Raw genomic sequence first — 44,020 nt, forward strand, 5'->3', positions numbered from 1 at the left:
AAAAAAAAAAAAAATAATTAAAAAAAAAATAATTAAAACCCCCAAAAAACTAAAAAATAAAAAAAAAAAGGGTTTTTATTAAAAAAAAAAAAATTTTTTTTTAAAAAAAAAAAAAGGGGGGGGTGGGGGGGGGGGGGGGGGGGGCATATTTTGAAAAGATTATTCGTGCTACCTCAATGCCAGGTTTTGAACCTCCTTTTTTTGTTATTAGAGGTAAGAAGTTTATCATTGTGCCAGAAGATAAGTATTTAAATGAAGAAGCAAGAGATATTTACTTTATTAAGGAGCGGAATAAAGAAGGTTAAAATGGGTGTAAATGTAAAAGTTGTTGAACCATGTAATTTGTATGAATGTGAGCTTTGTGATAATGTATTTGTAGGGCCTTTTGTAGAGATACAAAAAGGAGTTAAAGTAGGGGCAAATACACGCATTCAAAGTCATAGTTTTATTTGTGAGCTTGTGAGTATTGGAGAATCTTGTTTTATAGGACATGGAGTGATGTTTATAAATGATTTATTTTCTAAAGGCGAACCTGCAAATGGCAATAAAGATTTATGGAAAGAAACTAAGATAGGTAATCAAGTAAGTATTGGTTCTAATGCTACGATTTTGCCTGTTAGTATTTGTGATGGAGTGGTTATAGGTGCAGGAAGTGTGGTTACAAAAGATATTGTAAAAAAAGGAATTTATGCTGGGAATCCTGCAAGATTAATTAGAGAAATTTAAATTTTAGGAATTTATGTGGAATTTTTAGAAGTTGTAAAGATAATAGAAGATAAAAGAGAAGAGTTAAAAGCAAGTAACGATTATTTGGAAGTGGTTGATTATGGAGCAGGGCAAGCAGAGGATAAACGCACGAAAGAGGAAATGCAAAAAGGAGTAAAATTAAATGTTCCTTTAAAGGAGTTTGCAAAAATTGGAGTTAAGAAAGAAAAGGCATTTCAAATTTATGAAATTTTTCAAAAAAGACAGCCAAAAGTAATTTTAGAACTTGGAACTTGTTGTGGATTTTCTAGCTCTTATATGGCTTATTTTGCACCAGAGGCTAAAATTTACACCATTGAAGGAAGTGAAAATTTAGCTAAAGTGGCAAGAGAAAATCATAAATATTTTTGCTTGGAAAATATAGAAGTTTTAGAAGGTAGGTTTGATTTGGTTTTGCCAGATTTGCTTTCTAAAATTGCCCCTATTGATTTTGCATTCATTGATGGACATCATAATAAAGAGGCAACTTTGGAGTATTTTAGGCAAATTTTACCCTTTATGGCAAGGGGGGGGGTAATACTTTTTGATGATATTTCTTGGAATGATTCTATGAAAGAAGCTTGGAGAGAAATCGTGGAGAGTAAAGTATATCAGCATTACAAAGATTATTCTTGGATGGGAGCTATATGGTTATAAAATTTTTAGATTTACATAAGCAATATTTAACAATAAAAGAGGAAATAGATCAAGCAATTTTTGAAGTGATTAGCAAGAGTGCTTTTATAGGCGGAAGTGTTGTGGGGGAATTTGAAGAGGCATTTTCTAAATTTTTAGGTGGGGGAGTTGGAGTTCTTGGGGTTGCTAATGGAACTGATGCGCTTGAGATTTCTATCAAAGCTTTGAATTTACCAAAAGATTCTATTGTGCTTGTGCCTGCAAATACTTTTGCAGCAAGTGCAGAAGCTGTTGTAAATAATGGTTTAAAAATTAAATTTGTAGATTGCAATGAAAGCTATGGAATGGATTTAGAAGATTTAAAAAATAAAATTACCAAAGAAGTCAGTGCAATTTTGGTGGTGCATTTATATGGAATGCCAGCTCCTATGAATGAGATTTTGAAACTTGCTAGAAAAAATAATCTAAAAGTGATTGAAGATTGTGCTCAAGCACATGGGGCAGAATATAGGGGAGATAAGGTTGGCACATTTGGAGATATTGCTACTTTTAGTTTCTATCCGGGTAAAAATTTAGGTGCTTATGGAGATGGAGGTGCTATTGTCAGTAAAAATGAAAAATTATTACAAAAATGCAAACAAATAGCCCACCATGGAGGTTTAGTTAAATATGAGCATACTATTGTGGGGAGAAATTCTAGATTAGATTCTATTCAAGCTGCGATTTTAAAAGTAAAGTTGCAGTATTTGCAAAAATGGAATAAAAAAAGGCAAGAAGTGGCTAAGATGTATTATGAGGGGTTAAAGGAAGTGGAGCTTCCAAAGGTAAGTGAGGGAGAGAGTGTTTGGCATTTATTTGTAGTGCGTTTTCAAAAAAGAGAGAAAATTATAGAAGCATTAAAGAATAAGAATATTGAGTATGGGTTGCATTATCCTATTGCTCTGCCAAATACCCCTGCTTTTTACAAACAAACATATGTAGTGCCAAGCGAGAACAAAAGAGCAACATTCTATCAAGGGCAAATTCTCTCATTGCCTATGGGAGAACATTTGGAGGTGGAAGAAGTGCAAAGGATTATAAAGGTGGTAAATGAAGCAGTTAGTGGAGAATGATAGAGGGCTTGTAATTTGGCTATGTGGTTTAGCAGGGAGTGGAAAAAGCACTCTAGGCAGAGCTTTAAGCCAAAAACTAAAAGAAAAAATTCCCAATGTAGTGTATTTAGATGGAGATGAGCTAAGAGATTTGCTAGGGCATTATAGCTATGATAGGGAAGGTAGGATAGAAGTGGCACTAAAACGCTCACAATTTGCTAAATTTTTAAGCGATCAAGGGCAGGTGGTTGTGGTTACAACCATTTCGCTTTTTAATGAAGTGTATAAATACAATCGCCAAACTCTACAAAATTATTTAGAGGTTTATATAGAATGCGATTTAAAAGAACTAAAGAGGCGTGATCAAAAAGGGCTTTATAGTAAGGCACTTTGTGGAGAGATTAGCAATGTTGTTGGGGTGGATTTAGCCTATGAAGTGCCTAATGCTGATGTGATTATTGATAATAGTCTGCAAAATGAGCTAGATAAAAAGATAGAAAAAATTTTAGAAAATGTGGAGATAAACTGGAATGTTAAAGGATAAAATCTATGTGTATCCTAAAGGAATTTCGGGAATTTTACTAGGAGAGATGATTAGGCAAGTTGAGGGAGAAAATTGTGAAGTTATTTATATAGACGATGCCATAAAAGGAAATACATTAGAAGATTTAAAGGATGATATAGTTGCGGGGGGGGGGTGTATAAATTTAGCTAACAATGAGGTGATTAGAGCAAATCAAGAGACAATCAAGAAAATAAAGAAAAAATTAGATAATTATAAACTTTCTTATAAAGAACATGCCTTTGGTGAATATTCTACTAAGATGGTTAAGAAAATAGAAGATGATATCATGGGATTGGGTTGGGATAAAGTTATTGGTATAGAGCTTTGTGGCATTGCTAAAGATAAGCATATAGGGTATTTAGATAATTATTTATTGGAAAACTCAGATGCAAATCTTTTATATTTGTGTGCTACTAAGTCTTCTTTAGATAATGTTTTAAAAAGATTTCTTGATAACCCTTTAAAACATAGAATTTATGCTGTTTGTTTCCCTTTAGAATATACTGATAAAATTTCTTTTTTGAAAGTTCTATGCAAGACATCTTTAAACAATAATAAAAATAAAAATGTGCCTACTTTTTATTTGGGGCATGCATTAAATGATTGGTCTAATGTGGATATGGAAAGATATTATGAGGATAAAATAGATTATTTAAGTTTGGGATTAAAGAAATTTTCACCCAAAAATCTTACATCTATAAAGACGATTGAATGTGGATATTTAGGTTTTGATCTTATAGCAAAAGAGATTAAACTAAAAAGCTGTAAGGATTCAATAGTATTTGCCCCTTATCATGAAGAAGAATTTTTTAAGTTTTTGCCTTTTATGCAAGAGATTTTAAATAAATATAGAGTTATTTATAGGGATAGGCAGTTTTTTGAAGGTAGGCATTTATGGATAGAAGCAAACAAGAAAATAAAAGAATTGCAAAAACATCCAAACTTTTTTATAGAAGGAGATTGGTGGATGCGTGGGGAATTGTATAGTAGAAGTTTTGCATTTGTGGGTGGAATTACAACTGCTATTAATACTTTTCCAGTTTTGGCTTTAGCTCCTAGCATTAGTGATAATAAACTTCTTGATTTGGAACTTGGCATAAGAGTTGAATTTGAAAAAGATGATTTATTGGAAATTGTGGATGATATTTATAAAAATCGTTTAATTTGGAAGGAAAAACTTTTATCTTATAGAGAACAATCTTTTTTTAATTTTGGGAATGCAAGTGAGGTTTTAGGTGAATTTATAATTTCTAATTTTTTGAAACTTTAGAAAATAGAAAAATTATAAGGAGTTTTCTAAAAGCGTTATAAATGAGGCAAAATAGGGTTAATTTTTTTAGGATTAAAGAAAAATTTTGTTTTTAAAATGTATAATAAAATTTAAAAATTATACAATTATGCAGGCTTTAGAAAATGAAATCCATTTGTTTTTTTAATCATAAAGGTGGTGTAAGTAAGACAACTACAACATATAATTTAGGGTGGGCTCTTTCAAGGTTGGATAAAAAAGTATTGATGGTAGATTTAGATCCTCAATGCAATTTAACTGGACTTGTTTTATCAAATAAGGCACTGGATGATGAATTTATGGAAAGTTTTTATCAAAATAGGCAATTTATTACATTTGAGCCTATTGTTGAAAAAATTATATCGGGCTCAAATAGTTCAGAGTTGGCAAATGATGGCAAGATTTACCCAGTCGATAATAATTTATTTTTATTAGCAGGAAGTTTGAATCTTTCAGAGCTTGATAGTCAAATAACAACAGCTTTTAAAATTACGAGTGGTTTGCCAATTTTAGGAAAAATTATCGAGAGTTTTTTTGAGACTTTAGAAAAAATAGCAAGAAATAATGATATAGATTATTTATTGCTTGATTTAAGTCCTAGTATTAGTGGTTTAAATCAATTAGTATTGATGGGAAGTGATTATTTTATAGTTCCTACAAGTCCAGATTATTTCTGTTTGCAAGCTGTACATTCGTTAAGTAAAAAAATAATGCAGTGGCATAGAGAGATAGAAGAATTTAAGAAAGCCACTTCCATAAGAAGCATTAAAAATAAACCTTTGTTTATAGGCGCAATTCAGCAAAGATATAGACTTAGAAATGAAGCACCAACAAAATCTTTTGAAAAGTGGATTAAAGAGATAAGGGGTGCTATTAATGAAGTATTAGTGCAAAAGTTAAATAGTATCCATTGTGTTGTTGATAAAGATAAGTTTAAAAGAGCTATTGAGGATGAATTTTCTGAATTATCTCCTTATGATTTGGCGCAAATTCCAGATTTTAATACATTGATAGCTATTAGCCAAAGGAGTAGAAAGCCTGTATTTTTACTTAATGATGAGGATTTAGACAATGCAAATCAATTTGGAAGTGCCAAAGAAACAAGTGAAAGAAAGATAAAAGATTTTGACTTGCTTTTTACGAAGCTAGCAAGAGTCATTGTAGAAATTACTTCTTGATATTTTTATATTAGTATATTAAAAGGTGTTAAAATGTTGCAAAATCCAAATTCTGCGGTAGATAGAGTAAAAAATCATCTTGCCTACAAATTAGGCAATATAATGATAAAGCATAATACTTGCGGGGGGGGGGGGGCTTTTCTTTAATAGCTTCTCTTTTAAAAATCAGAAAAGAGTATATTAAAAGCAAGAGAATCTATGAAGAAAACATTAAAGTTTTTCCACAGCTAAAATATCCAAAAATAGAAGATTGTGAGGACTATAGAGAAAGCTTAAGGTGTAAAACTGATTTTCCTTATTTGCTTGGCGATATGATTATAAGGGAAGATGGGAGTTGGCATAAATCAGGATATTTTAAAATTAAACGGCAAATTAAGAAAGCAAAGCAAGAGTGTAAAGAAGTAGTAATTAAGAGTTTATCAAATAATGTAAAAAATCTACTATATTTGGCACATTTTAAAAATGTAATTAGGATTGAGAGAGTGGCTCAAATCATAAATTTACATCAAGATTATAAGCCTATTATACAAACTATTTTAAACAATTTTGAATATTTTTTAAGCAATTTTAGCATAATTGAGAGATGGCTAAAATCTGATGAATTTTATAAAAAATATAAAAAAGAAAATCATCCCTATCCTTCTTTAATTAATCCAAAAACTGCAGATTATAGGAATATTCCAGCAGAATTTGCATGGGAGATAAATTTGCCTTTACCAGAGAATTATAAGTTTGTATTTTTGGGAGTTCATGGAGCTGGTACTGGGGCTATGGTAGAATTTTTAAGGTATTGCAACATTAGGTTAAACCCTATTGTAAACTTTAGTAATTTTGGTAAATATTTAGAAATGTATGTAGGATTGCAAAGTGGAGAGTGTAATGCTATTGTTTTATCTAGTTATGCAGAAAAATATAATGATAAATTATACTATTTGATTTCTAAAAAAGTTCCCTACTTATGTCTTGTAAGAGATGCTATTTCTTTATTGAAGCCTTTTATAAATCATTTTGCTTATGAGATAAGTCCTACAAATAAAAATAATAAAAAAGAAGAAATGGTAAAACTTGATTTTGATTACAGGGATTATTTGTCAAATTTTATGCTTTATGAAGTGTGCATTATAGAGAAAAAGAATAAAGGAGACAAATTTCATTATGATAGATATCCAAAACTGGAAAATCTTTACAAGTATTCAGATGGTGATTGGCATATCCTAAACTACCGTATTAATCTTTTAAAGCATAGCATAGATTCTATTTACTATTATGATATGAGTAGTATTGTGGGAGATAAAACTTATAATACTCTTAAAGAAATGTCTAAAATTTTTGGCTTTAATGTCCCTAATAATCCGCAGTTATTCCAATCTAAATTAAATGGTGGTGATATGAGGATGGTTCTTCCATTTGTATTGCAAGCTACTTTGAGAGATTTAGAAGAATATCAAAACCTTGCACAAGAATATCTGCAAGATTGTGTAAAAGTGCTAGTAACGACCTATCAGGCAATAAATGGTAAAAATGATTATAGGGATTTAACCAAGATAATATTTGGAGAAAATTTATTTTTTGATAATGTGGTGTGTGTCTGTGAAGAAAGAGACTATGAAATTTTACAAAACAATACAATATTATTTGATGAAGTAAAGAACTTTTTGTATTCTTATGTGGAACAAATGTATAAGCAAGATAAAATTGAAAAGAAAAAGAAATTTACAGAAGAAGATATTTTGCAATATTTGAAAAACAACACAGAAGTAGCAGCAAAGTTTTATAGAGTAATAGAAAAGGATTTAACCCATATCAAGCAACACCGCCCAGATATTGTAGCTTCATGGAAATATTATCAAGAGTTTTTAAAAATTTGTAAAGAAAAGGGTATAGAGTGATGAGAAGAAAGTGGTGGTATGTAGAATTTCAAGAAAGTTTATAAATAGTTTTAATAAATATGTGCTTAACAAAAAGTTAGCTAAAATATTATAAAGAAAATTAAAAAAGGAAAATAATGAAACAAGGTGATTTTACAAAGGTGGCAAAGCATTACCACAATCGTCCTGCATATAGTCCAATGCTTTTAGAAAAGTTAGTTGCTTGTATAAATGATAACAATAAAGTATTATGCGATTTACAAGTGGTAGAAGTGGGGGCAGGCACAGGCAAGCTTACTAAAATGCTAGATGAAATGGGTTTAAATGTAATTGCAGTAGAACCAAATGATAATATGAGAGAAGAAGGGATTAAATACACCAAAGATACTAAAATCAAATGGCAAAAAGGAAGTGGTGAAGATACAGGAGTGGCTTCAAATTGTGCAGATTGGGTAATTATGGCAAGTTCGTTCCACTGGACTGATCCTAATAAATCTTTACCAGAATTTAGAAGAATTCTAAAATCTAGTTCCTCTGCGGGGGGGGGGGGGGTATTTTAGTGCCATTTGGAACCCTAGAAATATTTTAAAAGATTCTATTTTCTATGAAATTGAAGAAGAAATTAAGCATATTGTTCCAGAGCTTACTCGTGTGAGTAGTGGAAGTCAAAATGCAAAAGCTTGGGAGCAAGTTTTAATCTCTACGGGGGATTTTAAAGATTGCTTTTTTATGGAGTGTGATTATGAAGAGATAATGAGTAAAGAGCGTTATCTTGGAGCTTGGCATTCTGTAAATGATATTCAAGCACAAGCAGGAGAGGAGCGTTGGGGAAAGATTTTAGCAATGATTGAAAATAAAATTTCTCATTTAGAGCTAATTAAAATCTCTTATAAAATTAGGGCTTGGAGTGCTAAGGTAGTCTAAAATAATCTTCCTTGTATTCTAAGTCAAGAATGCAAGGAAGAAAATATGGAAAAAATCGTTGAGCAAGTATGGGATTACACAAAACATGCAAAATATTATAGTTATAGACCAAATTATGCACCAAAAACCATTGATATGCTAGTGGAACTTACACAATCTTGCGGTAAAAAGGTAGCAGATATTGGTGCGGGGACAGGGAATTTAAGTATTATGTTGTTGCAAAGAGGTTGTGAGGTAGTTTCAGTAGAGCCAAATGATGCTATGAGAGAAATAGGAATTGAGCGAACTAAAGGGCAAAAAATAGAGTGGGTTAGAGCCACTGGGATAGATTCTACACTTCAAAGTGGTGCGTTTAATTGGGTTACTTTTGGAAGTAGCTTTAATGTAATGGATAGAACAGAAGCTCTAAAGGAATCTTATAGACTTTTGCAAAAAGATTGTTATTTTTCTTGTATGTGGAATCATAGGGATTTAAAAGATCCTATTCAAGAAGTAGCAGAGGGAATTATTTTGGAATTTGTTCCAAATTACACAAGAGGAGTAAGACGCGAAGAGCAAAGAAGTATTATTGAAGCACATAAGGAAATGTTTGATAATATTATTTATATTGAAGAGGATTTTTATTTCCATCAAAGCATAGAAAACTACATCAATGCTTGGAGAAGTGTGAAAAATCCTTATTGGGATTTAGAGACACAAGAGGGGCAAGAATTGTTTTTAAAAATTGCAAATAAAATGCAAGAAAAATTGCCTAGCGAATTTGATATTAAATATACAACAAGGTGTTGGAGTGCTAAGAAAATCTAAAACTATCTATCTTTACCCAAGTGGTGAAGATAGTCAAGCAGCTTTTATTATTTTAGAGCAAATCAAGAAGTTTTTTGCCATCAAAGCAATAGAATTTATTGATGATGGCTCTCATTTAACCTCACTTGAAAATTGTCAAAATCCAATCAAAAAAAATGGGGAACTTTGGATTATCCATCAAGATAAAAGTGTGTATGATAAGTTAGTTTTGAATGCAAAAAATTTAGATATAGAATTTTTTAATGGAATACAAAAGTGCGAAGAGCTTTTATTTGCTTGTTTTGGCAAGATAAATAAGGAAGAGAGCTATAAAGAAAAAAAAGAGAGCTTTTATCTTTTAAATTATATGGCTTATTTTATTTTGCATTTTTTTATTTCATTAAGGCAAGATGGCGTATTTTTGCAAGAATTTTTTGCACTTGTTAGAAAAAAAGAAAAGAGCTTTAAAAAACAGCTAAAAATCAAGCAAGATACCATAGGGATTCAAAGGACAAGTTTTGGTTCTAATAAGCATTTAGGAGAAATTGCAAATAAGCTAGAGGAGAAAAATATCAAAATAGCCTATATTTATGGCGAAGAGGATTTGTATTTAAAAGAGCGTGAGTTTTATAAAGATAAATGTATTTTTTTTCCTTTGCAGAGCAGTTATTTTGGTTGTTTTTTAAATCTTTTTAAATTTTATGTAACATGTCTTATGCCTCATACTACGCCAGAGGGAGGCACAAAATATATTTATGTTCCCCATGCTTTTATTGATCCTATTGCAACTTTAGCTCAAAGAAAGCGTCCTTTAGATGCGTTTTATTTTAAACGCAAAATGGGGATTAATGGATATAGGATTATCTCAAGCCTATCTAATTTTAAAATTTATAAAGAGGGCTTTAAGGGAAGTGGTTATGAAGAAGAGCTTGTGTGTGGGGGGTATCCAAGTTTAGATTTAAATATTAAAGAATATCAAGAATATAGGGTAAATTCTAGCGGGGGGGGGGGCGATATTTTGATAGCTATTAACAAAAAAGAAAATTTAGCAATTATTGATAGCTTTTTAGAGGAGTTTAAAGAGAGATTTTCGCTAAAACATAAAGTTTATTTTCGCCCCTATCCTGGAAATATTGCCAAACAAGAGAATTTAAAAATCATAGAAAAATATCAAAACCAGCCGTGGTTTATTTATGATAAGACGCAAAAGCTAAGTGCGGAGATAATGCATAGATGTTGTGTGCTAATAGGGGATCATTCAAGCTTAGTTTATACATTTGCACTTACTTGCTTAAAGCCTGTAATTTTGCTCTTTAAAGAAGTTTTAGAAAATGAGTTTGCAGGAGTTAGATTTGTAAATCCACTCTTACACAAAATGGCTTCAAACAAAGAAGAAATGTTTCAAAAATTAGAAGAAATTTTTAACGAAGACTTAAGGCAAAAGAAAATAAGACAAGAAGCTATCCAAAAATATAGAGAAAAAGAAGTGTTTCATCTAGGAAAATCTAGTGAATTTATTGCTAATTTTATTGCAAGAAAATGTGAGGAAAAATAAATGCAGGAATTAAAATTTATCTCCAAAGCACAAAATCTAAAAGTATTACAAAATATATTAAAGAGTGCTAAAATTTTGCCATTATTGATTACAAACAAAGAGGAGTTTAGCACAAATCCTAATGGGGTTATTAAACAGATCTTAAAAATGCAGGCAAAAAAGTTTGTGGTGCGAAGTTCTTCTTTTAGTGAAGATTCTAAAGTTTGTTCTAATGCAGGAGCTTTTTTAAGCCTTTTAAATATAGAAGCTAAGGAAGAATTGCTTAAAGAAGCGATTTTAAAAGTTGCAGATTCTATGCCAGATTTAAAAGATGAGATTTTAATCCAGCCTATGCTAGATGATATTGCCATGTGTGGGGTTGCATTTAGTGTGGATAAGGATAATTTTGCCCCTTATTATTGTATTGAGTTTGATAAAAGTGGCACAAGCCATGCTATTACAGATGGAAGTGCTAAGGAGAAATTTAGCTTTTTTTCACATAGGGGAGCCAAAGATTTAGAAGATAAAGATTTAAAATCTCTAATAGATTTAATAAAGGAGCTAGAGAAGCTTTATAATTACCCTTTTATTGATGTGGAATTTGCAAAAAATAAAAAAGGTGAGCTTTATTGTTTGCAGGTGCGTCCGCTTGTAGAGCCTTATTTAAATCTTTTTAATGCACTTCCTAAAGAAGCGCTAAAAAGACTGCAAAAAAGATTTATAAGTTTGCAAAGAAAGTTAAAAAACCTACATGGAAAAAGGGCTATTTTTGGTGTAATGCCTGATTGGAATCCAGCAGAAATTATAGGGTTAAAACCAAAAAGATTAGCATTGAGCTTATATAAAGAGATAGTTACGGATAGTATTTGGGCTTATCAAAGGGATAATTATGAGTATTTAAACTTGCGTTCCCATCCTCTTATGCACTCGTTTTTAGGAATTCCTTATATTGATGTTCGACTTTCTTTTAATTCTTTTGTGCCAAAAAATTTAGATAGCAAAATTGCCTCCAAGCTAGTAGATTATTACCTTGATTGTTTAGATAAAGAGCCTAGTTTGCATGATAAAATAGAATTTAATATTGTCTTTTCAAGTTATGATTTTAATCTCCAAAATAAGTTAAAAAAGCTAAAAGAAGCTGGTTTTAATGAAAATGAGCTAAAGCGTTTGGAATTTTCACTCTTAGAGCTTACAAATGAGATTATCCACCCAAAAAATGGGCTTTATTTAAAAGATCTAAAAAAGATTAAAAAACTTCCAAAGCTTTATAAAAAGCTTATGGAGAGTGATTTGTCTATTTTAGACAAGATTTATTGGCTTATAGAGGACTGCAAACGCTATGGAACGCTTCCTTTTGCGGGAATTGCAAGAGCAGGTTTTATTGCAGTGCAAATGCTAAATTCTCTTGTAGAAACTGGATTTTTCACACAAGAGCAGAAAAATGAGTTTTTAAACTCGCTGCAAACTATTAGCAAAAGATTGAGCTATGCAAGCAATCAATTAGATTCTAATAATAAAGAGCAGTTTTTGGAGGAATTTGGGCATTTAAGAGCGGGAACTTATGATATTTTATCTCCCCGTTATGATGAGGCATTTAGTGAGTATTTTGACACAGAGCAAAAAATAGAACTTAAAAAAACAAAGCCTTATGTGCTAGATTCTATAATGCAAAATAAATTAAATAGGCTTTTAAAAGAACATGGAATTAAGGTAAATGCACTAGAATTTATGGAATTTTTAAGGGTTGCTATTGAGGGAAGAGAACAAGCTAAATTTGAATTTAGTAAGCTTTTATCTAAAGCAATTTCATTAATTGGGGAGCTTGGAGAGTATTATGGGATAAATAAAGAGCAAATGGCACATTTGGATATTAAAAGCATACTTTCTTTATATTCTTCACTTTATTCTAAAAGCCCAAAAGAGAGATTTTTGAGTGAGATTGCACAGAATATGCAAGAATACAAGCTAACACAAGCTTTAAAGCTTCCAGCACTTCTAAGAAATGAAAAGGAGATTTTTAGCTTTTTTGGGATTAAAAATTCTCCAAATTTCATTACGCAACTTGATGTAGTGGCAAAAACTGCTAAAGAGGGAGAGAGTGATTTAAAAGGCAAGATTGTCTTAATTTATGCAGCAGATCCAGGGTATGATTATTTATTTACCAAAGGAATTTTAGGCTTTATTACTTGCTATGGTGGGGCAAATTCTCATATGGCAATTAGAGCTTCAGAGCTTGGAATGCCAGCTTGCATTGGGGTGGGCGAAGAGTATTTTGCCGAGCTTTTAAAACATAAGCGTTTAAGATTAAATTGCGGAAGTGGGCAGATTACATGTCTTTAAAATTTATTGGAATCTCACAAAGATTATTACAAAATGAGAGCTATTATGAATTAAGAGAGGCTTTATCACTTGAATGGGGAGAGTTTTTTGCTAAAAATTTAGAAGGGTTTTTGCCACTTCCTTTAAGCTATGCAATTAATATTGAATGCTATCAAGAGGTTTTGGCGGGAGTGATTTTAAGTGGTGGAAATGATTTAAACGCATTAAATCCCAACCCTCTTTCGCAAAAACGCGACTTGTATGAAACAAAAATCATAGAGCTTTGCCAAAGGACACATAAGCCATTGTTAGGAGTTTGTCGCGGTGCACAAATGCTTAGTGAGTATTTTGGTTCTCAATTAAAATTGGGAGCTGGACATGTGGGGGAGCATTTTATTAAAACCGCACAAAATGAGATTTATAAAGTAAATTCTTTCCATAATTATTGTATTGTAAAACTTGGAGAAGAGCTTGTAGCACAAAGCTATGCAGAAGATAAAAGTGTGGAATCTTTTTTCCATAAAACTTTGCCTTTTTTTGGCATAATGTGGCATATAGAAAGGGAGGGCGGAATAGAAAATCAAGAGATTTTTAAAAAATGGATTGAGGCAATTAAAAATTTTAAGGAGAAATGTAAATGAAGATATTGTATGCACCTAGCATAAGGGAATTTAGTGATAATATTATTGCGAATTTGCAAGCAACTTTTGATAGACAGATTTTAGAAACGCTTATGGGGGAAGGTAGAGAAATTTTGTATTTGCCTCATCAAAGAACAGATAAAAGGATTAAAGACAATATACTGCGGGGGGGGGGGGCATTTGTTGGAGCTTAGTGAGTTTCCTAAAGATAATGTAGATCTTTTAGTAACCGATGTTTCTAGTATTGCTTTTAAATATTCCTTGTATTTTGAACGCCCTAGCATATTTACTTTTATGGGATTTACAAAGATAGAGTTTCCAAAAGATAAATTTTATACTCTTTTAGAAAGTATTGGAATATGTGTATATTCTTTAAAAGAATTGTGTGAAGTGATTGCAAATTTTGATGAGATTTCTAGACAAAAAAGCTTAAAAATTAAAGAATTTTTAGAAGGAGAGATAATATGAATAATATTGCATTGCAAATTGAACAATTTATTTCTATGAGTTCTAAGAGTCTTAAGAGTTTTCTAAGCACAGATAAAAAGAATATTGTAATCTTGGCTTATTATCCTACTTACCGTAAGCAGTTTGGTTCTCTTATTTTAAAACTTAAAGAAAAGTATAATGTAATTAGTGTGGTGGATAGAATTTTAAATGATGAGTTTGAGAGGAGTGCCCATCATAATCTTTTATTCCCTTGGAGAGTGATAGAAAATGGTCAGACTTACTATTTAGATGCAGATATAGAAGGGATAGATTTGATTTTGACTGCAGATGAAGTGGGCTATAATGATGGGAAAATTGATAGGGAATTTTTAAGTAAAAGTGCTAAAAGAATGTATTTTCCTCATAGCCTATTAGAAGCCACAGGAGTGAAAGATTATTATGATTATATTGTAGTTCCCTCATCGGTAGCTATGCAAACTTATGAAAAAAACTTAAAAGACAGCAAGGTTAAGCTTCTTCCTTGTGGGTATCCAAAGCTAGATTTAAGTATAGAAAACTATTCTTACAAGAGTGAAAATATCATTTCTTTTGCCCCTACTTTGCGTTTTTTTGATGCTTCAAAATATAGTAATTTAAATCTTATAAGTGGAGTGGAGAGCAATTTAATAGAATGGCTTTTAGAGAATACAAAATATAAGATTTTAATCCATGCACATCCAGTTAGTTTTCAAAATAAGCATAATTTTTATGAGCTTATAAAAGCAAAATTCAAAGACAGTGATAGAGTTTGTTTTGATGAAAATTTAGGAGGAGATTATTTTAATAGAAGCGATTTTTTAATTACAGATATTTCTACGACTGCATTTACTTACTCTTTTAGCACTTTGCGTCCGAGCTTTTTTTATAAACATTATGAGTTTAAAAATGAAATTGAAAAATATATTGATAAAATTACACCCAATGGAATTAGCGATAGTTTTGAGGTTTTAAGGCAAGGAATAGAAAGAATAGATTTTAAAATTATGCAAGAAAAAATTAAGAGTTTTAGAGAAGAAGTGATTTATAATGTAGGCAGTTCAAGTGAATTTATTGTAAATCAAATAGATGCAATTTTACAAGGAGAAATATAAATGAATGCATTGATTTTGGCAGCTGGTTTTGGATCTCGCCTAATGCCACTTACTAAAGATAATCCAAAATGTATGGTGGAATTTAGAGGCAAGAAGATTATTGATTATGAAATAGAAGCATTAAAACAAGCAGGAGTTAAAAATATAGCGGTTGTGGGAGGATATTTATTTGAAGTTTTAAAAAATTATGTAAGTAAAACCCATCAAATTTCTAAAATTTATGAAAATAAAGAATATGATAAAAGCAATATGGTTAGCACCTTTTTTAAAGCAAGGGAGTTTATGGAAAAATGTATAGAACAAAAGCAAGATTTACTTGTAAGCTATGCAGATATTATTTATTTTAAAGAAAGTGTTTTAAAATTACAAGAAGCCAATTCTCCTTTGGCTATTGTTGTAGATAAAGAGTGGAAAAGTTTATGGCAAAAAAGATTTCAAAATCCACTAGAAGATGCAGAAACTCTAAAAATTAAAGAAGGAAAAATTATAGAACTTGGTAAAAAACCTAAGAATTATGAGGAGTGTGAAGCCCAATATATTGGGCTTTTTAAAATTTCTTATGGATTTTTAGAAGAAGTGATGAAGTTTTATGAAAAATTGGATAAAAATAAGTTGTATGATGGTAAAGATTTTGCAAATATGTATATGACAAGCTTTTTGCAAAGCTTGATAGATACTTATGCCAATGCAAAAGCAGTTTATATTTATGGAAAGTGGTGCGAGATTGATTTTAAAAGTGATTTAGAAATTTCATACGATTTTTAGTATAATTCCCCTAAATTAAAATAATTAGGATTTACTTTGAAAGATTTGATTATTGTAGAGTCGCCTACAAAAGCTAGGACGATTAAGAGTTTTTTGGGCGATAAGTATGAGGTTATTGCATCAAAAGGACATATTAGAGATTTGCCAAAGCACACTTTTGGGATTAAAGTAGAAAATGAAAGTTTTATTCCTGAATATCAGATTGATGATTCGCATAAAGATGTTGTGAGTGAGTTAAAAAAACTAGCTAAAAATGCTAAAGTCGTTTATATCGCAACTGATGAGGATAGAGAGGGGGAGGCTATTGGCTATCATATTGCACTAGCAATTGGTAAAGAGCCTTTGTCTTTGCCACGCATTGTTTTTCATGAGATTACTAAAAAGGCTATTACAGATTCTTTAAAAAATCCAAGAATTTTGGATATGGATAAGGTAAATGCACAACAAGCAAGAAGACTGTTAGATAGGATTGTGGGTTATCGTCTAAGTCCTTTGATTTCATCTAAAATTCAAAGGGGATTAAGTGCTGGGCGTGTGCAAAGCAGTGCATTGAAGATTGTTGTGGATAGAGAAAAAGAAATTTTAGCATTCAAGAGCGTAACTTATTTTAGTATCCAAAGCACTTTTAAAAAAGGCTTAGACGCTGAACTTGTGGAGTTTCAAGGTAAAAAAATAGAAAAGCTTAGCTTTTTAAAGCAAGATGAAGCTCAAAATGTATTAGATGTGCTTAAAAATGAGAATTTTAGTATTCAAGAAATTGAAAATAAAAAGCGTAAAACCTCTACCCCTCCGCCCTTTATGACTTCTACCTTGCAACAGAGTGCAAACTCTATTTTAGGTTTCTCGCCCTCACGCACAATGCAAGCTGCACAGAAACTCTATGAGGGTGTGATGACACATAAAGGTTCTATGGGTGTGATTACTTATATGAGAACAGACAGTCTAAATATTGCAAAAGAAGCTCAAAGTGCTGCAAGAGAGCAGATACAAAAGGTTTATGGAAAGGAGTATCTACCCGCAAAACCTAAAGTATATACTACAAAGTCAAAAGGGGCACAAGAAGCACATGAAGCTATCCGTCCAACGCTAATGGATTATACTCCACAGATTGCAGCACAATTTCTAAAGGGTGATGAATTAAAGCTTTATAGTCTTATTTATAACCGCTTTTTAGCCTCACAGATGAATGATGCAGAATTTGAATTGCAAAATATTTTTATAAGCTCTTCAAATTCTCTTTTTAAAATTGCAGGTAGAAAGCTAGTTTTTGATGGATTTTATAGAGTATTAGGTAATGAAGATAAGGATAAATTACTTCCTCCTATGAAGGTGGGAGAGGCTATGCAGTTAGAGAAAATTTCTTTAGAGGAACATCAAACAGAACCGCCCTCACGCTATTCTGAAGCAAGTATGATTAAAACATTGGAAGCTTTAGGAATAGGGCGTCCTAGCACCTATGCGCCTACAATTTCTCTTTTAAATGCAAGAGAATATATTGAAATTGAAAAAAAGCAAATTAAGCCTAAAGAAATTGCATTTAAAGTTGTGGAGCTTTTAGAAAAATATTTTAATGAAATTGTAGATTCAAAATTTACTGCAAAATTAGAAGAAAAACTAGATGAGGTGGCACTCTCAAAACAAGATTGGCAGAAGCTTTTATGGGATTTTTATGAGCCTTTTGCACAAAAGATTAAAGAGGGAAAAAGCAGTATTGAAAGCCAAAAATTAGCTATTCCAACAGGAGAAAATTGCCCTTTATGTGGTAAGGAGCTTATAAAGCGAAGCGGTAGATTTGGAGAATTTGTAGGTTGTAGTGGTTATCCAAAATGCAAATATATCCAAAAAGAAGTAAAAGTTGAAGAAGCACAAGAAGATAACGGGGTTTGTGAGAAATGTGGCAAACCTATGGTGAAAAAGCGTGGGAGAAATGGAGAATTTTTAGCTTGTAGTGGTTATCCAGAATGCAAAAATACTAAATCTTTAAATCCAACACAACAAGCCCAAAAAGAACCTCTAAAAGATGTAAAATGTCCAAAATGTGGTGGAGATATTTTGGAGAGAATGAGTAGAAGAGGTAAGTTTTATGGTTGTGCCAATTACCCAAAATGCGACTTTATCTCAGCCCATGAGCCTACAAATACCCATTGTCCTAAATGCAACAGTTTAATGGCGCGTCGCACTTATCGTAAAAAAGATGTATTAGAATGTATCTTTTGTAAAGAAAGAATTGAAGATACAACAAAATAAAATTTAAGGAAAAATTATGACAAAAGAAATATTAGATTTATTAGACAATTATCCTGCATTTTTAGCTACAAAAGGAACTTGTGGTAATCCTAGAGTGCGTCCAATAAAATCAGCACTTTTTAAAGATGGGAAGCTTTATTTTTGCACTTCAAAAAAGAAGAATCTCTATAAACATATGCAAAATTTTAGTGGAATTGAAATAAGTGCATTTAATGGTAAAGATACTTGGATAAGGATTAGAGGTGAGGCAGATTTTAGTCAAGATTTAGAGATTAAAAAAGCAATGTTTTTAAAATATCCAGAAGTTAAAGAAATTTATAAAGATGTGGAAAATGAGGATTTTGCAATATTTTTTATCAAAAATCCTAGCATTAAAATCCAAGATTTTAATGGACGCGATGAAGTGATAAAGGCATAAATAATGAAAGATATTTTTTTATGCAGTATTTGTAATGTTTCAAGCGGGGCATGTTTAGAAGATTGTGCTTATTGCACGCAAAGTGCCAAATACAATGCTAAAATTGAAAGATATAGATTAAAACCGCTTGAGCAGATTTTACAAGAAGCAAGAAGAGCTGCAGATAATGGGGCTTTGGGTTTTTGTTTGGTTACTAGCGGTAGGGAGCTTGATGATAAACGCGTAGAATTTATCTCTCAAGCTGCAAAAGAGATATTAAAAGAGGGTTTGCATTTGCATTTGATAGGGTGTAGCGGAATTGCTACTAAAGAAGCACTAAAAGAGCTAAAAGAAGCAGGAATTGCAAGCTATAATCATAATTTAGAAACCTCTAAAAACTTTTTTCCACAAATTTGTAGCACACATAGCTTTAAAGAGCGTTATGAAACTTGTGAAAATGCACTAGAAGTAGGGCTTGGATTGTGTAGTGGAGGAATTTTTGGAATGGGTGAAACTTGGCAAGATAGACTAGATTTATTAAGTGCATTACAAACGCTAAATCCTCATAGTGTGCCTATTAATTTTTTTATTCCAAATCCTGCTTTGCCACTTACTAAAGAGGTTTTAAGCAAAGAAGAAGCGCTAGAATGCGTAAAGCTTGCAAGAGAATATTTGCCAAATTCTCGTCTTATGATAGCAGGAGGGCGTGAGAGAGTTTTTGGCAATGATCAAGAAGAGCTTTTTAGATGTGGAATTAATGCGGTGGTTTTAGGAGATTATCTAACTACTAAGGGTAATACTCCCAAAGAAGAAGTAGAACGCATTAAAGGCTATGGTTATAGCATTGCAACAAGTTGCGAATAAAAAGATGGAAGAAATCTTAAGTCAGACAATTATAAAAATAAGGCTATTGGGTAGGTATTTATATGTGTTTTTAAAGGGGGACTTGCTGTATTTTGCTGCAAGCCTTAGTTTTTATACGATTTTTGCCCTTTTGCCTATGTTTTTAATTGTATTTTCTTTGGTGGCTGTATTGCCAGAGTTTAAAGAATATATGCAAAGTTTTAAGAGTTTGGTGGTAGAGAATTTTTTGCCAACACATTCAGATGTGTTTTTATCCTATATGGATGGTTTTGTGGCAAACTCTAATAAACTTGGGGGTATGGGGCTTTTATATGCTTTTGTAACTTCTATTTTGTTTTTTAGAAACTACCAATACATAGCGGGTAAAATTTTTCATGCAAAAGCTAGAGGATTTTGGGATTCTTTAGCGGTTTATTGGACTTGTATGACACTTTTTCCTGTGGGAATTTTGTTTTCTATTTATCTAAGTGCAAAGGCTTATGCGTATTTGCAAACTTTAGGTTATAGCACTTATTTTGCATGGCTTTTGCGACTTAGCCCGTATTTTATTGCTTGGATTGTATTTTTTATGCTGTTTAAAATCTCGGCAAATACTAAAATTAGCACAAAAAATACACTTTTTAGCTCATTATTTACAGCACTTGTTTGGTCGTTTTGTAAATTTTTATTTGTGTATTATGTGTTTTATAATAAAGCCTATTTAACGCTTTATGGATCTTTTAGCATTTTGATTTTTTTATTTATTTGGATTTATCTCTCATGGGCGATTTTGCTTTTTGGAATGAGTTTAAGTAGAGGGATTGATGAGCTTTTTATCAAAGAGCTAGAAGAAGAATAGATAAGCTTTGTTGATCATAACAAAATAAGTATTTTGTTATTAAATTTATGAAGAATTGTTAATCTTGCTATTTGAATGAAAAGTAGGGAAGCAAGAGATATGGGCAAAAGAATTTATATAAAAACTTAAATATTATTTAAATTTTTAAAGGAGAAGAATGAACTTCTATGAATTTTTAAGAAAGAATTTTGTTTTAGTTTTGTTTGTATATCTATGCAATCTAGTCTTGATTTGTTTTTGGTATTATATGGGTTATTTTGGCGATGATATTATGGGAGAGAGATTTTATTCTAAGCTTTTTAGAGCATTTTTTATAGCATTACTTTTAGAATTATTGTGTATCCATTTGTTTTATTGTTTGTTTAAAGAAAAAGCAAAATACTTTTTGGTTTTCTTGGCTGTTTTTGCAGGTTTAGATTTTGTGGTGGAAGGATTTTTGCTCTATTCTTATAAAACTCTTTTTAATCCACTGATTGCTGATGCACTTTTGCAGACAAATTTAAAAGAGTCCTATGAATTTTTGCTAACTTATATGGGAGTTTATGAGTTTTTCTTTGTGATTTTTGGGATTTTTTTAATGGTAATATTTTTTTATTGGAATAAAAAAGCTCATTTAGCCCCCCCCCCCCACATTTTTAGCATTTAAGAAAATATTTTATGTAATTTATTTATTAGTTGCACTTATTTTTATTTTGGATATTTTAAATAAACATTATAGAAAGGGTGAAATAGAATCTTTTGCAAAACTTAGAGATTTTTCTCTAACAAGAATTATACATAGTTTTACCCAGCTTTATTTAGAAAATAATCTTTTCACTAGCACAAAAGAATATGAAAAAAATTATGAAAAAATGTATCTAGCATATCAAGGGAGTGTAAAAACAACTAAAAAGATTCCACATATTGTGCTTGTTATAGGTGAGAGTGCGCAAAGAAATCATTTAAGTCTTTATGGAAACAAGCTAGATACTACGCCACTTGCAAGAAAACTAGAAAGTGATGGCAATTTAATCAAGTTTAGTGATTGCATTGCACCTTATGCACAAACAAGTTTTGTGTTGGATTATTTGTTAAATTTTGCAAGTGCAGGGGATAAAGATTTTTCTAAGCGTTTAAATATAATAGATTTATTTAAGCTTGGAGGTTATAAAACGGCTTATTTTTCCAATCAAGAGTTGGCTTCTATTCATACGCGTTTAACAACCGCTATTGCAAATAGAGCAGATATTACACAATTTTTGGATCCTTTTGTAAGCCATGATTTATTTTTGAATAAAGCTTATGATGGAGGATTGTTAGAATTTGTTAAAGAGTGGGCTAAAATAGAGAATAGTTTTAGCATTGTGCATTTGATGGGAAGTCATTTTAGTTATAAAAATCGCTATCCAAAGGAATTTGAATATTTTAAAACAGAGAACATAAAAATGCCTTTTAAAACTACTCTAAAAGAGAAAGAGATTATTAAAGATTATGAAAATTCTCTTTTTTATACAGATGATTTATTGTATAAGATTTTTAAAATTTATGAAGATAAAGAAGCAATTATTATTTATTTAAGCGATCATGGGGAGAGCTTGTATGAGTATAAAGGAGTTTTGGGACATTTTGTTACTTCGCGTTTTGTTGCAGAAATCCCTTTTTATATTATGCTGACAGATAAATTTAAGCAAAATAATAAGGATTTAGTAGAGAAGATTTTAAAAGCTAAAGATAGACCCTTTATGAGTGATGATTTAATCCATACTTTAAGTTATATTGCGAATATAAAAATCAAAGATTATCAAAAAAGCAAAGATGTGTTGAGTGAAGAATTTAATTTAGAGCGTAAGCGAATTTTTAAGCAAGAAAAAGATTATGAAGAATTAAGAACAGAATTGCCTGTTAGATAATTTATAATTTTTATCTTACTTAGTTAAAATTAAGAAGAAAGTAATTTATTTAAAGAATAAAACAGCATTTTAGGATAAAAATATGCTAAAATAATAGTATTTTTTACTTTTACAAAGGAGTATCTTTTGGAGATAGAGTCGTTACTTTTATCTATTTTTGCTTTGTTTCTCGTATTGTTAAACGGGTTTTTTGTTCTTTCTGAATTTGCAATAGTTAAAATTAGGCGTTCAAGATTGGAAGAGCTTGTAAAGCGTGAGGTTTCAGGGGCAAAATTGGCTTTGAAAATTACAGGAAAATTAGATTCTTATCTTTCTGCGACACAACTTGGTATCACTCTTTCTTCTTTGGGGCTTGGTTGGATTGGTGAGCCTGCTATCGCTAAGCTTTTAGAAGCACCTTTTAAATATTTTATTGGAGATAATCCTATACTTTTACACTCTGTGAGTTTTGTGATTGCTTTTAGCTTTATTACGCTTTTGCATGTAGTTATGGGTGAGATTGTGCCAAAATCTATTGCAATTGCAAAAGCAGAAAAAAGTGTGCTTTTAATAGCACGCCCTTTACATCTTTTTTGGATCGTTTTCTTTCCCTTGATTAAAATTTTTGATTTTTTAGCAATTTTTATTTTGCATAGAATGAATATAAAACCTGCAAGTGAAGGCGAAGAGAGTGCGCATTCAGAAGAAGAGCTAAAAATTATCGTTGGAGAAAGCTTAAAAGGTGGCTATTTGGATACAATTGAAAATGAGATTATCCAAAATGCGGTAAGCTTTTCAGATACGATGGCAAAAGAGATTATGACACCTAGAAAAGATATGATTTGTTTGTATGATGATAACACTTATGAAGAAAATATGAAAATTGTAACCAGCACAAAGCATACACGCTATCCTTATTGTAAAGAGGGTAAGGATAATATTATAGGAATGGTGCATTTAAGAGATTTGTTAGAAACTATGCTTTCAGATAATCCATCGCGTGAGCTTGAAAAGTTAGCAAGAGAGATGATTATTGTTCCAGAGAGTGCTTCTATTTCTAATATTCTTTCTCAAATGAATAGACGCCAAATCCATACTGCACTTGTTTTAGACGAGTATGGAGGGACAGCAGGGCTTCTTACTATGGAAGATATTTTAGAAGAAGTTATGGGAGATATTACAGATGAGCATGATAAAAAGAGCGAAGAATATCACAAAATAGATGAAGATGTATATTCTTTTGATGGTATGCTAGATTTAGAACGCGTAGCAGATGTGCTTGGCATTACCTTTGAAGATACAGAGCAAGTAACTATTGGTGGATATGTGTTTAATCTATTGGAAAGACTCCCAGTTGTAGGTGATGTAATTGCAGATGAATATTGTGAATATGAGGTTTTAGCTACCGAGGGTGCTAGAATAGTGCGTATTAAGGCTAGTAAAAAGCCTTTTAAAATCAATGATGATGAAGAAGATTAATTTTTAAGGAGAAACATTTGGATTTTGTAGCAATTTTAATGGGAAGCAAGAGTGATTATGAGGTAATGAGTGAGTGTATTAATGTGTTAAAAAAATTTGATGTGCCTTATGAAGTAATTATTAGTTCAGCACATAGAAGTCCGCAAAGAACTAAAGATTATGTGAAAAATGCAGAAGAAAAAGGCGCAAAAGTATTTATTGCAGCAGCGGGTATGGCAGCACACTTAGCAGGTGCAGTAGCTTCTATGACGACAAAACCAGTAATTGGTGTGCCTCTAAAAGGAGGTGCATTAGATGGGATAGATGCTTTACTCTCAACTGTGCAAATGCCATCAGGTATGCCAGTGGCTACTGTTGCATTAGGTAAAACGGGTGCTATTAATAGTGCATATCTTGCTATGCAAATTTTAGCATTAAGCGATGCAGAGCTTGGCGGAAAGCTCAAAGAAGATCGTGTGATGAAAGCTAAAAATGTAGAATTAGATTCAAGTGATATTGAAGTGATTTTAGGCTAGGGCATGGAAACTTGGGTAAATTTGGAAGAATTTGCAAAACTTGCTAATTTGGATAAAGAAAAGGTTTTAGCAATGGTGGCAAGTGGAGAGTTAAAAAGCAAGCAAGAAGAGGGTGTGTTTTTTATTGATGCAGGGAGTGGTACGCAAGCATTGGTTCAAAGTGGGACAAATGCAGTAATGGTGCAAAATACAAGCGGTGGAGTAGATAGTGAGTTTGTAGAAAAAACAATCGGAACAATTTTAAGCCTACATGAAAAGGTGGTTTCTTCAAAAGAAGAAACTATTTTAAGTGTTAAAAATGAAAACCAGTTTTTAAAAGATGCACTTTTTAACACACAAGAAGTCTATGAGGATGATAAAAAAACCATAGCAATATTGCGTGAGCAGCTCCGTGCAGCACAAGAAGAAATTGACTTTTTGAAAAGAAAATATCGTCTTATGTGGGGCAAGGTTGTAGATGTAAATTCTAAGCAAGGAACACAAGATTAATCTAACATATGAATGCTTAGAATGTCTAAGAAAGCAAACTCTATCTACCCTTAAAATCACAAAAAATATAAACATTTCTGCTTCTGTAATAGAAAAAGAAATTTTTAGCTTTTTAAAAGATGTAAAAATAGAGGAAAAACTATCTAAAGAGTTTCAAGAAAATTTAATTCTTAGCCAAAAAGATAAGCAAAGTTTGCAAGAGATTTTAAGAGAATTTTATACAACCAAAAAATTAGAGGGAGATTTTGAGATTCCTCCTACTCTTTTAGCACCTTTGGTGTATGAAAATATTGCTAAAATGATAAAGGACAATAGTCCTTATAAGCAAATTAAGCTTCAAAGCATACAAAAAGCAAGAGAAATTAAAAATCAAATGCTTTTAAAAATGCCAAAAAGCTTTCAAAAAAACTCATTAAATTTGCAAGAAGAGTTAGAGATACTAAAATTTGGCTTATCTTTAGCAGTGCTTGGAAATGTGATAGATTATGGAGCGCAAGAGAGTTTTGATTTAGAAAATGAAGCAAGGGATATTTTAAAGTTAGATTTTGACAAAAGCAAGATTTTATTGGAACGATTAAAAATTGTTAAAAAACTTGTATATCTAGCAGATAATGCAGGAGAAAATGAGTTTGATGAGATTTTAATAAGTGTTTTTAAGAAGTTAAATCCTAGTTTAGAGATCTTCTATCTTGTAAGAGGCGAAGAGATTATTAATGATGTTACTTTAGAGGATTTAAAAGTAAGTAATTCTAAATTATTTGATTTAGTGAATGTAAGAAGTAGTGGTGTTCAAAGTCCAGGTTTTATTTATGGGATTGCCAATGAAGAAAGTAAAAAGCTATTTAAAGAATGTGATTTGATTTTATCAAAAGGTATGGGAAATTTTGAATCTTTGGAAAAGACTGCACAAAATGATGGGAGAATTTTCTTTCTTTTTAAGGTAAAATGCAATGTTGTAGCAAGACATATTAATAAAAATTTAGGTGAATTTGTTTTGATAAATTATAAAAGGAGTTAAATGTTATTAACTAATCCAGTTTTAGTATCCATTATTGTAATGGTTGTGCTGTGTTTAGCACGATTGAATATATTATTGGCTATTTTAATTTCTGCTATGGTTGCAGGGGTTATGCATGGTTTTGGTTTTACGCAAAGCATTGAGATTTTAATTCAAGGAATGGCTGGGAATTTAAGTATTGCAATTAGCTATATTCTTTTAGGGGCAATAGCAGCGGCAATTTCAAGAAGCAATTTAACAAGCTTTTTTGTTTATTATGTGGCAGAATTTATTAAAGATAAAAGACTTATGTTTTGTCTAACTATCGCATTTTTTGCTTGTTTTTCACAAAATCTTATTCCAGTACATATTGCATTTATCCCTATTTTAATTCCGCCTCTTTTGCCTTTGATAAATAAATTAAAAATTGATAGAAGAGCGGTTGCATGTGCGCTTACCTTTGGTGTAAAAGCTCCTTATGTTACCCTTAGTGTTGGATTTGGACTTATTTTTCACAATATCATTGTAGAAGAGCTTAATAAAAATAAAATCCCTGTAACTTTAGAAGATGTTACAGGTGTGATGTGGATAGGTGGGGCAAGTATGCTTTTGGGTTTGCTTTTAGCAATTTTTGTTTTTTATAGAAAGCCACGAGAATACCAAAATACTTTTTATGAAGAAAATGTAGCACCTATTTTTGAAAAACCTAAAATGCAAATGCGAGATTATGCGATTTTAGCAGGTGCGATTGTTTGTTTTGCAGTTCAAATCCCTACCCAAAATATTCCATTAAGTGGTTTAGCAGGTTTGGTAGTGATGATAGTGTTTGGTGGAATCAAATGGGGCGATGTAGATGAAGTAATGGAGGGCGGATTAAAGCTTATGGCTTTTATTGCCTTTATTATGCTTGCTGCAAAAGGTTATGCAGGGATTTTAGATCAAACAGGTGCAGTAAAAGATCTTGTAAGTGCTGTGGCTTCTTTATCGGGAGGTAAGCTTGGAGGAGCGATTATTATGCTCGTGGTTGGATTGCTTATTACAATGGGGATTGGGAGTTCATTTGGGACAATTCCAGTAATTGCAGTGATTTATTGTCCTTTGGCTTTGGAGCTTGGTTTTAGTAAAGAGGCTATTATCTTACTTGTTGGGATTGCAGGAGCATTAGGGGATGCAGGAAGTCCCGCATCAGATAGCACATTAGGTCCTACTTCAGGATTAAATGTGGATTCTCAACATAATCACATTTGGGATACTTGTGTGCCAACATTTTTGATGTATAATATTCCTTTGATGGTTTTTGGTGTAGTTGGAGCACTTTTTTTATAAAAGGAGAGTAAGAATGGATTATGCAAAAATAGCAAAAGAGGTTTTTAGCATAGAATCTAAAGCGATTTTAGATTTAACAGATTTATTAAATGAAGATTTTAATAAAGTTATTGATTGCATATTAGATTTAAAAGGGCGTTTTGTAATTACAGGTATGGGAAAATCAGGACATATTGGTGCTAAAATTGCTGCTACACTTGCAAGCACAGGAACTCCAAGTTTTTTTATGCATCCAGGTGAAGCATTGCATGGAGATTTAGGAATGCTAAGAAGTGAAGATGCACTTTTGGCAATTTCAAATTCAGGGGAGAGTGAAGAGATTTTGCGACTTATTCCAGCAATTAAACGCCGTCAAATTACTTTAATTTCTATGAGCGGGAATCCAAATTCTACTTTGGCAAAGAAAGGGGATTATTTTTTAAATATTGCAGTCAAGCAAGAAGCTTGCCCTTTACAGCTTGCACCTACTTCCTCTACAACGGCAACTTTAGCTATGGGGGATGCTATTGCAGTGGCTTTAATGAAGGCTAGAAGATTTAAACCAGAAGATTTTGCCCTTTTTCATCCAGGAGGAAGTTTGGGGAGAAAACTTCTTACAAAAGTAGAAGATATTATGGTAAGCACAGATTTGCCAATTGTTGGATTAAATACTTCTTTTAAGCAAGTGGTGAGTGAGATGACAAGCAAAAAGCTTGGGGTGTGTTTGGTAATAGACGAAGAAAGATTGGTTGGTATTATCACAGATGGAGATTTGAGGCGTGCATTAATGGGGGATAATTTTAGTCTTTATGCTAAAGATATGATGAGTAACAATCCAAAAACGATACAAGCAGATGTGATGGCAACAGATGCAGAGCAATATATGATGGAAAATAAAATCAAAGAATTGGTGGTGATGAGAGGGCAAAAAATTGCTGGTATCATTCAAATTTATGAGATTGGAAAGATTTAAAAATGGAGCTTCTATGCGAGCAATTTTAAAGATTTTTAGCATTTTTTGTTTGCTGATTGTAGTGGCATTTGGGGATACTTATAGTGCAAGTGCTTTTGCAATCAATGGGGAAGTAAAATATAAAAATTTAAAGGCATTTGATTATGTGAATGTGAATGCTAAAAAAGGCGGACATATTAAAAAAGCTGCCATTGGGACTTATGATAGTTTTTATAATTTTTTGCTTAAAGGAACTCCTGCAGAGGGTTTAGAGCTTCTTTATGATACTTTAATGGTGCGATCTTTAGATGAGCCTAGTAGCCAGTATGGATTAATTGCAAAACAGATACAAAGAGATAAAGAGAATAATTTTGTGATTTTTCATCTTGATCCTAGAGCGCGTTTTAATGATGGCAAGGAAGTGAGTGCCTTTGATGTAGAATTTAGCTTCAATCTAATAGCAAGAGGCGATAATCCTATTACAAGCAGATATTATAAGGATATTAAAGAAGTAATTGTGGTGGATAAATATACTATTAGATTTAATTTTTCTAATAATCAAAACAGGGAATTAGCATTGATTTTAGGGGATTTGCCTATTTTGCCTAAGCACTATTATGAGAAGAAAGACTTAAATAAAGATTCTTTATGGATACCTCTTGGAAGTGGTCCTTATACAATAGAAAGTTATGAAGCAGGACGCACACTTACTTATAAAAGAGTGGAGAATTATTGGGCAAAGGATCATCCAACGCGTGTAGGTTATTTTAATTTTGATAGGATTAGTATTGATTATTACAAAGATGATGCAGTGGCATTAGAAGCTTTTAAAGCTGGAAGATATGATTATCGCTTAGAGATGAGTGCAAAAAATTGGGCAAATGGCTATGCAGGAAATGCACTAAAGAGTGGTGCGATTAAAAAACAAGAAAGCGTGCATATGCTTCCTAGTGGTATGCAAGGTTTTGTTTTTAATCTAAGGAAACCTATTTTTGCAGATATTAGAGTTAGGGAAGCATTGAGCTTAGCATTTGATTTTGAATGGAGCAATAAAAATTTATTTTTTAACCAATATACAAGAACTAAGAGTTATTTTGATAATTCAGAGTTTGCAAGCGTTGGAATACCTTTAGGAGAGGAATTAAAAGTTTTAGAAGTTTATAGGGACAAATTGCCTAAAGAACTCTTTATACAGCCTTTTTTGTTGCCTAGCACAAAAGGAGATGGCAATAATAGAGAAAATCTTAAAAAAGCACAAGAGCTTTTAAAGGAGAGTGGTTTTACTTTTAAAAATGGTAAGCTTTACAAAGATAAAGAGCCTTTTAGTTTTGAATTACTTTTGGTAAGTCCTGCAATGGAGCGTGTAGCTGTTCCCTATGCAAAAAATTTGCAAAGACTTGGAATTGATATGAAGATTAGAGTGGTAGATTTAAGCCAATATTTAAACCGCTTAAATAATTTTGAATATGATATGATTGTAGCAGTGTTCCCGCAAAGTCTTTCACCAGGTAATGAACAAAGCTTTTTTTGGGGCTCTAAGAGTGCAGATGAAAAAGGAAGCAGGAATTATGCTGGGATTAAAAATGAAGTGGTGGATGCTCTTATAGATAAGATTATCAAAGTTAAAGATTATCAAGAGCTTGTTACTTATACAAGAGCACTTGATAGGGTGCTTTTGTGGGAATATTATGTGATACCGCATTTTCACAATAAAACTTTTAGAATGGCATATTGGGATTTTTTAGAACATCCTGCAATTATGCCTATTTATGATATTGGTTTTGATACTTGGTGGTTTAATGAAGAGAAGTATCAAGAGCTTATCAAAAAATATCCCTCGCTTAGAAAAAATTAATGGGAAATTATTTATTTAAACGCCTTATCCTTATTGTTCCTACATTGCTTGGGATTATGACACTTAATTTTTTTATTATACAGTTAGCACCTGGTGGTCCTGTAGAACAAATGATGGCAAAAATAGAGCACAGTAATTTAACAAATGAGGTAGCACAAGGGGGCTTTAGATTTAAAAATGAAGGCATCAATGAAGAATTAATGGAGAAAATCAAGCAAATGTATGGCTTTGATAAACCACTTTTAGAGCGTTATTTTTTGATGCTAAAAAATTATTTATTTTTTGATTTTGGAGAGAGTTTTTATAAAAATCAATCTGTGATAAGTTTAATTGTAGAAAAGCTTCCAGTTTCCATTACCTTAGGGCTTTGGAGCACCCTTTTAATTTATTTTATTTCTATACCTTTAGGGATTAAAAAGGCTATTAATAATGGCACTCCCTTTGATGTGGCAACAAGCACAATAATAGTAATCGGCAATGCAATTCCTACATTTTTATTTGCTTTGGTGCTTATTATTTTGTTTGCAGGGGGGAGCTATTTTAATCTTTTTCCTTTGCGTGGAATTGTAAGCGATAATTTTGCAAGCTTAAGTTTTTTTGAAAAGATTAAGGATTATTTATGGCATATTACATTACCAGTGATTTCTCTTAGCATTGGGGGATTTGCCACTTTAACTTTGCTTGTTAAAAATTCATTTTTAGAAGAAGGTTCTAAACAATATGTAAAACTTGCTCTCTCTAAAGGTTTAAGTCAAAGACAAGTTTTATACCATCATATTTTTAGAAATGCAATGCTTTTGATTTTGGCTTCTATTCCATCAGCGCTTTTAGGGGTTTTGCTTACAGGATCGCTTCTAGTGGAGATTATATTTTCTTTAGATGGACTTGGGCTTTTAGGATATGAGGCTATTATTAGTAGAGATTATCCAGTAATTTTTGGAAGCTTATATATTTTTACGCTTTTGGGACTTATTGTGAATGTAGTGAGTGATTTAGTATATCATTTGGTGGATCCTAGAATACAATTTAATAGGGTAGAACAATGAGTGTAAAAAGTTTAAGGGGTAGAAGATTTAGAGCCTTTAGGCAAAATAAACGCGCTTATTTTTCTTTGATTATTTTTGTGATTTTATTGTTTGTATGTTTGTTTGCACCTTTTATTGCAAATAATAAGCCTTTGTATGTTTATTATAAGGGAGAGAGTTATTTTCCTCTTTTTAAAGTTTATCCAGAAACGACTTTTGGGGGAGATTTTTTAAGTGAGACAAATTACAAAGATACTTATATTCAAGAAAAGATTAAAGAGAATGGATTTATGCTTATGCCACTTATTCCCTATAGTTATGATAGTGTAAATTACTCTCTTTCTTCTCCGCCCCCAAGCCCTCCAAGTTTAGAAAATTATTTGGGAACTGATGATTTAGGAAGAGATGTTTTGGCAAGATTAATTTATGGTTTGCAAACTTCTATTATCTTTGCATTAATTTTGGGGGTTATTAGTTCTTTTTTGGGTTTTGTTATAGGGGCAATTTGTGGTTATTATGGAGGTAAGGTAGATTTGGCTTTGCAGAGATTTATTGAGATTTGGAGCGGAATGCCTATTTTGTTTGTTTTAATTATTCTCTCTAGTCTTTTAGAGCCTACTTTTTGGACAATTTTATTTGTAGTTTTGCTTTTTTCTTGGATAGCTTTAGTGCCTTTTGTGCGGGCAGAATTTTTAAAAATAAGAAATTTAGATTATATAAAAGCTGCTAGAATAATGGGAGCTAGTAATTTTAGGATTATTTTTGTGCATATTTTGCCTAATGCCTTGATTTCTACTTTAACATTTTTTCCTTTTATTTTGTGTGGGAGTATTACAACTTTAGCATCTTTAGATTTTTTAGGCTTGGGATTACCTCCTCCTAGTGCGAGTTTGGGAGAGTTACTCTCACAAGGAAGAAATAACCTTAATGCACCTTGGCTTACTCTTAGTGGGTTTTTTGCACTAAGTATTCTTTTAAGCCTCTTGGTGTTTATTGGAGAGGGGCTAAGAGATGTTTTTAAGGGGGGTAAATGAATGAAATTCTAAGTTTTAGGAATTTTTCTCTAAATTTAGGTGAGTTTGCATTAAAAAATATCAATTTCTCTTTGAGAAAGGGAGAAGTGTTAGGGATAGTGGGGCAATCAGGGAGTGGAAAATCACTCCTTTCTTATACACTTTTAGGATTTATTAAAGAATATGTAGAGCAAAAAGGAGAAATTTTTTTATATGGAGAAAAGTTAGATTTCCAAAATGAAAAAAAAATGCAATTTTTGCGTGGGAGAAAAATAGCCTATATTTTTCAAGAACCTTTAAGTGCGTTAAATCCTTTGCAAAAAATTAAAATTCAAATACAAGAAAGCATTAATATAGACAAAAAACTTTCTTATGAGCTTTTGAATAAACGCACTTTAGAATTATTAGAATGGGTAAAATTAGAAGAAAAAGAATTGGAAAAATACCCTTATGAATTGAGTGGAGGGCAAAGACAGAGGGTGTGTATAGCAATAGCTTTAGCTAAAAATCCAGAAATTTTAATTGCAGATGAGCCAACAACTGCATTAGATCCAACTACACAAGAAGAAATTATTAAGCTTTTACAACAAATGCAACAAAAACTTAATTTGAGTATTATTTTTATCAGTCATAATCTTGGTGTTATTTCACAAATCTCCCAAAATGTTTTAGTGTTAAAAAGTGGAGAAATTATAGAACAGGGAAATTGTAGAGAGGTTTTTAAGAATCCTAAACACCCTTTTTCAAAAGAGCTTTTAGCAACTTTGAAAGTTGTATTTAAAGAGAGAGGGGAGTATCAAGAAGAAATTTTAAAGGCAAAGGATTTTAGTGTTTCTTATGTAACCCAAAGAAGCTTTTTGGGAAGAGTTCAAAAAGAATTTATGGCATTAAAACCTCTTGATTTTACTTTAAAAGAGGGAGAATCTTTAGGGATTATTGGGGAATCAGGTAGTGGAAAAAGCTCCTTGGCAAATGCACTTGTGAGGCTTATAGAGGCTAAAGGGGAATTGGAAATTTTAGGAGAGCCTTTTTTGGAGCTTAGGGGTAAGGCATTGCAAAAAATGCGTCTTAATTTGCAAATGATTTTACAAGATCCAAATTCTTCATTAAATCCTAAAAAAACACTTTATGAAATTATTGTAGAAGGTTTAAAAATACATAAGATTAAAGAAAATTATCTTGAAGTTGCCAAAAAGGCACTTTTAGAAGTAGGGCTAAATGAGGAGTATTTGTATCGTTATCCTAGTGAATTAAGTGGGGGAGAGAGGCAGAGGGTGAGTATTGCAAGAGTGCTTGTTTTAAAGCCAAAAATTTTAATTTTAGATGAGCCTACAAGTGCGTTGGATAAATTTACTCAAGCACAAATTATAAGATTATTATTGCAATTAGCAAAGACACATCAATTAAGTTATATTTGCATTAGCCATGATTTGAATGTGATTGCGCAAATGTGTGAAAAAGTGATTGTATTAAAAAGAGGCGAAGTAGTGGCAAGTGGAGATACTAAAGAAATTTTTCAAGAGAAAAATGCTTATATTCAAAATTTGCTAGAAGCTTTTAGATTTGATAGAGGGCTTTAAAATGAAAAAAAGGATAATAGTAATAGTGTTGGTTTTTGCCTTTTTTTGTGTGGGAGCTTTTTCTTATGTGGCACCCTTAAATTTTCAGGTGCTTTTAAAGCATATTTATGCACCTACTTTATTTAGTGTGTATTCTAAAGATGCAGGAATGCTTTATTGTCAGCTTTATGGTGTAGCTGGAGTAAGTAAAGATTTTAAAGGAGATGGATGTGAGGTTTCCAAAAAAAGCGTTAAAGAAATGCGACATTTTGCACTTACATACACACAAAATAAGATTTTTTTAGAACAACAATATAGAGTGGGCTATGTAAAGGGTTGGTGTTTTTTGCAAAATGGAGGGAATCTTTTTAATTATGAGATTGTGCGTGATGGTTATGCAGTGGTGCAACATTTTGATGCTACTGCAGAAGCACAAGGAGTAATGGCAGATTTAGAAGAGTTAGAAGCGATTGCAAGAGAGGAAAAAAGGGGGCTATGGAAAGAATGGGAAAAAGAAATGAATTGCTTAAAGGTTACCTTAGGAGCGATTGCAAAAGAGCAGATTCCTAAGGAGTAAGCAAGAAACTTGGAGAGAAATTACTAGAATGATAAATGCTTGTGCCATAGTTTTTGGCAAAATATTGCATTAAGAGTTTTTGGAGTGTGGGCTCTATGCTTGGATAAAACCATGCATTGTTACTAATGGCGATTAAAAAAGGTGGAGAATTTTTGTAAAATTCCTCGCGTGTGGCTTCATAGCAAATTGCAATATTAAAAGGGATATTGTCAATTTTTGCGGTATTAAAGGAGATATTTTGGGCTGTGCTAAAATCTTCCCCTCCTTTAAAAAAATGCGTATTAATCCACTTTGCAATAGGAGTGGGAAGTGGGATATTTTCTCCAAAAGGCACCAAGATAACTTTGTCAAAGATTTGCAATTGCCCTTTATTGAAAAGATAGGCACTATTGAAAGTTTGCTCCTTATCATTTCTTAGGGCGCCTGTTAAGATGATAATATCTTGACTAAAAGCTTTTAAATCTTCAAGTAAATTGGGATAGAGATTAAGGGCTAGTGGAAAAGTAGTTTCTGGTAAGATTACCATATCATAGCCTTCATTTTTGGCAAGTTTTATGTGATTGAAATTTGTTTGTATATGTGAGGCTAGATTATTTTTATCCCATTTTTGATCTTGTGGGATAGAGGTTTGGAGGGTTTTAATTTTTAGATGAGAGAGAGTAGGAGTTTTTGCAAGATTTAAATTAGAACTTCCAAGAAGAATTAGAGAGCTTAAGAAAAAAACTCCTCCCATTTTATAGTATTTTTCAGCAAACATTTTTTGAGTAAGCATAATTATTAAGCAAAGACAAAAAAGTATGGTTTTAGAAGGCTCAAAATAGCTTGTAGTTAGCATAAGTTCTGGAATAAACCAATTAAACCCAAAAGGATGTAAAAAGCTTACAAGAACTAGCATTAAGGTGCGATAAAGTGGATTTTTAAAAAAACACATAAAATAAAAAATAATCCCATAAACTAATGCCACAAATAGCACAATAAATGGAATAAGATAGCTAAGATCATAATATCTAAAGCTAAGCCCTATCCAATAAAACCAAAAAATACCTACGAATCCTCCACAAATAAAAGCACCAAATTTTTTAAGATGAAAATAAAAAGCAAGTGCTATTAGTGCAAAAATTGTAGAAAGAAGTGGGGGATTATAGCTCTTAAAAAAATGCTCCCAATAGATAAAGGCACTAAAAAAAATAGCACAAATAAAAGGGATAAACAATTTTTCATAAAGAGCGTGAGATTTTTTAAGCTCTTTTTTTGGGCTTTCTTTGTGGCTATTTGTTTTTTTTGTGTTTAATTTTAACCAAGTTTTCATTTATGCAAAATTTCCAAAACTAAGAGGATTTTCTAAATCTAATTTTTTAAGATGTGCAATTACTTTTTGTAGCTCATCAATATCCTTGGATTTTACGCGGATTTCATTGCCTAAAATTTGTGTTTGGACTTTGAATTTTTGGTTTTTAATTTCACTATTAATGGTTTTTAAGCTTTTATCTTCAAACACATCATTAAGTTTGTAAGTAATTTTTGTATTACCACCACTTGCATTTTCATTTTTTATTTCTTTTAGGGATTTTAGTGATAGATTGCGTTTGATGAGCTTTGAATCTAGAATATCTTTAAGTGTATTTGCCTTATTTTGACTTGTAGCAAGAATACTTAATGTCTTTTCTTTTTCATTAAAATTAAACTCTTTTGCCTTATCATCTTTAAAATCAAAGCGGTTATTGATTTCTTTTTTTGCTTGTTCTAAAGCATTTTTAAACTCTTGAATATCAAGCTTTGAAGAGATGTCAAAACTATGTTCTTTTGCTGCCATTTTCATTCCTTTTAGAAAATAAATTATAATTTTATTGTAACATAAAACTTTTTTATGCTACTTTTGTGTAAAATATCAAAAAGAATTAAATTTTATTGAGTATGAGGCTGCATGAGTGAGTTAAATTATTTTGATATTATTGTTGGAATTATCATTGTTCTTTTAGGGCTTAAGGGAATTGTAAATGGTCTAATCCGTGAGTTTTTCGGAATTGTAGGGATTGTTGGGGGCGTTTATATTGCCTCTTTATTTTCTGATGATTTAGGAGCTTGGGTTAGTCAAAATGTGTATGAGTTTGCAAATCCATCTGCTGCTTCTTTAGTGGGTTTTTTAGTATTGCTTGTTTGTGTGTGGGGACTTTCTTTAGTGATTGCAGAGATTTTACACAAATTGATTTCTTTTAGTTCTTTAGTGATTATGGATAAGGCATTAGGGTTTGTGTTTGCTGTATTAAAAATTTCTGCAATTTTTGCAATAATTGTTTATGCATTGAGTAAAATTGAACTTGTAAGTCATTTTAGTGAGAAATATACCAAAAACAGCATTCTTTATCCAACACTTTTGGAAGTTGGCTCTAGGATTATTCATTTAGAAAGTTTGGAAGTAAATGGTGCAGGAGCAAAGATTGAAGCAACACAAGAAAAAGCAGAAGAAATAAAAGATAATGCACAAGAAACAGTGCAGTCAATGTTTGAGGAGTAGGAATTGTTTTTAGATGATATTTATGTAAAACAAAGAATCCAAAAAGCACAAAATTTAAGGGAGCTTGGAATAAACCCTTATGCAAATGCTGTGCAAAAAGGACAAAGCACAAAGGAATTTTTGGAGGCTTTTAAAGATTTAAAAGAAAAAAGCGAAGAAGAACGAAAAGATACTTCAAAAACTTCACAGGTTATAGGCAGAATTAAATTTATTCGCCTTATGGGTAAGGCTGCTTTTATTAAAATTGAAGATTATACAGGGATTTTGCAAATTTATTTATCTTCTAATGAATTAAGTGAAGGTTTTACGCATTTTAAAAAATATATTGAAGTAGGCGATATAGTTGTGGCAAAAGGTTTTCCTTTTGTAACAAAAACAGGTGAGCTTAGTATGCATGCATTAGAATTTAGTCTATTGACTAAAGCTATCAGTCCTTTGCCAGAAAAATATCATGGTTTAGTGGATATTGAAATGCGTTATCGTCAAAGATATTTAGATTTAATTATGAATAAAGAAGTGCGCGATAGCTTTGCATTGCGTTCTCAAATTGTTTCTAATGTAAGAAGATTTTTTGAAGAAAAAGAGTTTTTGGAAGTAGAAACTCCTATGATGCATCCTATTCCAGGGGGTGCTAATGCAAAACCTTTTGTAACTTACCATAATGCTCTTAATGTAGAGCGTTATTTAAGAATTGCTCCTGAACTTTATCTAAAACGCTTGATTGTGGGCGGATTTGAAGCAGTTTTTGAAATCAATAGAAACTTTAGAAATGAGGGAATGGATCATTCTCATAATCCTGAATTTACTATGATTGAATTTTATTGGGCACATAAAAATTATAAAGATTTGATGAAGCTTACAGAAGAGCTTTTTGCATATCTTTTAGAAAAGTTAAATTTGCCTACTAAAATTATCTTTAATGAAAAAGAAATTGATTTAGGCAATTTTAAGCAGATTTCTTATGTGGATTCTTTGGTGCAAATTGGTGGTGTTCCACAAGAAGTTGCTATGAATGAAGATAAGCTTTATGAATATCTTTTAAGTAAGGGCGTGAAGCTAGAAAGCAAAATGGAGTTAGGCAAGTTACAAAGTGAAGCCTTTGATGCTTTTGTAGAGGATAAATTGATTAATCCTACTTTTATTACAGATTTTCCTATTGCTATTAGTCCTCTTGCGCGAGCAAATGATGATAATCCAGAAATTGCTGATAGATTTGAATTATTTATTGGTGGAAGTGAAATTGCCAATGGATTTAGTGAGCTTAATGATCCTCTAGATCAACTAGAGCGTTTCAAGGCTCAAGTGGCAGCAAAAGAGGCAGGCGATGAGGAAGCACAGTATATGGATGAAGATTATGTGATGGCACTCTCTTATGGTATGCCTCCAACTGCAGGGGAAGGAATTGGGATAGATCGTCTTGTGATGCTTTTAACGGGCAATGTTAGCATTAAAGATGTAATTTTGTTCCCAGCATTAAAACCACAAAAAAAAGAAACCACAACAAAGGAATAATAATGAGCTATTTACTAGAGCAAACCGATAAAGAAATTTTTGATTATATTCAGTGTGAATTAGAGCGTCAAAATACGCATTTAGAAATGATTGCAAGTGAAAATTTTACTTTTCCAAGTGTTATGGAAGCTATGGGTAGTGTGCTCACTAACAAATATGCAGAAGGCTATCCTTATAAGCGTTATTATGGTGGCTGTGAATTTGTAGATAAGATTGAGGAGTTAGCAATTAATCGGGCTAAAAAGCTTTTTGGCTGTGAGTTTGCAAATGTTCAGCCTCATGCGGGTTCTCAAGCTAATGCGGCTGTGTATGCAGCATTATTAAAGCCTTATGATAAAATTTTAGGTATGGATTTAAGCCATGGAGGGCATTTAACCCATGGTGCTAAAGTAAGCACTAGCGGACAAATGTATCAAAGTTTCTTTTATGGTGTAGAGCTTGATGGGCGTATCAATTATGATAAAGTAGAAGAAATTGCAAAAAGTGTTAAGCCAAATCTCATTGTGTGTGGCTTTAGTGCTTATTCAAGAGAGCTAGATTTTCAAAGATTTAGTGAAATTGCTAAGAGTGTAGGGGCAATTTTGATGGCAGATATTGCTCATGTAGCAGGTCTTGTAGTAGCAGGTGAATACCCAAATCCATTCCCTTATGCAGATGTGGTAACAACCACAACACACAAGACATTAAGAGGACCTAGGGGAGGATTGATTTTAACCAACAATGAAGAATATGCTAAAAAGATTGATAAAGCAGTTTTCCCAGGAATGCAGGGGGGGCCACTTATGCATGTGATTGCAGGAAAGGCAGTAGGTTTTGGAGAAAATTTAAAGCCTGCTTGGAAAGAATATGCTAAGCAGGTTAAAATTAATGCAAAGATTTTAGCAAGCACACTTATGCAAAGAGGTTATAAGATTGTAAGTGATGGGACTGATAATCATCTTGTGTTATTATCTTTATTAGACAAAGATTTTAGTGGTAAAGATGCAGATTTAGCATTAGGTAATGCAGGAATTACTGTAAATAAAAATACAGTTCCAGGAGAGAGTCGCAGTCCTTTTGTAACAAGTGGTGTAAGGATTGGATCGCCAGCACTTACTGCAAGGGGCTTCAAAGAAAAAGAATTTGAAATTGTCGCACAAAAAATTGCAGATGTGTTAGATGATATACAAAATATACAAAAACAAGAGCAAATAAAAAATGAATTAAAGGAACTTGCGTTACAATTTCCTGTATATAATAAGGCAATATTTTAATAAAAGGGAAGCTAGAGTAAATGGTTACAGAATTAGATTTAAAACTGATTAAGATGATTACTTCGCATTATTGGATGAAACAAAGTGGAATTGGGCAAAAGATCCATCATAATGGCAGAATTTTTTATGATAAATTTCAAAAAGTAGAAGAGCCTTTAAGTAGGAATTTATTGCAAAGTCATTTTAAAAAGGAAATTACCATTGCTCATTCTCTTTTTAATGCACAAGATAAGGTAGAGAATATTGTGTTTGATTATAATGGGTTTAATGCGGAGCGTTTTTGGCATAGAGCACAGCTTCTTTTGCGTGAAGAGGGGTTTATTAACTTTACTGCTTATGAAACAAAAACTCCAGGACATTTGCATTTATATGTGCATAAAGGACACACCACTTTTCAAGAGGCCTGTCAATTGGCTAAAGTTTTGGGGGCGAAGTTGGCACAAAAAATGCCTACAGAATGGAAAATGTTTCCTTCGCTTGATATTCCTAAAAACTACAATATTTTAGTGGTTCCTTATGGAGTGTATAACAAAGAACGCGGTGCTTCATGGTCAAGACATATGTAAATTAAAGGAGAAAAAATGTCAGAAATCAAAATCAATAAAGAAGAAAAAGAAGAAGAGATTGAGTTAAACGATTTGTTAATTAGCGATGCAGAAGGAGAAGAAATAAAATCTAGTTCTAGTAAAAAGATTATGTTGCTTGGAGCAATTGTTGTTATTTTGTTTGCAGCAATTATCTTTATTATCTATCTTATGCAGGGAGATGATAATGCTAAAAATGCAAATACGCAGGCTCCTATGCAAACAGAGAAAGTGGAAATGCCACAGAATCTACCACCTATGCAGGCACAAGATGATAAACAAATTCCAATTAATACAAATACAAATACAGAAACTAGCAATACTGATGAACAATTTCAAAGAATTATTGATCAAATCAAATCACAACAAGCAGGTAATGTAGCAAGTAATACACAAGCTCCCAATGCACAAGAACCTGCAAAACCAAAAGAGCCTATCGCGCAAAACAAACCTAAAGAAGAAGTTAAAAGCCCTAAGGATACCTTTAAACAAATACAAGCAAATAGCCCACAAGAACAAGGAACAGAGGCTACTAAAGGTTTTTATATTCAAGTGGGTTCTTTTAGTAAATATTCTCCTAATAAGCAATTAATGAATGCGATTTCAAAAGAACAGCTTAGTTATCGTATGCAAAAAGCGGGAGATACCAATAGGCTTTTAATAGGTCCTTTTAATACAAAGGCAGAAGCTAAAGGAAAATTAGAGGAGATTAAGGCTAAAATCAATAAAGATGCCTTTATTAAAGAGATTAAATAATCTCTTTAAAGGCTTAAAATTCTAAAATAAAACCTCTATCTAATTGTGCTAAATCTTTATAAAAAACTAAATTTTTATAATTGAATTTTTGTGCATAGTTATAAATACTTTCTTTTTGATCATAACCCATTTCGCAAATTACAAAAGGAATTTCTAAAAAATAAGCCAAATCTATGAGATGGCATAGGATTTCATCGCCTCTTTTCCCTCCAAAAAGAGCAATGCTGGGCTCATAATCTAAAGGTTTTGGTAAAATAAAACCTTCTTTAATGTAAGGTGGATTTGAAATGAGCAAATCAAAAGACTTTTTTTTGCCACCATTAAAGTCCAGATAAGCACTTTTGTGTAAAGTTAGATTGGAAACTTGAAATTTTTCTTTATTAACAAAAGCATTAAATAGTGCTTCAGAAGAAATGTCGCTTGCTTGAAATATGCAAGAGGGTAGTATTTTAGCTAAAGTGATGCTTAAAATCCCACTTCCTATCCCCACTTCTGCGATATTTTTAAGATTGTTTTTTTGTATGGTTTGCAATGCTAAATCTACCAATATTTCACTTTCAGGGCGTGGAATTAACGCTCCATGTGAGATATAAAATTCGTTAGAATAAAAACTCACTTTTTCTATAATATATTCTATAGGCTCATATTTTTGACGCCTTTTGATAAAATTTAAAAATCTTTTTTGCGTAAAGTCATCTAATGGTTCTAAAAAATGTGTGTGAAGATAAATTCTCTCAACTCCCAAAGCATAAGCAAGAAGCAATTCAGCTTCTAAAAGATTCCTTGAAAAGTTTGCTAACTTGCTAGCTCCTAATTGTAAAGCTTCTTTAATAAGCATTAAGAGAGTGCCATTTTTTCACAATTTAGTGCAATAAGTCTTGCCATAAGGGGAGGGTGGCTATAATAAAATCTCATATAAAGCGGATGTGAAAGTGGAAAGGAATTGTTTTCTTTAACTAATACTAGTAGTGCTTTTGCTAAGTCTTCATTGCTTGTTAATTGTGCTCCAAATTTGTCTGCGTTAAATTCATTTTTGCAACTAAAAAAGCTAAAAATAGGCATAAAATAAAAACCTATTAAATTGCTAAAAAGAAGCAAAAAGATAATAAAAATATGGGGGGAAGATTCTAGATTTGCCAAAGAGAAAATTCCATAAGGGAGATTACCGATGGTAAAAAATAAGATGCTTAATAAAACAACCATAAAGCCTATCATCTTGTATATATCATTATGTTTAAAATGTCCTAGCTCATGTCCTAGAACAGCCAAGAGAGAGTTTTTGGAAATTTTTTCAATGAGAGTATCAAATAAAACAACCCGTTTTGTTTTGCCAAATCCTGCAAAATAGGCATTCAATCTCCCATCTCTTTTGGAAGCATCCATTACAAAAACACCACTTGAATGAAATCCTACCTTTTTTAATAAATCCTGTATGGATTGTTTTAAATCTTCATCTTCTAAAGGAGTGAATTTATTAAATAAAGGGGCTATAAGAGTAGGATAAAGGAGGTTGGTAGCCAAAATGAGGGTAACACTTAAAAGCAATGCATAAAGCCACCAATTTGTAATATTGCTAATAATAAAAACAAATGCAAATAATAAGGCTCCTCCAATAATTATGAGAAGCATGAAAGATTTTAAAGTATCTATAATAAAGAGTTTTAAACCTCCTTTGGCAAAGCCAAACTTTTTATCCACCACTAAAGTTTTATAAGCAGAAAAGGGAAGAGAAATTAAAGATTGAAAAAGCAAGAATATAAGAACAAATAAAACACTGCACAAAAGGGGTGAGCTAGCATTTAAAGAGTCAAGTTGGGATTGTAAAAAATTTAATCCAAATAAAAGCCAAAAACCTAGTAAAAAAAGATCTAAAATATTTTCAAACAAAGATATTTTTTCTTTAATAATTGCATAATTTGCAGCTTTAATAAAATCATTAGCAGGTAGAATATAGGCGGGTTTATTTTTTTCTTTGGAGAGAAAATTAAGCTGCATAAGACTTAAGATGAGTTTTGGTAAGCTTAAAAATAATCCATAAAATATTACTAAAGACAATAAAAATCCTTTAAAATAAATTTCGTAATTATATAGTTTTCTTTCTTAAAAACATTAGCTTTAATTTTTTATTTTTTTGTCAATTTTATTCTATTTTAAAAATTTAAATCTAGTTTGATTGTCGGTAACAAAATGTTATAAACACCTATATATCAGTGTTTGCCTTTTATTGAGAAAATATTTTTTAAATCTTTTAATACCCTAAAAGAAAAGTTTAAGATGACTGTGCTAGAATAACCTTAATCATAAAAAAGTTTTTAATTTATAAAATCTTGATAAAAATGGATTTTTAATATTAATAAATGAATTTTTGTAATGGTATTAAAATTTTAAGGAGGACAAAATGAGTATAAAAAGAAAACAAATTATTCTAGTTGCTTTTTTAATGTTGGCTTCTTTATGTTTTACAGTTGAATTGGTTGTGAAATATTATAATGAATACAAAAACATGAAATTGGTTCCTAATAAGGTTGATAATTATAGAATTTTAGTGGATTTGATTCATAATCTGCAGATAGAGCGAGGGCTTAGTGTAGGATTTTTAACGCTTAATAATGATGATAATTGGCAAAATGTTATCAATGCTAGAAACAAGAGTGATGCAATTTTGAAACAATATGAAAATTATCTTTCAGATATTCAAGGAAATTACCAAAAAAATGTGCTTAATGACAATCTTAAAAAGATACTAGCTTTAAGAAAACAAGTAGAATTATTAGAAGCTAAAGATTATGCTTTAAAAATGACAAAAGTTATTAAAAGCTTTATGAATTTATCTGTAGGGGAAGGATTTGCAATCTCTACTCTTAGTAATTCTCAAGATATTTATGATTATGTTTTGGCTTCTTATTATTTGGTAAATATGAGAGAAGCTACAGGGCTTTTAAGAGCAAATATTAATGCAGCTTTTTTGTCGGCAAAACCGAGTGATAATTTGCAAATTAAAAGTGTTTTTGAGAATTTAGGAATTTTTAATACTTATCTTTATCAGTTTGGGATTATTTTGGATAAATACGAAGGAGAAGCTAAAATCAAGCAAATTATGGAAGAAAACCAAAATAAATTTCAAACTTTAAATTCAAAATATATAGATATTTATGTGAAAAATTTTACAACAGGAACTTATGGAGCAAATGCATATTCTTGGTTTAAAGAAAGCACAGATTATATTAATACACTTAAAGTTTATGGCGATTATTTTCTGAAAAGAACACATGAAGAAGCTTTAAAAGATTTGCAAGAAATAGAAAGTGAAATGATTTTTACTCTCATATTATCTTTATTCTTTATAGTTGTGGGTATTATTTTATCTTTTTTGATTGTGAAAAATCTTATCCAATCTTTAAATTCTATTCAATCAACTCTTGGTGGTTTCTTCTCCTACCTAAACCATGAAAGCAAAAATGCTCCTAAGCCTATTAATGTAAAAAGCAATGATGAATTTGG

General features: G+C 31.6%; 44 protein-coding genes and 1 pseudogene. 41 read left to right on the forward strand and 4 right to left on the reverse strand.

Annotation, left to right across the window (positions count from 1 at the left end; all coding sequences use genetic code 11):
• The first annotated feature begins 122 nt into the window (after window positions 1-122).
• The 35 genes and pseudogenes from B6S12_RS05740 to B6S12_RS05910 all read left to right on the forward strand — a co-directional run bounded on the left by B6S12_RS05740 (window position 123) and on the right by B6S12_RS05910 (window position 33,899).
• Entirely contained in the window at window positions 123-305 is a 183-nt protein-coding gene (locus B6S12_RS05740; RefSeq protein WP_111229849.1) for a hypothetical protein, read from the forward strand.
• Between the two features lies 1 nt (window position 306).
• Window positions 307-726, forward strand: a complete 420-nt coding sequence (locus B6S12_RS05745) for an acyltransferase (RefSeq protein WP_181450972.1) — start codon at window positions 307-309, stop codon at window positions 724-726.
• Window positions 727-741: 15 nt separating this feature from the next.
• Window positions 742-1,401, forward strand: coding sequence for an O-methyltransferase (locus tag B6S12_RS05750; protein WP_111229851.1), 660 nt, complete (start codon window positions 742-744; stop codon window positions 1,399-1,401).
• Complete coding sequence (locus B6S12_RS05755) at window positions 1,392-2,492, forward strand: DegT/DnrJ/EryC1/StrS family aminotransferase (protein ID WP_111229852.1); 1,101 nt, start codon at window positions 1,392-1,394, stop codon at window positions 2,490-2,492. Before B6S12_RS05750 ends, B6S12_RS05755 begins: the two co-directional genes overlap by 10 nt.
• Window positions 2,470-3,015: an adenylyl-sulfate kinase gene (locus B6S12_RS05760; RefSeq protein ID WP_111229853.1), complete on the forward strand. Its 546-nt coding sequence runs from the start codon at window positions 2,470-2,472 to the stop codon at window positions 3,013-3,015. The genes B6S12_RS05755 and B6S12_RS05760 overlap by 23 nt, the downstream gene beginning before the upstream one ends.
• A complete protein-coding gene (locus tag B6S12_RS05765) occupies window positions 3,002-4,306 on the forward strand; it encodes a hypothetical protein (protein WP_245892549.1) in 1,305 nt (434 codons plus the stop codon). Before B6S12_RS05760 ends, B6S12_RS05765 begins: the two co-directional genes overlap by 14 nt.
• A gap of 143 nt (window positions 4,307-4,449) precedes the next feature.
• Window positions 4,450-5,502: a ParA family protein gene (locus B6S12_RS05770; protein WP_111229854.1), complete on the forward strand. Its 1,053-nt coding sequence runs from the start codon at window positions 4,450-4,452 to the stop codon at window positions 5,500-5,502.
• Window positions 5,503-5,535: 33 nt separating this feature from the next.
• Entirely contained in the window at window positions 5,536-5,649 is a 114-nt protein-coding gene (locus B6S12_RS05775; RefSeq protein WP_245892551.1) for a sugar transferase, read from the forward strand.
• Complete coding sequence (locus tag B6S12_RS05780; RefSeq protein ID WP_111229855.1) at window positions 5,622-7,391, forward strand: DUF2972 domain-containing protein; 1,770 nt, start codon at window positions 5,622-5,624, stop codon at window positions 7,389-7,391. The genes B6S12_RS05775 and B6S12_RS05780 overlap by 28 nt, the downstream gene beginning before the upstream one ends.
• Before the next feature lie 116 nt (window positions 7,392-7,507).
• Window positions 7,508-8,294, forward strand: a pseudogene (locus B6S12_RS05785) (class I SAM-dependent methyltransferase).
• A 45-nt stretch (window positions 8,295-8,339) separates the two neighbouring features.
• Entirely contained in the window at window positions 8,340-9,101 is a 762-nt protein-coding gene (locus B6S12_RS05790) for a class I SAM-dependent methyltransferase (RefSeq protein ID WP_111229856.1), read from the forward strand.
• A complete protein-coding gene (locus B6S12_RS05795; protein ID WP_111229857.1) occupies window positions 9,085-10,635 on the forward strand; it encodes a hypothetical protein in 1,551 nt (516 codons plus the stop codon). The genes B6S12_RS05790 and B6S12_RS05795 overlap by 17 nt, the downstream gene beginning before the upstream one ends.
• Window positions 10,636-12,954, forward strand: coding sequence for a PEP/pyruvate-binding domain-containing protein (locus tag B6S12_RS05800; RefSeq protein ID WP_111229858.1), 2,319 nt, complete (start codon window positions 10,636-10,638; stop codon window positions 12,952-12,954).
• Window positions 12,945-13,574, forward strand: a complete 630-nt coding sequence (locus tag B6S12_RS05805; RefSeq protein ID WP_111229859.1) for a gamma-glutamyl-CDP-amidate hydrolase — start codon at window positions 12,945-12,947, stop codon at window positions 13,572-13,574. The genes B6S12_RS05800 and B6S12_RS05805 overlap by 10 nt, the downstream gene beginning before the upstream one ends.
• Entirely contained in the window at window positions 13,571-13,768 is a 198-nt protein-coding gene (locus B6S12_RS05810; RefSeq protein ID WP_111229860.1) for a hypothetical protein, read from the forward strand. Before B6S12_RS05805 ends, B6S12_RS05810 begins: the two co-directional genes overlap by 4 nt.
• The gene (locus B6S12_RS05815) at window positions 13,755-14,042 is read left to right on the forward strand and encodes a CDP-glycerol glycerophosphotransferase family protein (RefSeq protein ID WP_181450973.1); all 288 of its coding nucleotides are present in this window, start codon (window positions 13,755-13,757) and stop codon (window positions 14,040-14,042) included. Before B6S12_RS05810 ends, B6S12_RS05815 begins: the two co-directional genes overlap by 14 nt.
• Entirely contained in the window at window positions 14,039-15,154 is a 1,116-nt protein-coding gene (locus B6S12_RS05820; protein WP_111229862.1) for a CDP-glycerol glycerophosphotransferase family protein, read from the forward strand. Before B6S12_RS05815 ends, B6S12_RS05820 begins: the two co-directional genes overlap by 4 nt.
• Entirely contained in the window at window positions 15,155-15,919 is a 765-nt protein-coding gene (locus B6S12_RS05825) for a phosphocholine cytidylyltransferase family protein (protein ID WP_111229863.1), read from the forward strand. It abuts the gene before it with no gap.
• A gap of 36 nt (window positions 15,920-15,955) precedes the next feature.
• Window positions 15,956-18,166, forward strand: coding sequence for a type I DNA topoisomerase (gene topA / locus B6S12_RS05830; protein WP_111229864.1), 2,211 nt, complete (start codon window positions 15,956-15,958; stop codon window positions 18,164-18,166).
• Between the two features lie 16 nt (window positions 18,167-18,182).
• Entirely contained in the window at window positions 18,183-18,584 is a 402-nt protein-coding gene (locus B6S12_RS05835; protein WP_111229865.1) for a pyridoxamine 5'-phosphate oxidase family protein, read from the forward strand.
• Window positions 18,585-18,587: 3 nt separating this feature from the next.
• A complete protein-coding gene (locus tag B6S12_RS05840; protein ID WP_111229866.1) occupies window positions 18,588-19,427 on the forward strand; it encodes a biotin synthase in 840 nt (279 codons plus the stop codon).
• Window positions 19,408-20,265 (forward strand): YihY family inner membrane protein, encoded by an 858-nt coding sequence (locus B6S12_RS05845; RefSeq protein ID WP_245892553.1) that lies wholly within the window; start codon window positions 19,408-19,410, stop codon window positions 20,263-20,265. Before B6S12_RS05840 ends, B6S12_RS05845 begins: the two co-directional genes overlap by 20 nt.
• Window positions 20,266-20,422: 157 nt before the next feature.
• Window positions 20,423-20,911, forward strand: a complete 489-nt coding sequence (locus tag B6S12_RS05850) for a hypothetical protein (protein WP_111229867.1) — start codon at window positions 20,423-20,425, stop codon at window positions 20,909-20,911.
• Window positions 20,912-20,957: 46 nt separating this feature from the next.
• Complete coding sequence (locus B6S12_RS05855) at window positions 20,958-22,154, forward strand: phosphoethanolamine transferase (protein ID WP_111229868.1); 1,197 nt, start codon at window positions 20,958-20,960, stop codon at window positions 22,152-22,154.
• 126 nt (window positions 22,155-22,280) lie between these two features.
• A complete protein-coding gene (locus tag B6S12_RS05860; protein ID WP_181450974.1) occupies window positions 22,281-23,612 on the forward strand; it encodes a hemolysin family protein in 1,332 nt (443 codons plus the stop codon).
• A gap of 17 nt (window positions 23,613-23,629) precedes the next feature.
• Window positions 23,630-24,127, forward strand: coding sequence for a 5-(carboxyamino)imidazole ribonucleotide mutase (purE, locus tag B6S12_RS05865; RefSeq protein WP_111229869.1), 498 nt, complete (start codon window positions 23,630-23,632; stop codon window positions 24,125-24,127).
• Between the two features lie 3 nt (window positions 24,128-24,130).
• Window positions 24,131-24,616 carry a DUF3972 domain-containing protein gene (locus B6S12_RS05870; RefSeq protein WP_111229870.1) on the forward strand — a complete coding sequence of 162 codons (486 nt, stop codon included), beginning with the start codon at window positions 24,131-24,133 and terminating at the stop codon, window positions 24,614-24,616.
• Complete coding sequence (locus B6S12_RS05875; protein ID WP_281267883.1) at window positions 24,612-25,634, forward strand: damage-control phosphatase ARMT1 family protein; 1,023 nt, start codon at window positions 24,612-24,614, stop codon at window positions 25,632-25,634. Before B6S12_RS05870 ends, B6S12_RS05875 begins: the two co-directional genes overlap by 5 nt.
• Window positions 25,635-26,939 carry a Na+/H+ antiporter family protein gene (locus B6S12_RS05880; RefSeq protein WP_111229872.1) on the forward strand — a complete coding sequence of 435 codons (1,305 nt, stop codon included), beginning with the start codon at window positions 25,635-25,637 and terminating at the stop codon, window positions 26,937-26,939.
• Window positions 26,940-26,952: 13 nt separating this feature from the next.
• Window positions 26,953-27,891, forward strand: a complete 939-nt coding sequence (locus B6S12_RS05885; protein ID WP_111229873.1) for a KpsF/GutQ family sugar-phosphate isomerase — start codon at window positions 26,953-26,955, stop codon at window positions 27,889-27,891.
• Window positions 27,892-27,904: 13 nt separating this feature from the next.
• On the forward strand, window positions 27,905-29,725 hold the full coding sequence (locus B6S12_RS05890; RefSeq protein WP_111229891.1) for an extracellular solute-binding protein: 1,821 nt from the start codon (window positions 27,905-27,907) through the stop codon (window positions 29,723-29,725).
• Window positions 29,725-30,771 (forward strand): microcin C ABC transporter permease YejB, encoded by a 1,047-nt coding sequence (locus tag B6S12_RS05895; protein ID WP_111229874.1) that lies wholly within the window; start codon window positions 29,725-29,727, stop codon window positions 30,769-30,771. Before B6S12_RS05890 ends, B6S12_RS05895 begins: the two co-directional genes overlap by 1 nt.
• The gene (locus tag B6S12_RS05900; RefSeq protein ID WP_111229875.1) at window positions 30,768-31,784 is read left to right on the forward strand and encodes an ABC transporter permease; all 1,017 of its coding nucleotides are present in this window, start codon (window positions 30,768-30,770) and stop codon (window positions 31,782-31,784) included. The genes B6S12_RS05895 and B6S12_RS05900 overlap by 4 nt, the downstream gene beginning before the upstream one ends.
• Window positions 31,781-33,343: an ATP-binding cassette domain-containing protein gene (locus B6S12_RS05905; protein WP_111229876.1), complete on the forward strand. Its 1,563-nt coding sequence runs from the start codon at window positions 31,781-31,783 to the stop codon at window positions 33,341-33,343. Before B6S12_RS05900 ends, B6S12_RS05905 begins: the two co-directional genes overlap by 4 nt.
• Before the next feature lies 1 nt (window position 33,344).
• Window positions 33,345-33,899, forward strand: coding sequence for a thermonuclease family protein (locus tag B6S12_RS05910; protein WP_111229877.1), 555 nt, complete (start codon window positions 33,345-33,347; stop codon window positions 33,897-33,899).
• Here the strand turns inward: B6S12_RS05910 and B6S12_RS05915 are convergent.
• Both B6S12_RS05915 and B6S12_RS05920 read right to left on the reverse strand, forming a co-directional pair.
• Window positions 33,889-35,208, reverse strand: coding sequence for an apolipoprotein N-acyltransferase (locus B6S12_RS05915; protein ID WP_111229878.1), 1,320 nt, complete (start codon window positions 35,206-35,208; stop codon window positions 33,889-33,891). The genes B6S12_RS05910 and B6S12_RS05915 overlap by 11 nt on opposite strands.
• A complete protein-coding gene (locus B6S12_RS05920) occupies window positions 35,209-35,712 on the reverse strand; it encodes a YajQ family cyclic di-GMP-binding protein (RefSeq protein ID WP_111229879.1) in 504 nt (167 codons plus the stop codon). It abuts the gene before it with no gap.
• A gap of 111 nt (window positions 35,713-35,823) precedes the next feature.
• On the opposite strand from B6S12_RS05920, the gene B6S12_RS05925 reads away from it, so the two are divergent.
• Genes B6S12_RS05925 through B6S12_RS05945 form a run of 5 tightly spaced genes read left to right on the forward strand, consistent with a single transcriptional unit; the run spans window position 35,824 to window position 40,519 of the window.
• Window positions 35,824-36,414, forward strand: a complete 591-nt coding sequence (locus B6S12_RS05925) for a CvpA family protein (RefSeq protein ID WP_111229880.1) — start codon at window positions 35,824-35,826, stop codon at window positions 36,412-36,414.
• A 3-nt stretch (window positions 36,415-36,417) separates the two neighbouring features.
• Window positions 36,418-37,926, forward strand: coding sequence for a lysine--tRNA ligase (gene lysS / locus B6S12_RS05930; protein ID WP_111229881.1), 1,509 nt, complete (start codon window positions 36,418-36,420; stop codon window positions 37,924-37,926).
• 2 nt (window positions 37,927-37,928) lie between these two features.
• Window positions 37,929-39,179, forward strand: coding sequence for a serine hydroxymethyltransferase (locus tag B6S12_RS05935; RefSeq protein ID WP_111229882.1), 1,251 nt, complete (start codon window positions 37,929-37,931; stop codon window positions 39,177-39,179).
• A 20-nt stretch (window positions 39,180-39,199) separates the two neighbouring features.
• On the forward strand, window positions 39,200-39,745 hold the full coding sequence (locus B6S12_RS05940) for a DUF1882 domain-containing protein (protein WP_111229883.1): 546 nt from the start codon (window positions 39,200-39,202) through the stop codon (window positions 39,743-39,745).
• A 15-nt stretch (window positions 39,746-39,760) separates the two neighbouring features.
• On the forward strand, window positions 39,761-40,519 hold the full coding sequence (locus B6S12_RS05945) for an SPOR domain-containing protein (protein ID WP_111229884.1): 759 nt from the start codon (window positions 39,761-39,763) through the stop codon (window positions 40,517-40,519).
• Between the two features lie 13 nt (window positions 40,520-40,532).
• Here B6S12_RS05945 and B6S12_RS05950 read toward each other — a convergent pair whose 3' ends face one another.
• Together B6S12_RS05950 and B6S12_RS05955 are read right to left on the reverse strand one after the other, a co-directional pair.
• Window positions 40,533-41,357 carry a HemK/PrmC family methyltransferase gene (locus tag B6S12_RS05950; protein WP_111229885.1) on the reverse strand — a complete coding sequence of 275 codons (825 nt, stop codon included), beginning with the start codon at window positions 41,355-41,357 and terminating at the stop codon, window positions 40,533-40,535.
• A complete protein-coding gene (locus B6S12_RS05955) occupies window positions 41,357-42,574 on the reverse strand; it encodes a M48 family metallopeptidase (protein ID WP_111229886.1) in 1,218 nt (405 codons plus the stop codon). Before B6S12_RS05955 ends, B6S12_RS05950 begins: the two co-directional genes overlap by 1 nt.
• 343 nt (window positions 42,575-42,917) lie before the next feature.
• On the opposite strand from B6S12_RS05955, the gene B6S12_RS05960 reads away from it, so the two are divergent.
• Window positions 42,918-44,020 (forward strand): nitrate- and nitrite sensing domain-containing protein (locus B6S12_RS05960; RefSeq protein ID WP_181450975.1); only part of this gene is annotated, 1,103 nt, incomplete at its 3' end.

The sequence above is a fragment of the Helicobacter valdiviensis genome, from assembly GCF_003245365.1.
Classification (GTDB): domain Bacteria; phylum Campylobacterota; class Campylobacteria; order Campylobacterales; family Helicobacteraceae; genus Helicobacter_D; species Helicobacter_D valdiviensis.

Coding starts and splice junctions, on each gene's coding strand:
- B6S12_RS05745 (WP_181450972.1), top strand. CDS start 307: ATGGGTGTAAATGTAAAAGTTGTTGAACCATGTAATTTGTATGAATGT.
- B6S12_RS05755 (WP_111229852.1), top strand. CDS start 1,392: ATGGTTATAAAATTTTTAGATTTACATAAGCAATATTTAACAATAAAA.
- B6S12_RS05760 (WP_111229853.1), top strand. CDS start 2,470: ATGAAGCAGTTAGTGGAGAATGATAGAGGGCTTGTAATTTGGCTATGT.
- B6S12_RS05765 (WP_245892549.1), top strand. CDS start 3,002: ATGTTAAAGGATAAAATCTATGTGTATCCTAAAGGAATTTCGGGAATT.
- B6S12_RS05770 (WP_111229854.1), top strand. CDS start 4,450: ATGAAATCCATTTGTTTTTTTAATCATAAAGGTGGTGTAAGTAAGACA.
- B6S12_RS05775 (WP_245892551.1), top strand. CDS start 5,536: ATGTTGCAAAATCCAAATTCTGCGGTAGATAGAGTAAAAAATCATCTT.
- B6S12_RS05790 (WP_111229856.1), top strand. CDS start 8,340: ATGGAAAAAATCGTTGAGCAAGTATGGGATTACACAAAACATGCAAAA.
- B6S12_RS05800 (WP_111229858.1), top strand. CDS start 10,636: ATGCAGGAATTAAAATTTATCTCCAAAGCACAAAATCTAAAAGTATTA.
- B6S12_RS05805 (WP_111229859.1), top strand. CDS start 12,945: ATGTCTTTAAAATTTATTGGAATCTCACAAAGATTATTACAAAATGAG.
- B6S12_RS05810 (WP_111229860.1), top strand. CDS start 13,571: ATGAAGATATTGTATGCACCTAGCATAAGGGAATTTAGTGATAATATT.
- B6S12_RS05820 (WP_111229862.1), top strand. CDS start 14,039: ATGAATAATATTGCATTGCAAATTGAACAATTTATTTCTATGAGTTCT.
- B6S12_RS05825 (WP_111229863.1), top strand. CDS start 15,155: ATGAATGCATTGATTTTGGCAGCTGGTTTTGGATCTCGCCTAATGCCA.
- B6S12_RS05835 (WP_111229865.1), top strand. CDS start 18,183: ATGACAAAAGAAATATTAGATTTATTAGACAATTATCCTGCATTTTTA.
- B6S12_RS05840 (WP_111229866.1), top strand. CDS start 18,588: ATGAAAGATATTTTTTTATGCAGTATTTGTAATGTTTCAAGCGGGGCA.
- B6S12_RS05850 (WP_111229867.1), top strand. CDS start 20,423: ATGAACTTCTATGAATTTTTAAGAAAGAATTTTGTTTTAGTTTTGTTT.
- B6S12_RS05870 (WP_111229870.1), top strand. CDS start 24,131: ATGGAAACTTGGGTAAATTTGGAAGAATTTGCAAAACTTGCTAATTTG.
- B6S12_RS05880 (WP_111229872.1), top strand. CDS start 25,635: ATGTTATTAACTAATCCAGTTTTAGTATCCATTATTGTAATGGTTGTG.
- B6S12_RS05885 (WP_111229873.1), top strand. CDS start 26,953: ATGGATTATGCAAAAATAGCAAAAGAGGTTTTTAGCATAGAATCTAAA.
- B6S12_RS05890 (WP_111229891.1), top strand. CDS start 27,905: ATGCGAGCAATTTTAAAGATTTTTAGCATTTTTTGTTTGCTGATTGTA.
- B6S12_RS05895 (WP_111229874.1), top strand. CDS start 29,725: ATGGGAAATTATTTATTTAAACGCCTTATCCTTATTGTTCCTACATTG.
- B6S12_RS05900 (WP_111229875.1), top strand. CDS start 30,768: ATGAGTGTAAAAAGTTTAAGGGGTAGAAGATTTAGAGCCTTTAGGCAA.
- B6S12_RS05905 (WP_111229876.1), top strand. CDS start 31,781: ATGAATGAAATTCTAAGTTTTAGGAATTTTTCTCTAAATTTAGGTGAG.
- B6S12_RS05910 (WP_111229877.1), top strand. CDS start 33,345: ATGAAAAAAAGGATAATAGTAATAGTGTTGGTTTTTGCCTTTTTTTGT.
- B6S12_RS05915 (WP_111229878.1), bottom strand. CDS start 35,208: ATGAAAACTTGGTTAAAATTAAACACAAAAAAAACAAATAGCCACAAA.
- B6S12_RS05920 (WP_111229879.1), bottom strand. CDS start 35,712: ATGGCAGCAAAAGAACATAGTTTTGACATCTCTTCAAAGCTTGATATT.
- B6S12_RS05925 (WP_111229880.1), top strand. CDS start 35,824: ATGAGTGAGTTAAATTATTTTGATATTATTGTTGGAATTATCATTGTT.
- B6S12_RS05935 (WP_111229882.1), top strand. CDS start 37,929: ATGAGCTATTTACTAGAGCAAACCGATAAAGAAATTTTTGATTATATT.
- B6S12_RS05940 (WP_111229883.1), top strand. CDS start 39,200: ATGGTTACAGAATTAGATTTAAAACTGATTAAGATGATTACTTCGCAT.
- B6S12_RS05945 (WP_111229884.1), top strand. CDS start 39,761: ATGTCAGAAATCAAAATCAATAAAGAAGAAAAAGAAGAAGAGATTGAG.
- B6S12_RS05950 (WP_111229885.1), bottom strand. CDS start 41,357: ATGCTTATTAAAGAAGCTTTACAATTAGGAGCTAGCAAGTTAGCAAAC.